51 protein-coding genes are annotated in these 53,523 nt (G+C 70.8%); 21 read left to right on the forward strand and 30 right to left on the reverse strand.

Annotated elements, in window-relative coordinates; all coding sequences use genetic code 11:
* Positions 1-168: 168 nt before the first annotated feature.
* A complete protein-coding gene (locus JJ683_RS11550) occupies positions 169-873 on the reverse strand; it encodes a DUF998 domain-containing protein (RefSeq protein WP_200174249.1) in 705 nt (234 codons plus the stop codon).
* A gap of 504 nt (positions 874-1,377) precedes the next feature.
* Between JJ683_RS11550 and JJ683_RS11555 the strand changes: the two genes are divergently transcribed.
* Complete coding sequence (locus JJ683_RS11555) at positions 1,378-2,226, forward strand: mycofactocin-coupled SDR family oxidoreductase (protein ID WP_200174250.1); 849 nt, start codon at positions 1,378-1,380, stop codon at positions 2,224-2,226.
* Between the two features lie 106 nt (positions 2,227-2,332).
* Here the strand turns inward: JJ683_RS11555 and JJ683_RS11560 are convergent, their stop codons facing one another.
* Positions 2,333-3,322: a sulfite exporter TauE/SafE family protein gene (locus JJ683_RS11560; RefSeq protein ID WP_200174251.1), complete on the reverse strand. Its 990-nt coding sequence runs from the start codon at positions 3,320-3,322 to the stop codon at positions 2,333-2,335.
* A gap of 62 nt (positions 3,323-3,384) precedes the next feature.
* Here JJ683_RS11560 and JJ683_RS11565 point away from each other — a divergent pair, with 62 nt between their 5' ends.
* A complete protein-coding gene (locus JJ683_RS11565; protein ID WP_200174252.1) occupies positions 3,385-3,837 on the forward strand; it encodes an RrF2 family transcriptional regulator in 453 nt (150 codons plus the stop codon).
* Positions 3,838-4,164: 327 nt separating this feature from the next.
* Here JJ683_RS11565 and chsH3 read toward each other — a convergent pair whose 3' ends face one another.
* Complete coding sequence (chsH3, locus tag JJ683_RS11570; protein ID WP_200174253.1) at positions 4,165-5,028, reverse strand: enoyl-CoA hydratase ChsH3; 864 nt, start codon at positions 5,026-5,028, stop codon at positions 4,165-4,167.
* Positions 5,018-6,724, reverse strand: coding sequence for a 3-oxosteroid 1-dehydrogenase (gene kstD / locus JJ683_RS11575; protein WP_200174257.1), 1,707 nt, complete (start codon positions 6,722-6,724; stop codon positions 5,018-5,020). Before kstD ends, chsH3 begins: the two co-directional genes overlap by 11 nt.
* 333 nt (positions 6,725-7,057) lie before the next feature.
* Here kstD and JJ683_RS11580 point away from each other — a divergent pair, with 333 nt between their 5' ends.
* A complete protein-coding gene (locus JJ683_RS11580) occupies positions 7,058-8,305 on the forward strand; it encodes a CaiB/BaiF CoA transferase family protein (protein WP_200174258.1) in 1,248 nt (415 codons plus the stop codon).
* Positions 8,302-9,276 carry an HTD2 family dehydratase gene (locus JJ683_RS11585; protein ID WP_200174259.1) on the forward strand — a complete coding sequence of 325 codons (975 nt, stop codon included), beginning with the start codon at positions 8,302-8,304 and terminating at the stop codon, positions 9,274-9,276. The genes JJ683_RS11580 and JJ683_RS11585 overlap by 4 nt, the downstream gene beginning before the upstream one ends.
* On the opposite strand, the gene JJ683_RS11590 is transcribed toward JJ683_RS11585, so the two are convergent.
* The 4 genes from JJ683_RS11590 to JJ683_RS11605 are packed head-to-tail and all read right to left on the reverse strand — an operon-like array spanning position 9,260 to position 13,645.
* A complete protein-coding gene (locus tag JJ683_RS11590; RefSeq protein ID WP_200174260.1) occupies positions 9,260-10,861 on the reverse strand; it encodes an acyl-CoA synthetase in 1,602 nt (533 codons plus the stop codon). The two genes, JJ683_RS11585 and JJ683_RS11590, sit on opposite strands and share 17 nt — an antisense overlap.
* Before the next feature lie 28 nt (positions 10,862-10,889).
* Positions 10,890-12,038, reverse strand: a complete 1,149-nt coding sequence (locus JJ683_RS11595; protein ID WP_200174261.1) for a ferredoxin--NADP reductase — start codon at positions 12,036-12,038, stop codon at positions 10,890-10,892.
* 6 nt (positions 12,039-12,044) lie between these two features.
* Positions 12,045-12,437, reverse strand: a complete 393-nt coding sequence (locus tag JJ683_RS11600; RefSeq protein WP_200174264.1) for a hypothetical protein — start codon at positions 12,435-12,437, stop codon at positions 12,045-12,047.
* Positions 12,438-12,442: 5 nt separating this feature from the next.
* Entirely contained in the window at positions 12,443-13,645 is a 1,203-nt protein-coding gene (locus JJ683_RS11605; protein WP_200174266.1) for a 3-ketosteroid-9-alpha-monooxygenase, oxygenase component, read from the reverse strand.
* A 356-nt stretch (positions 13,646-14,001) separates the two neighbouring features.
* Between JJ683_RS11605 and hsaA the strand changes: the two genes are divergently transcribed.
* The 4 genes from hsaA to JJ683_RS11625 all read left to right on the forward strand — a co-directional run bounded on the left by hsaA (position 14,002) and on the right by JJ683_RS11625 (position 17,849).
* Entirely contained in the window at positions 14,002-15,159 is a 1,158-nt protein-coding gene (hsaA, locus tag JJ683_RS11610; protein ID WP_372435291.1) for a 3-hydroxy-9,10-secoandrosta-1,3,5(10)-triene-9,17-dione monooxygenase oxygenase subunit, read from the forward strand.
* A 43-nt stretch (positions 15,160-15,202) separates the two neighbouring features.
* Positions 15,203-16,111, forward strand: coding sequence for an iron-dependent extradiol dioxygenase HsaC (hsaC, locus tag JJ683_RS11615; protein ID WP_200174267.1), 909 nt, complete (start codon positions 15,203-15,205; stop codon positions 16,109-16,111).
* A 2-nt stretch (positions 16,112-16,113) separates the two neighbouring features.
* Positions 16,114-16,683 carry a 3-hydroxy-9,10-secoandrosta-1,3,5(10)-triene-9,17-dione monooxygenase reductase subunit gene (gene hsaB, locus JJ683_RS11620; protein WP_200174268.1) on the forward strand — a complete coding sequence of 190 codons (570 nt, stop codon included), beginning with the start codon at positions 16,114-16,116 and terminating at the stop codon, positions 16,681-16,683.
* 215 nt (positions 16,684-16,898) lie between these two features.
* Complete coding sequence (locus JJ683_RS11625) at positions 16,899-17,849, forward strand: alpha/beta hydrolase (protein WP_200174316.1); 951 nt, start codon at positions 16,899-16,901, stop codon at positions 17,847-17,849.
* A gap of 135 nt (positions 17,850-17,984) precedes the next feature.
* Here the strand turns inward: JJ683_RS11625 and JJ683_RS11630 are convergent, their stop codons facing one another.
* Together JJ683_RS11630 and JJ683_RS11635 are read right to left on the reverse strand one after the other, a co-directional pair.
* The gene (locus JJ683_RS11630) at positions 17,985-19,067 is read right to left on the reverse strand and encodes a PDR/VanB family oxidoreductase (RefSeq protein WP_307810881.1); all 1,083 of its coding nucleotides are present in this window, start codon (positions 19,065-19,067) and stop codon (positions 17,985-17,987) included.
* 80 nt (positions 19,068-19,147) lie between these two features.
* Positions 19,148-20,041, reverse strand: a complete 894-nt coding sequence (locus tag JJ683_RS11635; protein WP_200174270.1) for a metal-dependent hydrolase — start codon at positions 20,039-20,041, stop codon at positions 19,148-19,150.
* Between the two features lie 153 nt (positions 20,042-20,194).
* Here JJ683_RS11635 and JJ683_RS11640 point away from each other — a divergent pair, with 153 nt between their 5' ends.
* Positions 20,195-21,112 carry an alpha/beta fold hydrolase gene (locus JJ683_RS11640; RefSeq protein ID WP_242474643.1) on the forward strand — a complete coding sequence of 306 codons (918 nt, stop codon included), beginning with the start codon at positions 20,195-20,197 and terminating at the stop codon, positions 21,110-21,112.
* 164 nt (positions 21,113-21,276) lie between these two features.
* Here JJ683_RS11640 and JJ683_RS11645 read toward each other — a convergent pair whose 3' ends face one another.
* The 4 genes from JJ683_RS11645 to JJ683_RS11660 are packed head-to-tail and all read right to left on the reverse strand — an operon-like array spanning position 21,277 to position 26,211.
* On the reverse strand, positions 21,277-22,401 hold the full coding sequence (locus tag JJ683_RS11645) for an acyl-CoA dehydrogenase family protein (RefSeq protein WP_200174271.1): 1,125 nt from the start codon (positions 22,399-22,401) through the stop codon (positions 21,277-21,279).
* A 2-nt stretch (positions 22,402-22,403) separates the two neighbouring features.
* Positions 22,404-23,381, reverse strand: a complete 978-nt coding sequence (locus JJ683_RS11650; protein ID WP_200174273.1) for an acyl-CoA dehydrogenase family protein — start codon at positions 23,379-23,381, stop codon at positions 22,404-22,406.
* Positions 23,378-24,556 carry an acyl-CoA dehydrogenase family protein gene (locus JJ683_RS11655; RefSeq protein WP_200174275.1) on the reverse strand — a complete coding sequence of 393 codons (1,179 nt, stop codon included), beginning with the start codon at positions 24,554-24,556 and terminating at the stop codon, positions 23,378-23,380. The genes JJ683_RS11650 and JJ683_RS11655 overlap by 4 nt, the downstream gene beginning before the upstream one ends.
* Positions 24,557-24,612: 56 nt before the next feature.
* A complete protein-coding gene (locus JJ683_RS11660) occupies positions 24,613-26,211 on the reverse strand; it encodes a FadD3 family acyl-CoA ligase (protein ID WP_200174318.1) in 1,599 nt (532 codons plus the stop codon).
* Positions 26,212-26,353: 142 nt separating this feature from the next.
* On the opposite strand from JJ683_RS11660, the gene JJ683_RS11665 reads away from it, so the two are divergent.
* The 5 genes from JJ683_RS11665 (at position 26,354) to JJ683_RS11685 (ending at position 32,457) form a co-directional block, all read left to right on the forward strand.
* Entirely contained in the window at positions 26,354-27,577 is a 1,224-nt protein-coding gene (locus tag JJ683_RS11665) for an acyl-CoA dehydrogenase family protein (protein ID WP_200174276.1), read from the forward strand.
* 5 nt (positions 27,578-27,582) lie between these two features.
* A complete protein-coding gene (locus tag JJ683_RS11670; protein ID WP_200174319.1) occupies positions 27,583-28,413 on the forward strand; it encodes an SDR family oxidoreductase in 831 nt (276 codons plus the stop codon).
* Positions 28,414-28,489: 76 nt separating this feature from the next.
* Complete coding sequence (locus JJ683_RS11675) at positions 28,490-29,101, forward strand: TetR/AcrR family transcriptional regulator (protein WP_307810883.1); 612 nt, start codon at positions 28,490-28,492, stop codon at positions 29,099-29,101.
* A gap of 103 nt (positions 29,102-29,204) precedes the next feature.
* Positions 29,205-30,353, forward strand: coding sequence for an acetyl-CoA C-acetyltransferase (locus tag JJ683_RS11680; RefSeq protein ID WP_200174278.1), 1,149 nt, complete (start codon positions 29,205-29,207; stop codon positions 30,351-30,353).
* A 148-nt stretch (positions 30,354-30,501) separates the two neighbouring features.
* Positions 30,502-32,457: an alpha/beta hydrolase gene (locus JJ683_RS11685; RefSeq protein WP_200174280.1), complete on the forward strand. Its 1,956-nt coding sequence runs from the start codon at positions 30,502-30,504 to the stop codon at positions 32,455-32,457.
* A gap of 146 nt (positions 32,458-32,603) precedes the next feature.
* Here JJ683_RS11685 and JJ683_RS11690 read toward each other — a convergent pair whose 3' ends face one another.
* The 4 genes from JJ683_RS11690 to echA20 are packed head-to-tail and all read right to left on the reverse strand — an operon-like array spanning position 32,604 to position 36,117.
* On the reverse strand, positions 32,604-33,680 hold the full coding sequence (locus JJ683_RS11690; RefSeq protein WP_200174282.1) for an NAD(P)H-dependent flavin oxidoreductase: 1,077 nt from the start codon (positions 33,678-33,680) through the stop codon (positions 32,604-32,606).
* Complete coding sequence (locus tag JJ683_RS11695) at positions 33,677-34,432, reverse strand: CoA-transferase subunit beta (RefSeq protein ID WP_200174284.1); 756 nt, start codon at positions 34,430-34,432, stop codon at positions 33,677-33,679. Before JJ683_RS11695 ends, JJ683_RS11690 begins: the two co-directional genes overlap by 4 nt.
* Positions 34,429-35,337 carry a CoA transferase subunit A gene (locus JJ683_RS11700; RefSeq protein WP_200174286.1) on the reverse strand — a complete coding sequence of 303 codons (909 nt, stop codon included), beginning with the start codon at positions 35,335-35,337 and terminating at the stop codon, positions 34,429-34,431. Before JJ683_RS11700 ends, JJ683_RS11695 begins: the two co-directional genes overlap by 4 nt.
* Positions 35,338-36,117 carry a (7aS)-7a-methyl-1,5-dioxo-2,3,5,6,7,7a-hexahydro-1H-indene-carboxyl-CoA hydrolase gene (echA20, locus tag JJ683_RS11705; protein WP_200174289.1) on the reverse strand — a complete coding sequence of 260 codons (780 nt, stop codon included), beginning with the start codon at positions 36,115-36,117 and terminating at the stop codon, positions 35,338-35,340.
* A 181-nt stretch (positions 36,118-36,298) separates the two neighbouring features.
* Here echA20 and JJ683_RS11710 point away from each other — a divergent pair, with 181 nt between their 5' ends.
* Positions 36,299-37,216 (forward strand): SDR family oxidoreductase, encoded by a 918-nt coding sequence (locus tag JJ683_RS11710; protein ID WP_200174290.1) that lies wholly within the window; start codon positions 36,299-36,301, stop codon positions 37,214-37,216.
* Between the two features lie 168 nt (positions 37,217-37,384).
* On the opposite strand, the gene JJ683_RS11715 is transcribed toward JJ683_RS11710, so the two are convergent.
* Together JJ683_RS11715 and JJ683_RS11720 are read right to left on the reverse strand one after the other, a co-directional pair.
* A complete protein-coding gene (locus JJ683_RS11715; RefSeq protein WP_200174291.1) occupies positions 37,385-38,047 on the reverse strand; it encodes a GNAT family N-acetyltransferase in 663 nt (220 codons plus the stop codon).
* A gap of 137 nt (positions 38,048-38,184) precedes the next feature.
* The gene (locus JJ683_RS11720; RefSeq protein ID WP_200174292.1) at positions 38,185-39,351 is read right to left on the reverse strand and encodes a steroid 3-ketoacyl-CoA thiolase; all 1,167 of its coding nucleotides are present in this window, start codon (positions 39,349-39,351) and stop codon (positions 38,185-38,187) included.
* 267 nt (positions 39,352-39,618) lie between these two features.
* Here JJ683_RS11720 and JJ683_RS11725 point away from each other — a divergent pair, with 267 nt between their 5' ends.
* On the forward strand, positions 39,619-40,869 hold the full coding sequence (locus JJ683_RS11725) for a cytochrome P450 (RefSeq protein WP_200174293.1): 1,251 nt from the start codon (positions 39,619-39,621) through the stop codon (positions 40,867-40,869).
* 111 nt (positions 40,870-40,980) lie between these two features.
* Here JJ683_RS11725 and rsgA read toward each other — a convergent pair whose 3' ends face one another.
* From rsgA to JJ683_RS11740, 3 genes are all read right to left on the reverse strand, one after another.
* Positions 40,981-42,009, reverse strand: a complete 1,029-nt coding sequence (rsgA, locus tag JJ683_RS11730) for a ribosome small subunit-dependent GTPase A (RefSeq protein WP_200174321.1) — start codon at positions 42,007-42,009, stop codon at positions 40,981-40,983.
* Positions 42,006-43,307, reverse strand: a complete 1,302-nt coding sequence (gene aroA / locus JJ683_RS11735) for a 3-phosphoshikimate 1-carboxyvinyltransferase (RefSeq protein ID WP_200174323.1) — start codon at positions 43,305-43,307, stop codon at positions 42,006-42,008. The genes rsgA and aroA overlap by 4 nt, the downstream gene beginning before the upstream one ends.
* 77 nt (positions 43,308-43,384) lie before the next feature.
* Positions 43,385-43,876 (reverse strand): aminoacyl-tRNA deacylase, encoded by a 492-nt coding sequence (locus tag JJ683_RS11740; protein ID WP_200174294.1) that lies wholly within the window; start codon positions 43,874-43,876, stop codon positions 43,385-43,387.
* An 84-nt stretch (positions 43,877-43,960) separates the two neighbouring features.
* Between JJ683_RS11740 and JJ683_RS11745 the strand changes: the two genes are divergently transcribed.
* The gene (locus JJ683_RS11745; protein ID WP_443733848.1) at positions 43,961-44,833 is read left to right on the forward strand and encodes a sigma-70 family RNA polymerase sigma factor; all 873 of its coding nucleotides are present in this window, start codon (positions 43,961-43,963) and stop codon (positions 44,831-44,833) included.
* Positions 44,830-45,111: a mycothiol system anti-sigma-R factor gene (rsrA, locus tag JJ683_RS11750; protein WP_200174298.1), complete on the forward strand. Its 282-nt coding sequence runs from the start codon at positions 44,830-44,832 to the stop codon at positions 45,109-45,111. Before JJ683_RS11745 ends, rsrA begins: the two co-directional genes overlap by 4 nt.
* A gap of 96 nt (positions 45,112-45,207) precedes the next feature.
* Here rsrA and JJ683_RS19745 read toward each other — a convergent pair whose 3' ends face one another.
* Positions 45,208-45,282: a 50S ribosomal protein bL37 gene (locus tag JJ683_RS19745; protein ID WP_372435292.1), complete on the reverse strand. Its 75-nt coding sequence runs from the start codon at positions 45,280-45,282 to the stop codon at positions 45,208-45,210.
* A gap of 185 nt (positions 45,283-45,467) precedes the next feature.
* On the opposite strand from JJ683_RS19745, the gene JJ683_RS11755 reads away from it, so the two are divergent.
* A complete protein-coding gene (locus tag JJ683_RS11755) occupies positions 45,468-46,970 on the forward strand; it encodes a sensor histidine kinase (protein ID WP_200174300.1) in 1,503 nt (500 codons plus the stop codon).
* 107 nt (positions 46,971-47,077) lie between these two features.
* Here JJ683_RS11755 and JJ683_RS11760 read toward each other — a convergent pair whose 3' ends face one another.
* On the reverse strand, positions 47,078-47,332 hold the full coding sequence (locus JJ683_RS11760; protein ID WP_143909592.1) for a WhiB family transcriptional regulator: 255 nt from the start codon (positions 47,330-47,332) through the stop codon (positions 47,078-47,080).
* Between the two features lie 591 nt (positions 47,333-47,923).
* Positions 47,924-48,883: a diacylglycerol/lipid kinase family protein gene (locus JJ683_RS11765; protein WP_200174302.1), complete on the reverse strand. Its 960-nt coding sequence runs from the start codon at positions 48,881-48,883 to the stop codon at positions 47,924-47,926.
* 51 nt (positions 48,884-48,934) lie between these two features.
* On the opposite strand from JJ683_RS11765, the gene JJ683_RS11770 reads away from it, so the two are divergent.
* Positions 48,935-49,438, forward strand: a complete 504-nt coding sequence (locus JJ683_RS11770) for a hypothetical protein (RefSeq protein WP_207280160.1) — start codon at positions 48,935-48,937, stop codon at positions 49,436-49,438.
* A gap of 35 nt (positions 49,439-49,473) precedes the next feature.
* Here JJ683_RS11770 and JJ683_RS11775 read toward each other — a convergent pair whose 3' ends face one another.
* The 3 genes from JJ683_RS11775 to JJ683_RS11785 form a co-directional block, all read right to left on the reverse strand.
* On the reverse strand, positions 49,474-50,037 hold the full coding sequence (locus tag JJ683_RS11775; protein WP_307810882.1) for a nuclear transport factor 2 family protein: 564 nt from the start codon (positions 50,035-50,037) through the stop codon (positions 49,474-49,476).
* Between the two features lie 83 nt (positions 50,038-50,120).
* On the reverse strand, positions 50,121-50,615 hold the full coding sequence (locus tag JJ683_RS11780) for a GNAT family N-acetyltransferase (protein WP_200174306.1): 495 nt from the start codon (positions 50,613-50,615) through the stop codon (positions 50,121-50,123).
* Complete coding sequence (locus tag JJ683_RS11785) at positions 50,612-51,262, reverse strand: acid phosphatase (protein ID WP_200174308.1); 651 nt, start codon at positions 51,260-51,262, stop codon at positions 50,612-50,614. Before JJ683_RS11785 ends, JJ683_RS11780 begins: the two co-directional genes overlap by 4 nt.
* Positions 51,263-51,358: 96 nt before the next feature.
* Between JJ683_RS11785 and JJ683_RS11790 the strand changes: the two genes are divergently transcribed.
* The gene (locus tag JJ683_RS11790) at positions 51,359-52,162 is read left to right on the forward strand and encodes a ParA family protein (protein WP_200174310.1); all 804 of its coding nucleotides are present in this window, start codon (positions 51,359-51,361) and stop codon (positions 52,160-52,162) included.
* Between the two features lie 26 nt (positions 52,163-52,188).
* On the opposite strand, the gene JJ683_RS11795 is transcribed toward JJ683_RS11790, so the two are convergent.
* On the reverse strand, positions 52,189-53,436 hold the full coding sequence (locus JJ683_RS11795; RefSeq protein ID WP_200174312.1) for an Rv3212 family protein: 1,248 nt from the start codon (positions 53,434-53,436) through the stop codon (positions 52,189-52,191).
* Between the last annotated feature and the right edge of the window lie 87 nt (positions 53,437-53,523).

Genomic DNA, 53,523 nt, shown 5'->3' on the forward strand with positions numbered 1-53,523 from the left:
GTCACTGCCGCACAAATAGTTGATGGAAACGTGTCGGGCCCGGCCCCCTACGGGGGGCCGGGCCCGACACGTCTCTGGAACATCCGGACAGGCCTGCACACGCGCGAAGCCCGAGCGTGGGTGCCGCACGCGACGAGCAGCTTTGCCAACGATACGCCGCAACGGCGGCTACAAGGCGCGCGTACTGGCGCTTCCCGAATCGCCGAGCATCGCACTCCGGCGCAAGCCGATGGCGACGAGGAAGGGCAGCAACGCCTGCAAGCCGGTGCAGATCCGCTCGGCCAACCCCAGGTACATGCCCATCTGTGCGGCGACATACAACGCGAGTACCGACAACGCGATGACGAGTCCGGCCACGATGAGGCCCCCGCGGCTGACGAGTCGCTGCCGTAGCGACCAATCGGACGCGTCGGATCCCCGCAACGGAAGCGACGGGCGCCAGTAGGCCATGACGAACGGCCACAAGGTGAGCAGGCCGGCGCCCGCCACGGCAAAGAGCATGTGATCGAACGTGCTGCCGTTCGCGGGTTGCGGAAAGTACGCCACGCCCAGGCCTGCGACGCCGCCGAACGCGATGATCATGCGCGCAGACCTGTGCACGCCGTGCAGGCCCACCGCGGTGGCCAGATACGACAACGCTACGCAGTAGAGCGCCGCGGTCATGATCCAGCTGTGCCCGGCGCCGAGGCCCGACAGGACACTGATGGTCTCACGGATCGGGTCGTATTCGGGGGGCTGGAGTGCTCCCGCGACGATCCAGCCTACGATGAGGACAGTCGGTGTGAACGCCGTCACCCATGCGGCCCAGAGCGGCGGCCCGTTCTGCGGCGGGCGGAGTCCGGGGGCGGGCCGTGGCTGTACGGAGTCGAGCATCACCGGAGTCCGGACTGCCGGCCGGCCACGGCACCGGGTGCCGGGCCGCGGGGCGGACGTCGCCCGGTGACGATGGTGCATCGTGCGTCGGTCATCCGGCCCCCTTCTCGATGGGGCGCGCTGAACCGTACCGCGTGCGGGGCGCCGATCGCGGTCGGCAGCCCCGGCGACAGGCCGCCTCGACGTGCCCGTACTGCAACGCCGCCATACCGCGAGGAGAAGCTGCGTCGCGCATGCAACTGCTTACTTCCAATCTACGACGACGTGGGACACGTAGGTGCGGCTATGTGTTGTTCCCGCGGCGACATCGCAGCTTCGCAGGCGTTCCGACGCGCCGGGCCGGTGCCGTGGTTCGGTATCCCGCTGGTTGACGGACATGGTCGACAGTGGTGTGACTCGCGTCTAGCGTCGGGGCGACCGGGGTGGCCGCCACCAGTGGAGAAGCGCTCGGCGCGGGTCGCCTCGTCGGCAGGTGTTGACGATGAGGACGATGAGGGAGAATTGATGAGCATCGAGGACTCCAGGTTCGACGGCAAGGTCGCATTCGTGACCGGTGCCGCCCGCGGACAGGGCCGCACACACGCGGTCGCCTTCGCGGAACGCGGGGCGGACGTCGTGATCTGCGACCGGTGTGCGGACCAGCCCGGCGTCGGCTACCCGCTGGGGACGGAGGACGACCTGGAGGAGACCGTCCGTCAGGTCGAGGCGCTCGGGCGCAAGGTCGTCGCCGAGAAGATCGACACGCGTGAGCGCGGCGCGCTCGAAGCGCTCGTCGCGCGCGGGGAGAAGGAGCTCGGTCGCATCGACATCGCTGTCGCGAACGCGGGCGTCTCCGGCATGTCGCCTATCACCGACTTTCCGCAGGAGATCTGGGACGACGTCGTCGGGTCCAACCTCCACGGAGTGTTCAACACCCTCGCCGCCGTGTCACCCGGCATGGCCGATCGCGGATACGGACGCATCGTCACCGTGTCGTCGATGATGGGGCGCAGCTCCTCGCCGGGGCAGGCCGCATACGCGGCGTCCAAATGGGGCGTCATCGGCATGACCAAGTCCGTCGCCCAGGATCTCGCGGCGGCCGGCGTGACGGTGAACGCGGTGGCGCCGGGCAACATCGACACGCCGATGGTGAAGAACCAGCGGCTCTACGACGTCGTGTGCCCGGACATCGAGAATCCCACCTGGGACGACGTCGCCCCGCGACTCCAGCAGTTGCACGCGCAGCCCATCGCCATCCTCGATCCCTTCGAGGTGACGCGCGCGGTGATGTTCCTCGCGGATGAGGCCAGCGCCCACATGACCGGCATCGTCATCCCGGTCGACGCCGGTGCAGCGGCGCGCACCTCGGCCTGACGGCACCTCATCGCAGGCACGGCCGCGCCCCCGGTGCAGAGTGCACGTCCTCTGCACCGGGGCCGCGGCCTGTACGCCGGGGGGCCGCACGGCCCGCCCGCCGGATTCAGGATTGCGGGACGGGGGAGGGGCTGTCTGCGTTGGGTACGGCTTGGGCGGAAGGCTCGGCCTCGTCAGTACGCCGCGCGCCGTCGACCCCTTCGGCGTCGCCCCTTACGGAATCGACCGCGTCGGCGTGGGTCCGCTCGTGGCGGATCGCTCGCAGAACGTGGACCAGCGCGGCAAGCCACACCGCGGCCAGCACGGCGTAGACGGGTGCGGCGGCGATCTGCCCGAGCCCGACGGCGTCGAGGAAGGTCCGCGCGTTCGTCAACAGGATGAGTCCTCCGACGAGGGTTCCCATCAGGCGGGCAGGTAGCAGCCGCACCACCCAGGCGGCCAATGGCGCCCCCACCACGCCGCCCACCAGGAGCGCCGCGACGACGGTGAACGGGATCTCGGAGGTCGAGAGTCCCAACAGAAACCCCGCGCTTGCGCCGACGGTGACCAGGAACTCGGCGGCGGCCATCGTGCCCACCACCTTGCGCGGCTCCATGCGGCCCGAGGCCAGCAGCATCGAGGAACCGACCGGGCCCCATCCGCCGCCGCCCATAGCGTCCATGAAACCCGCCACCGCGGCCAGCGGCACCAGGAAGCGCCGCCGGATACGGCGTACCCGCACGGAGCCCGAACGCAGGAACACGAAGCGGGCGAGGATGTAGGCACCCAGGCCGAACAGGATCACGGCGACCACCGGTGCCGCGGCGGACGCGGGCAGCGCGGTGAGGAACGTCGCCCCGGCGAAGGCGGCGACGGCGCCGGGGACCGCCAGCCACGCGATCTTCGACCAGTCGACGTTGCCGAACGCCGAGTGCGAAAGGCCGGAGGCGAGCGTGGTGCCGATCTCGGCGAGGTGGGTGCTGGCGGAGGCGGCCGCCGGCGCGACGCCGACGGTGAGCAGCACCGTCGTCGACGTCAGCCCGAAGGCCATGCCCAATGCCCCGTCGATGAGCTGGCCGGCGAGGCCGGCGAGGGCGAGGAGGAGGAAACCGGGCATCGAGGGACTCCCAAGTCGATAGCAGCGATCGTTGCGGGGCCGCATGCGGAAGAATGTCCGGTATGCGGATCACGTCGAAAGCCGACTACGCGGTGCGCGCGATGATCGAGCTCGCCACCGCGGACGGGCTGCTCACCGCCGAGGGCGTCGCTGCCAGGCAGGGCATGCCCACGCGGTTCCTGCTGAACATCCTCAACGAGCTGCGGGTGGCGCGGCTGGTCGAAAGCAGACGGGGGCGGGACGGTGGATACCGGCTCGCCTGCCCGGCAGCCGAGGTGTCGGTGGCGGATGTGCTGCGCGCGGTGGAGGGGCCGTTGGCAGACGTCGCGGGGACGGCACCGGAGGACCTCGACTACCCGGGGGCCACCGCGCCGCTGCGCGACGTGTGGATCGCGACAAGGGGAGCGGTACGCCAGATACTCGAGACGGTCACGCTCGGCGATCTGGCGTCAGGAGAACTGCCTGATCCGGTGGTAAGGGTGCTCGGCGACCCCGGCGTGCAGCACAGGCGGTGAAAAGCGCGTGCGGGCGTGTCGGCGCTAGGGGCGACAACAGGTGGACGTGCTCCGCATGAAGTCCACGCAGCGGCGACGGGTCAGTGGGGCCGAGTGCATAGGTGACAGCCTCCATGAGAGAACACCACAATGTCAATCGGAATGGTGTAGAAGTGGAGCGGGTCACAGTCGAAGTGGTCTCGTCGACCGGCCGGCCGTGCTCGGGCGCGATCAGCCGTCAAGGGCGTGCAGTGCGCCCCGGGGGAAGCGCAGTGCGCCCCGGGGGAAGCGCCGGGGCCCGTTCTCCGCGTGGTGCGGAAAACGGGCCCCGGCCGCTGTGCGGGTGGTTTACCCCGCGACGGTGAGTACCACGTCCGCCAGTGCGGGCGCCTCGTCGCGCTCGGGGACGACGGCGGAGACGAGGATCTCGTCGCCCTCGCGCCACATGCGCACGCGCAGAGTCTCGCCCGGGAACACGATGCCGGCGAAGCGCGCCTTGAAGCCCTTCACCTTGGAGGTGTCGCTGCCGAGCATCGTGTCGACGACGGTCTTGCACGTGACGCCGTAGGAGCACAGGCCGTGCAGGATCGGCTTGTCGAAGCCGGCCGCCTTGGCGAACTCCGGGTCCGAGTGCAGCGGGTTGCGGTCGCCGCACAGCCGGTAGAGCAGCGCCTGCTGAGGCAGGATCGCTGCGTCGACGACGGCGTCGGGCTCTCGATCCGGCAGCGCGACCTTGGTCGAGGGGCCGCGCTCGCCGCCGAAGCCGCCCTCGCCGCGCGCGAAGATCGACGACCTTGCCGTCCACAGCGCATTGCCGTCGGCGTCGACGGTCTCCGCTTCCTGGACGATGACGGCGGCCTTGCCCTTGTCCCACACCTGGGCGATCTTCGTGGTGGTGCGGCCGGTGCCGTTCGCGGGGATCGGCCGGTGCACGGTCACCTCCTGGCTGCCGTGCACCACCTTCGCCAGATCGATGTCGACGCCCGGGAACTGCACCTTCGGCGGCTCCGAAGCGTGGAAAGTGGCGGCCACGGTGGCGAAGGTGGGCAGCACTTGGGATTCGTCGTCCCGCAGGTATCGCAGCTCGGCGGGGTCCACCGGCCGAGAGCCCGCGCCCACGCCGAGGTGGTAGAGCTGCACGTCGGAGCTGGTCCAGGAGAACTCCCGGGCGGGTAGCTCCGCGCCGACGGCGATGTTCGGATCAATGGGCATGGGAAGCCTCCTCGGCCTTGCGTTTGTTGTCCTTGTCCACCAGGTCGAGCACCGCGAGGTAGCCGAACGTCATGCCCGGCCCGATGGTGGCGCCGGGACCGGCGTAGGTGTGGCCCATGACCGGCGAGCTGCAGTTGCCGGAAGCGTACAGCCCTTCAATGGCGCTGCCGTCCTTGCGGAGCACCCGTGCCGCGATGTCGGTCATGACGCCCCCCTTGGTGCCCAGATCGCCCGGTACCATCTTGATGGCGTAGAACGGCGGCTTGCCGATCTCACCGAGCGACGGGTTCGGCTTGTTGAGCGGGTCGCCGTAGTAGTGATCGTAGGCGCTCTCGCCGCGCTGAAAATCCGGGTCCCTGCCGTCGCGGGCATAGCCGTTGAAGGTGGTGACGGTGTCCTGCAGCGCGTCGGCGGGCACGCCCATCTTCTCGGCCAGTTCGGTGATGCTGCCGGCCTTGACGATGACGCCCGACTTGAACCAGCGGCCCGGAAGCTTCTGTCGCGGTGGGATGCCGACGAACGAGTAGCGGTTGCGGTAGCGCGTGTCGAGGACGAGCCAGGCGGGGATGTTCTCGCCCGGCCCCTCGCCCTGACCCCACTTGCCGCCGTACATCGCGTGCGTCGCCTCGACGTAGGGCGCGGACTCGTTGACGAATCGTTGGGCCCGCTCGTTGACGATGATGCAGCCGGGCAGGCTGCGCTCGGACAGCGCGAACCACGGGCCGCCGGTGAGCGGCATGGACGGGCCCCACCAGGAGTCCTCCATGAAGCCCAGGTCGGCGCCCAGGCGCATCGCGGCCTCGATGCCCGCGCCGGTGTTGGCCTTGGCGCCCACGGTCCAGTCGGCGCCGATGGGCGCGCGCTGGTACTTGCGGCGCATCTCCGCGTTGTGCTCGAAGCCGCCGGAGGCGAGGATGACGCCCAGCCGGGCCCCGATGGTCTCCTCGGTGCCGTCGGCCTTGCGGACCGTGACGCCGGTGACCTTGTCGCCCTCGGTGACCAGGTCGGTGAGTTCGGTGTTGAGCAGGATCGGCACGCCCGCCTGCAGCAGCCCGCCGCGCAGACCGGCCATGAGCGCCTGGCCGCGCACGAGAAGGTGCTTCTTGCGGGCCTTGGCCGCGAGGAAGCGGAGGCCCACCTTCATCGCCTGCACCGGCCCACGCGGGTGGCGCATAAGCAGGTTGAGCCACTTGTAGTCGGCCTGGGTGATGACGAAGTTCGGCGGGGCCTTGACGTAGTCGGGTTCGAGGTTCTTCAGCTCCTCGCCCAGCTTGTGCCCGTCGAAGGGTACGGGCTCGACGCTGCGCCCGCCCGCACGTCCGCCCGGGGCCTCCGGGTAGTAGTCGGAGTAGTTGGTCACCCAGCGCAGCTCCAGGGGGGAGTTGGCGAGGACGAACGAGAGCATCTCAGGCCCGCGTTCGAGGTAGGTGTCGATGCGGTCGGGATCGACGGTGTCGCCGATGATGGAGTGCAGGTAGGTCCGGGCCGCCTCCGGGGTGTCCTGGACGCCGTCGCGGCGCAGCACCTCGTTGTTGGGGATCCAGACGCCGCCGCCGGAGCGGGCGGTGGAGCCGCCGTAATTCTCGGCCTTCTCGATGATGACGGCCCGGAGACCGTTCTTCGCGGCGGCCAGGCCGGCTGTCATGCCGGCGCCGCCACTTCCGACGATCACGATGTCGTACTGCTGCTCGGTCATGTAGAACAGGTTATAGAATGGCCGTGGAGCGCCGCCAGCGCCCATGCCTGTGACGCCGATTCTGGCCCCATGACCGGCCCCGACGCGACATTCGGGTACCGGTCGGCGGGATATGCCCGGTGCGCGGGCCATTCGGCCACCGCGCCCGCAGGCCTCCCGCACGGCCCGCGCACCCCTTACTTGGGCCGCGCACTTCCTGTGCAGCCCGCGCGTCGGATCCCGACGGCAGTCGAGGAAACGGTGCTCGGACCGGTGGCGCGGAGTGCCAGACTGGCAGGGGTGCGTCCGCATCCGGATCAGGATGGCAGGCGCCCGGAGGGGAGCAGCCGGACAATGGAGTCGAAGGAGCCGGGCGGCAGGGAGCGGGACGGCGGCGGACGGCGCGGCCTGCTCCCGCTCGACGGCATGACGGTGGTGGCGGTGGAGCAGGCCGTCGCGGCGCCGCTGGCCACCCGGCACCTGGCCGATCTGGGCGCGCGGGTGATCAAGATCGAGCGGCCGGGCATCGGCGACTTCGCCCGCCACTACGACACGGCGGTCAAGGGGCTCGCGGCGCACTTCGTCTGGCTCGGCCGGGGTAAGGATTCGGTGGGCGTGGACATCAAGGACCCGGACGGCCTCGACGTGGTGCGCCGACTCGTCGCCGGCGCGGACGTGTTCGTGCAGAACCTGGCGCCGGGGGCGTCGGACCGCCTGGGCCTGGCGGCCGGGGCGCTGCGCGGCGACCCCCTGCGTGCGGGCCGGCCCGAGCTGGTGACCGTCGACATGTCCGGCTACGGCGACGCCGGCCCCTACCGCGACCGCAAGGCCTACGACATGCTCGTCCAATCGGAGGCCGGGCTGGTGTCCATCACCGGCACCCCGGAGGCGCCGGCGAAGACCGGCATCCCCTCGGCCGACATCGCCGCTGGCATGTACGCCTTCTCCGGCGTTCTCTGCGCCCTGCTGCGCCGCGAGAGGACGGGTGAAGGGGCGCAGGTGTCGGTGTCGATGTTCGATTCGCTCGTCGAGTGGATGGGCTACCCGATGTACACGACCATGTACACGGGGGCGCCGATCGCGCGCACCGGCGTGGCGCACCCGTCGATCGCGCCCTACGACGGGTACCCCACTTCGGACGGCGAGGTGCTGATCGGCGTGCAGAACGACGACGGCTGGCGGGCGCTGGCCACCCGGGTACTGGGCAGGCCCGGGATGGCCGACGACGAGCGCTACGCCACCAACGTCGAGCGCGTGCGCCGGCGCGCGGAGGTGGATGCGGCGGTGGCGGAGGCCACGCGCTCGTTCACGGCGGCGGCGCTGCTCGACGTGCTCGGGCGGGAGGGGATCGCGGCGGCGCGGCTGCGAGACGTGCCGGGCGCGGTGGCGCACCCGCAGCTGGCGGCGCGTGGCCGGTGGCGCAGGGTGGGCACGGCTGCGGGGCCGGTGGACGCGGTGCTGCCGCCGATCGGCATAGCCGGCACGGAACCGGCCATGGGCGACGTGCCGGCGCTGGGGCAGCAGACGGACGAGGTGCTCGCAGGGATCGGTCTCGGACACGCACGGATCGCCGAGCTCCGGGGAAGGGGAGTGGTGCAATGACCGACGGCACGCCGCCCGCGGTGTTCACGGAGATCGCTGAGCACTGGCGGCCGGATCCCGCCGTGGCCGAGGAGGTGCTGGCGCCCTGGCCCGCCGCGGCCCTCGCCGCGCTGCTGGGCGCCGACCCGCCCGCAGAGGACACGGGCGCGCTGCCGCCGCTATGGCACGAGGTGTACCTGCGCGACCGCCCGCGCATCGCCGACTTGGGTGAGGACGGGCACCCGCTGGGCGGCCCGCTGCTGCCGCCGATCCCGCGGCGCCGCCGCATGTTCGGCGGCGGGCGCATCGTCGTGCACGAACCGCTGGGCATCGGCGATCGTGTACGCCGCACCAGCGCCGTCCGATCCGTGCGGGTGCGGCACGGGCGCAGTGGATGGCTGCTGTTGGTGACCGAACGCCACGCGTTCGAGGCCGACGGGCGCCAGCGCGTGGAGGACGAGCGCGACATCGTCTACCGCATGCCCGGTGACATACGCGGCACCGGGGCAAGCGCCGCGGCCGTGCGCGTGGGCGTGGGCGACGCGTCCGCGGCGGGCACCAGCTCAACGGGGAGCGCGCCGGCTCCGATCGTCCGGCTCGACGCCGACGAGCGGCTGCTGATGCTCACCAGCGCACTCACCTACAACCCGCACCGCATCCACTACGACCGCGACTATGCGACGCGCGTCGAGGGGCATCCGGGGCTGGTGGTGCACGGGCCGTTGCTGGCGCTCGAGGGCGTAGAGGCGGCGCGGCGGGTCGGCGGCCGATACCCGGACCGGGTGGACTACCGCCTCACCGCCACGGCCTACCCGGGGACGCCGGTCGACTTCGTCGAGCCCGCAGGCGGGCCCGGAGACGGCCCGATCCGCGCGGAGCCGGGGTCGGTGCGGATCGAGGGGCGCCAGGGCGGCCGCCTCTGCATCCGCGTCGACGCGGCGTGGGAGGGGGCCGCCGCAGCAGGTGCGGGGGCGGTCAGCCCGCCGCGGTGACGGTCTCCTTGGCCCAGCGGTAGTCGGCCTTGCCGCTGGGCGAGCGGCGGATCGCGTCCACCACCACCATCGACCGGGGCGCCTTGTAGCCGGCGAGCAGCGGCTTGAGGTGGGTGCGCACGTCCTCCAGCGTGGGTTCGTCGAAGCCGTCGCGCAGCTGGACCACAGCGGCCACCGACTGCCCGAACTTGGGGTCGGGCGCGCCGGCGACGAGGGTGTCGAGGATGGCCGGGTGGCTCTTGAGCGCCTGCTCGACCTCTTCGGGGAAGACCTTCTCGCCGCCGGTGTTGATGCAGCCGGAGCCGCGGCCGAGCACGATGATCGACCCGTCGGCGTCCACCTTGGCCATGTCGCCGAGCACGGAGAAGCGCACACCGTCCTTGACCGGGAAGGTCGCACGCGACTTGGCCTCGTCGCCGAAGTACTCCAGCGGCACGTTGCCCCGCCGCGCGAGGTAGCCGATCTGGTCGGATCCGGGGGCGATGGGGTCGAGCAGTTCGTCGACGACGATGGTGTGCTCGCCGGCCTGCAGCCGCAGCACGCCCTCCTCGTCCATGTTCACCACGCCGTCCGCGCCGGACTCCGAGGCCCCGAAGCTGTCGCGGATGAGCAGGTTCGGCAGCACCTCGAGGAGCTTGGCCCGCGAGGACTGCGACCAGATGGCGCCGCCGGAGGCGACGGAGAACAGCGAGGAGACGTCGTACTTGTCGGGTTGCGCAACCAGCTCGTCCACCAGCGGAACGCCCATCGCGTCGCCGACGATCATGAGGATCTGGATCTTCTCGCGCCCGGTCAGCTCCAGCGCCCCGACATGGTCGAAGTTGCGCATGAGCACCTGGCGGGCGCCGATGAAGAACATTTGGAACAGCGAGTACATCGCCGCGCCGTGCATCAGCGGGGCCGTCACCAGGATGGTGAGCTGCGGGAAGTTCGCGGCGGCCTCGGTGAGCGCGTCGGTGGTGTGGTGCGGGTCGCCGTACGGGTTGCCGCCGGAGAGCGCGGCGTAGTAGAAGTCCTCCTGCCGCCAGACGACGCCCTTGGGGTGCCCGGTGGTGCCGCCGGTGTAGATGATGAAGCGGTCGTCGGCGCTGCGCGGCGCGAAGTCGCGCTCGTCGCCGGCCTCCGCCAGCGCCTCGGACAGTGCGCGCACCGCGACGCCTGCCGCGGCGCAGGTGTCGGCCAGCTCGGCCGTGGGCGTGCCGACGACGAGGACGGCCTTGAGGTCCGGGCAGTCCGGTACGACGTGCGCCACCAGCGGGGCGAACTCCTCGTCGACGATGAGCAGCGCCGAGCGCGAGTTGGTGTACAGGTAGGCCAGCTCGGCCTCGGTGTAGCGGTAGTTGATGTTCACCGGCACCATGCGGACCTTCAGCGCGCCGATCACCGACTCGATGTACTCGACGCTGTTGCGCATGTGCATCGCGATGTGTGCGCCGGTGTCGATGCCGGTGGCGGCGATGGCGTGCGCCAGGCGATTCGACTCGCGGTCGAGCTGCGCGAAGGTGAGCCGCTTGTCTTCGAAGACCAGCGCCTCGCGGTCGTCGAGCTTGTCGGCCAGCGCCTCGAAGATGTCGGCAAGATTCATGGACTACCCATCTCTCATCGTGTGACGGCTACTCGTCGTAGGAGACCTTCACGTGGTCGGACTTCGGCAGTGACTGGCACCCCAGGTAGATGCCCTCTTCAATGTCCTCGGGTTCGAGCACCTCGTTGGTGATCATCTCGACCTCGCCCTCGAGGACCATGCAGGCGCACGCGCTGCAGGCGCCCTCGCGGCACGAGAACGGCGCGTCCAGGCCCTTGCTCAACAGCAGGTCCAGCAACTTGGTGTTGCGCGGCCACGAGTACTCGTAGGTTTCGCCGTCGAGAGTGACCTCGACGGAGGCGTTGTCGGCCGCGTCTTCGTCGGACTCCTCGACGACGATCTCGGCGAACGGGTCGCCCTCGATCGACTGGAACACCTCGATGTGCACGCGGGCGTGCGGCATCGCGAGGTCCTCCTTGAGCGCGCCCTCGGCGGCGGACATGAACGGCCCGGGCCCGCAGATGAAGGCGTCGCGGTCGGCGAACGGCTTGGCCAGCGCGGCGATCGTCGCCCGCGACGGCAGGCCCTGCAGCGTCTGCAGCCAGTGCAGCACGGTGAGGCGGTCCGGGTACTGCTCGCCGAGTTCCCGGAGCTGGTCGGCGAAGATCACCGAGTTCTCGTCCCGGTTCGCGTAGAGCAGCGTCACGTTGGCGCTGCCCTTGCGCAGGGCCGACTTGAGGATGGAGATGACCGGTGTGATGCCGCTGCCCGCGGCGATGAGCAGCAGGTCGTGGTCGAGATCCTTCGGCACGAACATGCCCGACGGCTGCAGCACGTCCACCTGCATCCCCGCCGCAGCGTTGTCGCACAGCCAGTTCGACGCGTAGCCGTCCGCCGTGCGCTTCACCGTGACGGTGAGCTCGTCGTCGGTGAACGGCGAGCTGGACAGCGAGTAGCTGCGTGCCACCGACCCGGTGAGGTCGCTGGGGATGCGGAGCGTGAGGAACTGGCCGGGCGCGTAGTCGAAGCGCTTCGCGAGCGGTTCGGGCAGCTCGAAGACCAGCGAACGGGCGTCGTCGGTCTCCGCGATCACGCGCGCCAACGACAACGAATGCACGTGGCTGCCGACGAGTCCGCTCCCGGACGCGGCTGTCCGCACGCCGGAGCCGCTTGCGGCGTCGTCCGGGCCTGCATCCTGCGGGTTGGGGTCCGCGTTGGCGGGTTGAGCCTCTGGCATCCTCGTTCAGTCCTTCATAGTGTCTGCTGACCCGGCGGCCGGGTCGTCTTCTTCGGGCACCTCGACACGGCCCGCCCGAACAGCATGCACTATCGAAGAGTCCAGGTCCGGGCACCCGTCCCGCAGGGCGGTCGGGGTGTCCGTGCCGGCCCACTCGGCGAAACGCGGGCACGTCGCAGCGGGCTCATCCTGCCATTGCACGCTGGTGTGCTGCGCGGTGAGCTTGCGCACCAGCACCTCGGTGCCGCAGCGTTCGCAGGCCACGGGGACCATCGCGTCGACCATGTAGCGGCGCCGGTCCTCGTCGGTTGCGCGGTGCAACGCCGCGCGCTCCGCGGGGTCGGTGAAGGTACGGGCCTTGGCCCAGCCGCCGGCGCCGGGGCCCTGTCGGCCGGCCATCCCGCTCAGACCTCCACCTGACGCCCGGTGGCCTGTTCGGCGGGGGTCGGACCGGCGTCGTCATCGCCGCCCGCGCCCTCCTCCGCGCGCATGCGTTCGAGGTTCTCGGCCACCTCCTTCTCCCAGTACTCGTTGGCCTTGGTGGTGTCCACCTCGTACTCGAAGCGCTGCGTCATCTCGTCGGTGACGTCGGCCTTGGCGACGTAGAACTGCTCGTACCAGCGGCGCATCTGGTAGACGGGACCGTCGTTGTCGCACAGCAGCGGGTTGTCGATCTTCGACTTGTGCTTCCAGATCTCGACGTCCTGCAGGAAGCCCTCGCTGATGCCCTCGGTGAACTTCTCGGCCAGCTTGTCGGCCAGCTCGTCGGTGACGCCCTGGGGCTTCTTCACCATGACGCCCCACATCAGCACGAACGAGTCCTGTGTGACGGGGTAGTGGCAGTTGATCAGTACGGACTCGACCTTGAACCCGCTGTAGACGTTGGTGAGCGGGTTGATCATGTAGGAAGGCCCGTAGTAGGCGGCCACGGACTCGAGCAGCGTGTCGCCGCCGTACTGCGAGGCCATGCCGATGTCCGGCCTGCCCTTGGTGGTGAGCCACTGCGAGGCGACCTGGCCGTCGAAGATGTTCTTGAAGTACGTCGGGAAGGCGTAGTGGATGTAGAAGAAGTGCGCCATGTCCACGACGTTGTCGACGATCTCGCGGCAGTTGGAGCCGTCGATGACCATCGAGTTCCAGGTCCACTGGGTCCACTCGTCCGAGCCGACGCCCTCGATCTCGGGGATGTAGTCCTCGGGCGCCCCGCCCTCGGGGTCGTTCCACACGAACAGCTGCCCGTTGCGCTCGAGCGTGGGCCAGGCCTGGGTGCGTGCCCGCATGGGCACGCGCTTGGCGTAGGGGATGTCCTTGCACTTGCCGTCGCCGCCCCAGCGCCAGTCGTGGAACGGGCAGGCGATCTCGTCGCCCTTGATCGTGCCCTGGGACAGGTCGCCGCCCATGTGCCGGCAGTACGAGTCGAGCACGTTGAGCTCGCCCTGGGTGTCCTGCCACACGACGAGCTTGCCGCCGAACGCCTCCACCGAATGCGGTGCGCCGTCGCGGAAGTCCTTGGCCAGCCCCAGGCAGTGCCAGCCGCGGGCGAACCGCTCGGGCGTCTCGCCGACATCGATGTGCCGGACGTGGTCCGTGGTGTCCGTGGTCGCCATCGCTCTCACATCCTTCTCCGGTAGTGCGGTGCTCTCGCGTCCTCCGGTACGGCGGGCAGGGCGCAGGGCGGTTCCCCTCCGCGGGGGACGGCGGAACCATAGTAGAACAGGTTATAGAAACCATACGCCCTGAGGCAATGTCCCACCCACCAGTGGGCCCGGAGTGCGACGGGGCGGGATGTGGAACGGTGTGCTGAGGCGGTGCTCGACATGAATGAGAACGTGTTCTAGTCTTGGCCCGGTCGCGGGCCCGCCGCCGGGGCGGACAACGGGCGACAGACGGGAGTTCTACGGTGAGCGGAATCGACGAGCGCATCCGGCGGGAGCACGCCGCGTCGTGGCAGGATCCGGCCGCCCTGGAGGTGCTCGGCCGTGTGCGCGCGATGCTCCCGGCCGTCCGTGCGCGGGCCGACGAGGCCGAGGAACTACGGGTGCTCCCGCAGGCGACGATCGACGAGTTGCAGGAGGCCGGGTTCTTCCGGCTGTTGCAGCCCAAGCAGTGGGGCGGCCTCGAATCCGACCCGGTCACGTTCTACACGGCGGTGCGCGACCTTGCCGGCGCCTGCGGATCCACCGGATGGGTCGCCGGCATCGTCGGCGTGCACAACTGGCATCTGGCCCTGTTTCCGCAGCAGGCGCAGCAGGACGTGTGGGGGGCCGACCCGGACGCGCGTATCTCGTCCTCCTACGCCCCGATGGGCTCCGGCGAGGTGGTCGACGGCGGTTACAAGGTCAACGGCGCGTGGGCGTGGTCGTCCGGCAGCGCGCACGCCGACTGGGCCGTTGTGGGCGGTCCGGTGATCAAAGACGGTCGGGCCGTCGACTTCGTCAGCTACTTGATCCCGCGCTCGGATTACCACATCGACGACGTCTGGCACGTGGTGGGGCTCAAGGGCACCGGGTCCAACACCCTCGTCGTGGAGGACGCGTTCGTGCCGGCGCACCGCGCCCTGAGCTTCAAGCAGATGACCGATTACGCCGCGCCGGGCCTCGACGTCAACACGGCGCCGCTCTACCGCATGCCGTGGGGGACCATCCACCCCACCGTGATTTCCACGCCCATCGTCGGCATGGCCTACGGCGTCTACGACGCGCACGTGGAGCACCAGGGGACGCGCGTGCGGGCCGCCTACGCGGGGGAGCAGGCGAAGGATGACCCGTTCGCGAAGGTCCGCGTGGCGGAGGCCGCCAGCGACATCGACGCGGCCTGGCGCCAGCTGTCCGGCAACCTCGCCGACGAGTACGCGTGCGTGCTCGGCGGCGAGAAGGTGTCGATGGGCATGCGCCTGGCGGCGCGCCGCGACCAGGTGCGGGCCACCGCGCGGGCCATCGCGTCGATCGACCGGCTCTTCGAATCGTCCGGCGCCACGGCCCTGCAGTCCGGCACGGTGATTCAGCGGCTCTGGCGGGACGCGCACGCGGGCCGGGTGCACGCGGCCAACGACGCGGAACGCGCGTACATGATGTACGGCGGCGCCGAGTTCGGCCTGCCGGTCAACGACAGCATGGTCTGATCCGGGACGCCCGGACACCGAGACAACCGAGGAGACGAACGCGATGAGCATCCGTGCGCTGGGATACCTGCGTATCGAGACCACCGACATCGAGGCCTGGCGCGAGTACGGCCTCAAGGTGCTCGGCATGGTCGAGGGCAAGGGCGCCGACGAGAACAACCTGTACCTGCGCATGGACGACTTTCCCGCGCGCCTGGTCATCATCCCCGGTGAGCGCGAGCACGTCGCGTCGATCGGCTGGGAGTGCGCCAACGAGGCGGGGCTGCAGGACATCCGCGACCGCCTCACCGCGGCCGGATGGGACTTCGAGGAGGCCACACCGGAGGAGCTCGCCGAGCGTCGCGTGGTCGACATGATCAAGACCCACGACGCCACCGGCTACACCCTGGAGATCTTCTGCCAGGTGGCGTTGCAGCACCGCCGCGTGGTCAGCCCGTACGGGCACAAGTTCGTCACCGGCGACCAGGGACTGGGGCACGTGGTGCTCGCCACCGACGACGACGCCGCCGACCTGAAGTTCTACCGCGACGTGCTGGGCTTCAACCTGCGCGACTCGTTCCGCCTGCCCCCGCAGGTGGCCGGCCTCCCGGCCGATCACGATCCGGTGTGGCTGCGGTTCCTCGGCGTCAACCCGCGCCACCACAGTCTGGCCTTCGCGCCCATCAAGGGCATGTACCCCACCGGCATCGTGCACTTGATGCTGGAGGTGGAGAACAGCGACGACGTCGGCCTCTGCCTGGACCGTGCCGACCGCCGCAAGGTGCCGATGGCCGCGTCGCTGGGGCGCCACGTCAACGACCAGATGCTGTCGTTCTACATGAAGACGCCAGGCGGATTCGACCTCGAGTTCGGCTGCGAAGGTCTGCAGGTGGAAAATGACGAGGACTGGATCGCGCGCGAAAGCACCGCGGTCAGCCTCTGGGGCCACGACTTCTCGATTGGACGCAAGTAGACATGACGGACGCACCCGCGGAAATCGACGGCAGGGCGCTGCGCAACCTCATCGGCAACTTCGCCACCGGCATCACTATCATCTCGACGATGTCCGACGAGGCGCCGGTGGGTTTCGCCTGCCAGTCCTTCAGCTCCCTGTCCCTCGACCCGCCGATGGTGCTCTTCTGCCCCATGAAGACCTCGCGGTCGTGGAACGCCATCGAGGCGGCCGGGCGCTTCGGCGTGACCATCCTCGCCGAGGACCAGCAGGACGCGTGCGCGGTGTTCGGATCGCGCAACCCGGACAAGTTCGCCTCGGTGGACTGGCACCGCTCGCCGGGCGGCATGCCGATCCTCGACGGCGAGCTAGCCTGGATCGACTGCACGGTGGAGAAAGTCGTCGACGGCGGCGACCACCACGTGGTGTTCGGCCGGGTGCAGGCCTTCGGCACGGGGGAGCCCGACAAGCCCCTGCTGTTCTACCGGGGGCAGTACACGGGGATCGAGCCGGACAAGTCCGTGCCCGCGCCGTGGCGCGCGGACCTCGAAGAGTTCCTGTTCACCGCCGGCACCAACGACACCTGGCTCTGACCACGTAACGGCGATGGCGGCCCGGCTGCGAAGACGCGGCCGGGCCGCTCCACGCCGGTACCCCGGGTCACAGTCAGATCCGCGCGGTGGCTTAGCGTGGAACCATGGTCACTGCGCGGGGAAACGATGAACAGGATCCACCGGTGGGCGGGGCACGCGCGCTCACGGTCTCCACTGCCACCGCACCGTTCACCTGGCATTGGACGCAGAGCCGGATGGCGAAGCGCATCCGCCGACTGGCGCGTGTCGCGGTCAAGCCGGTGATGACGTTCTGGCCGATGACCGAGCGCGGTATCGACGTCATCGAACGGGCCGACCACTGGGCGGAGTCCCGGATCCCGCACCCGGCGGGGGCCGACATCACCGACGTGCTGCTGGGCGGGGTGCGCTGCGAGCGGACGACGCCGCGCACTCCCGCGACCGATGCGTTGGCAGGGGGAGTGGTGCTCTACCTGCACGGCGGGGCGTTCCTGTTCGGCGGGCCGTCGACGCACCGGGGCGTGTGCGCGCTGCTCGCCAAGACCGCGGGCGTGCCCGTCTACTCCGTGGAATACCGCCAGCTCCCCGCAGGGCCGGTGTCCGCCTCGGTGGCCGATGCGGTGACGGCGTACACGGCGCTGCTGGAATCTGTGGAGGACCCGGCCCACGTCATCGTGGGCGGCGACTCGGCCGGGGGATACCTGGCGATGAAGGTCGCCGAGATCGCGGCGTTGCGTTCGATCCGTCGCCCGGCCGCGGTGTTCGGCTATTCGCCGCTGCTCGACCTCGTTCTGGGCGAGAACGACCCCGGGTACTTCCGCCGCGACGCGTACCTGCCGACGCGCCCGCTGGAGAAGCTGCGCGAGCGGTGGCTGGACGGGCCCGACACGATCGAGGGCGAGCAGTCGCCTGTCGACGTCGACCCCGCGCTGTTCCCTCCGGTGTTCCTCTCCGCAGCTGAGTACGAGCTGCTGCGGCCCGGCGTCGAGGTGATGACCCAGCGGCTTCACGATGCGGGGATCCCCGTCGAGACGCACCTGTGGGTGGGGCAGGTGCACGCGTTCCCGGCCGTCGGTGCCAGGCTGCCCGAGGCGCGGGAGATCGTCCGGCTCTCCGTCGAGTTCGCGCGCAGGGCGGTGGAGGGGCGCTCGATGGAGGCGGACGCAGACGACGGGCGCTGCGCGTAGGGGACTGCTGGTCAGACCGCGCGGCGCGCGCCGACTCTCCTCGCGTGCGTGTGTCCCGGCGTGTCGTCACAACAGGCGCGTAGCGCGGGGGAGAGCCCGGTGAACCGGTGCGCGGCTCTCCGGTGAAACTCCCCGTCACAGGTCCAGGCGCAGCCTGTCGTCGGTGCACCGTGACACGCAGATGAGCATCTCGCCGCGCTCGCGCTCGGCGGCGGTGAGGACGCTGTCACGATGGTCGACGCACCCGGAAAGCGCCGTGACTTTGCAGGTGCGGCAGTACCCCTGCCGGCACGAGTACGCGGTGTCCGGCAGCTCGTCGAGCACGGCCGACAGCACGGTGCGGTCCGCGGGCACCTCGATGGTGCGGCCGGACCTCGCGAGTTCCACGCTGAACGGTGCGCCGTCGGCGACCGCGGGCGCCGCGAACCGTTCGCAGTGGAACTCGACGTCGGTCCGGGTGCGCAGGGCGTCGAGTATCCCGGCGACCATCGGCGGCGGGCCGCAGCAGTAGACGGCGGTCGTGACCTCCGGGATGCCCGAGGACCGGTCGTCGCCCGAGGCGCCGGTCGCGCAGGGCCCCAACAGATCCGCGGCATCGGGTAGGCCGTCGGCGTCGTCGGTGCGGACGCGCGCCCGCGGGCCCAACGCGGCCACCTCAGCGGCGAACGGCAAGGCGTCGCGGCTGCGGCCGGTGTGCACCATCGACCAGTCGATGCCCAACGCGTCGGCCATGCGGGCCATCGGCAGGATCGGGGTGATGCCGATGCCGCCGGCGATGAGCCGCAGCCGCTCGGCTTTCGACCCGCGGCCGGGGGCGACGAACGTGAACGCATTTCGCGGGCCGGAGACGGTCACGGGGGCGTCCTCGGTGAGCGTCGTGTGCACCTCGAGCGAGCCGCCGTCGCCGTCGGGTATCAGGCGGACGGCGATGCGGTAGCAACCGCGGTCGTCCGGGTCCCCGCACAGCGAGTATTGGCGCCGGCGGCCGGAAGGCAGGTGCACGTCGATGTGGGCGCCGGGGTGCCATTCCGGCAGCGGGGCGTCGTCGGCTGCCGTGAGCGTCAGTTCGACCACGTTCCGGTCGTGCGCCACCACGCGGCGGCGGGCCACGACGAGCTCGAGCGTGCCGTCGTCCTTCAGGCCGGTGCGCGATACGCGCGGCGCCGAGCCGGACGCCCAGATGTAGGCGCCGATGGCCGTGTCGAGAGTGCTCAGCACGCGGTCGACGTGAGCGTGGCCGTTGAGGCTGGGCGGGGCTTGCGGGCGAGGGACGCGGCCAAGGGCGTGGCGGGCGCGCATCAGATCTGCGCCGCCGCGCGGGCGGACGGGGACGCGGCGAGGTAGGCGAGCGCCTGCGCGGTGTCGCCGACGGATTCGGGGGAGTACCCGGGGGCCAGGCAGATCGCGGCGCTCCGGAGCAGCCGGGGGATGCGGGGGAACGTGCCGCGCCGCATCGACCTCGCCAACCGCCGGCCGATCCGCAGGTAACCCATGGTGGGGAGCTCCGGGTCGGTCCGGACGAGGTACCGGGTGTTGCGCAGGATGAGGACGAGCAGCGCGCCCACGCCGACGACCATCGCGATGTTGCGCCGCACGTAGCCGACGCCCACGTAGGCGACGACGTCGTGCGCCACGTTGCGGTGCTCGACCTCCTCCGCGCCGTGCCAGCGGAACAGGTCCAGCATCTGGGGGTCGGCGCCGTGTTCCTCGAGCGGTGCGTTGAGGATCCAGTCGCCGAGGAAGGCGAACAGGTGCTCAAGTCCGCCGATCAGCGCCGCGCGCTCGATCAGATGCTGCCGCGCGCGGCGGGGGCTCTGGCCCGGACGGGGACCGACGACGACGCGGAACAGGAACTCGGACTGTCGGATCAGCGGCGCCGGGTCGATGCCGCGGGCCCCGTAGACCTGATGCAGCACGGCTTCGTGCGTCTCGGCGTGCATCGACTCCTGACCGATGAAACCCAGCACATCGCGGCGCAGGGCCTCGTCGCCGATGAGCGGAAGCAGTTCGTGGAAGGTGGCGCAGAACATGCGCTCGCCCTCCGGGAGCAGGAAGTTCAGCGCACCGATGGCGTGCGACGCGACGGGGTCGCCGGGAATCCAGTTCAGCGGCGTGCGCGACCAGTCGTGCTCGACGTTGCGCGCGCACAACTCGACCCGGCCCGGGGCGCGGGTGCTCGTCTCGTCCGCCATCGATAGCCTCCCGTGATCCCTGTCATGCTCATGTATGTGACTGAACGTAACGTGTATGCCTCGACGATACGACACTTGCGGTGGATGGGAAAGCGCTGACGCGCACTAGGCCCGCGGACGACAATGGACAGGCGGGCCGACGGAGGGAGCACAATGACGGCGGGGCGGCACATGGACCGGTACGAGCACGCGGGGATGACCTTCGAGGTGGTCGACCGCGCGGCCGGTGCGGGTGCGTCGGACCCTGACGCGACGGACCCCGACTCGGCGGCCGGTGACGTTCCTGACTCCGGCGGCGGGGCACGCGCACCCATCGTGCTGCTCCACGGCTTTCCGCAGACTGCGTCCTGCTGGGCCGCGGTGACGCCGATCCTGAACCGGGCCGGCCACCGCACCATCGCGGTCGATCAGCGCGGGTATTCGCCGGGAGCGCGCCCTCGCGGCAGGAGGGCCTACCGGCTGGAACTGCTCATGGCGGACGTCGTGGCGCTCATCGAGCGGCTCGGCACGGGCCCGGTGCACGTGGTGGGCCATGACTCGGGTGCTGCAGTCGCGTGGATGCTTGCGGCCAACCGTCCGGACCTCGTGCACTCGCTCACCGCGGTGTCGGTGCCGCACCCCGGCGCGTTCGTGCGGTCGATGCTGTCGAGCACGCAGGCGATGCACTCGTACTACATGGCCATGTTCCAGGTTCCCCGGCTGCCGGAGTGGGTGGCGCGCCGGCTTCCGCGGGTGTTCGACCGCATGCTGCGCCGCACGGGGATGACGGACGCGATGGTGGCGCAGGTGCACGCGGAGGTCATCGACGCCGGCGCGTTGACCGGGGCGATCAACTGGTACCGGGCGATGCCGTTGACCAGCCCGACGATGATGAACCGGCCATCGCGGGCCCCCACCACCTACGTGTGGAGCGACGGTGATGTGGCGCTCATGCGGCGCGGCGCGGAGCTCACTGCGGAGTACGTGGTCGCCGACTATCGCTTCGAGGTGCTCGAAGGCGTGAGCCACTGGGTGCCGGAGGAGGCCCCGGACGCATTGGCGCGCCTGATACTCGAGCGCACGGAGGGGTGACGCGGACCGCCGCACGCGGATTCGCGCGACACGCCGGGACAGACAATGCGCGCGCGGAAGGAAGACCGGCGCACGGCGCGAGAACCGGCGCGCGGCGGCCCGCACAGGCGGTGCCCGCAAAGGCAGTGCCCGTGCGGGCCGCGCCGCGGGACCCCGTGCAACGTCTAGGTCAGGCCGGCCGCCGATTCGAGCAGGTGCAGCTGCTCGCGCGGCTGGCCGAACAGTTGCGCGCAGCCGTGCGCCCGCTTGAAGTACAGGTGCGCGTCGTGCTCCCAGGTGATGGCGATGCCGCCGTGCAGCTGGATCGCCTCGCCGGCCACCTGCTGGAAGGCTTCGGTGCAGTAGGCCTTCGCCGTCGCCGCGTCCACGGGGGAGAGCGACTCCGCGGCCTTGTAGGACATCGACCGCGCCGTCTCCACGAGCACGTAAAGATCCGCCATGCGGTGCTTGAGCGCCTGGAAGCTGCCGATGGCCCGGCCGAACTGTTTGCGCTGCTGCGTGTACTCCACGGTGAGCGCCAAGAGCCGGTCCGCGGCGCCGACGGCCTCGCCGGACAGCGCCACCTGCGCGATGGCGAGGACCTTGTCGAGCACCTCCGCCCCCGTGGCCAGCGGGGTCGCCGCGGCGGCGGAGAACCGCACCCGTGACAGCGGCCGCGTGGGATCCATCGCCGGCGTGGCGGTGCGCTCGACGCCCGCCGCCGCCGGGTCCACCTCGAACAGTCCGGGGCCATCGTCGGTGCCGGCGGCCACGAGCAGCACGTCCGCGCGATCTCCGCCCAACACGTAGTAGGTGTCGCCGGTGAGCGTCCACCGGTCGCCGGCGGGTTCGGCGCCTACCTCGAGATCGTCCGAGCCCCAGTAGCCTTCGTATCCGGACCAGCACAGAGCCGCCGTGGTCTCACCCGCTGCGATCCCGGCCAGGATCCGCCCGCATGCGTCGTCATTGCCGGTGGCCAGCAGGGCCTGCACGCAGATGACGGCACTGCCGAGCATGGGCGAGGGGACCAGGCCGCGGGCGAGTTCCTCGAGCACGAGATGCGATTCGAAGTAGCCGGTGCCGATGCCGTCGAACTCCTCTGGCACGGCGAGCGCGGCCACCCCGATCTGCTCGCACAGCAGCGACCAGAGCTTCGCGTCGTAGTCGGCGTCGGACTCCGCGACGGCCCGGACGGCTGCGCTGTCCGCGCGCTTGGCGACGACGTCCCGGACGGTGCGTGCGAGTTCGCGCTGTTCGTCGCTGAACGGGCCCGCCTCGGACAAGCTGATCGCGGTGTTCTTGCCGGCCATGATTAGAGCGCCTCCATGATGCGGCCGCGGTGGTCGGCCGGGGTGCCCCAGGCCGTCACCAGCGCGCGGGTCTTGGTCAGCAGCAGCGAAAGGTCGTGTTCCTGGGTGTAGCCGATGGCGCCGTGCGCCTGCAGGGCGACGCGCGACGAGTGGTATGAGGCCCGCCCGCAGGCCAGCTTGGCCGCGCTGACGTCGCGGCGCGCGGTGGGGGCGCCGTCGCGCACGGCCATCGCCGCCGCGTACAGCAACGGGCGTGCCATCTCGACCGCCACGGCGACCTCGGCGACGAGGTGCTTGACGGCCTGCTGACTGCCGATGGCGCGTCCGAACTGCTTGCGCTGCCGGACGTATTCGACGGTGGTGTCGAGCATCGCCTGGCCGAGGCCTTGCAGCTGCGCCGCGGTGGCGAGCGCGCCCAAGTCCTGCGCGGCGGCGAGCACGCCCGCGTCGACGGTGCCCAGCGGTGCGCCGGCCTCGGTGGCGTACAGGTGCCGTGCCCGGTCCACCGACTGCGTGCGCACACCCGGTTCGCCCAGGGCGACGGCGGCGCCGCCGTCGGTGGGATCCACGCGCAGCACGGTCGCGGCGGTGCCGGCATCGACGGCGTACGGCGTGGCGGGCGGGGCGGCGACGGTGGCCAGCGCGCCCTCGGACAGGGCGCCGAGGCGGCCGGGCGCCACCGTGGCGAGCAGTGCGGGCGCCACCGCGAGGGTCTCGGCGACGGGGCCGGGGACCCCGTAGTAGCCCAGCTTCTCCGCTGCGACGATGAGGAACAGAGCGTCGGCGCCCATGCCGCCGTCGTCCTCGCCGATGAGCAGGCCGTTGACGCCGGTCTCGGCGAGCCGGCCCCACAGCGCCGTGCCGGGGGCGGCGTCGCCGTCGGACCATGCGCGGATGACTGCGGGCAGGTCCGCCTTGCTCAGCAGCGAGTCGAGCGACGCGGCGAAGTCGTCGTGGATCTCTTCCAGTGCAAATCTCATCGATCCGCCTTCGGTAGGCCGAGGAGACGCTCGGCGATGACGTTCTTCTGGATCTCGTTGGTGCCCGCGTAGATGGGGCCGGACAGGGAGAACAGGTACCCGTCCTGCCAGGGGCCCATCACCTCCGCCTCCGGGCCCAGCAGGTCCAGGGCGGTCTCGTGGGTGGCGACGTCCCAGTCGGACCAGAACACCTTGTTGATCGAGGATTCGGCGCCGAGCGCACCGCCCGATTCGAGGCGGGTGACGGTGGCCCACGTGCTCAGCTCGTAGGCGCGGGCGCCCACCCATGCGTCGACGACCCCGTCGCGCAGCGCGGTGTCCGCGGCATCGATGGCGCCGGAAGCGATCTGCGCGCGGTAGGTGTCCAGTAGACGATCGGTGGTGGCGAGGAAGCGGCCGGGGGCGCGCAGCGACAGGCCACGCTCGTTGCTCGCGGTGCTCATGGCGACGCGCCAGCCGTTGTCGACAGCGCCGATCACGCCCGAGTCGGCCGGGTTCGCGGGGTCATCGGGGACGAACACGTTCTCCAGGAACAGCTCCGCGAATCCCGGTTCGCCGTCGAGCTGGTCGATGGGCCGTACGGTGACGCCCTCGGAGCGCAGGTCGAACATGAAGTAGGTGATGCCCGCGTGTTTGCGCTCGGCGTTCGGGTTCGAGCGGAACAGCCCGAATCCCCAGTCGGCGAAGGCCGCGCGGGAGCTCCACGTCTTCTGCCCGTTGAGCAGCCACCCGCCCTCGGTGCGCGTGGCGGTGGAGCGCAGCGAGGCCAGGTCGCTGCCTGCCTCCGGCTCGGACCACGCCTGTGCCCAGATGTCGTCGGCGCGGGCCATGCGCGGCATGATGCGGTCGAGCTGGTCCTGGGAGGCGTGCTCGAACAGCGTGGGGGCCAGAAGGAAGATGCCGTTCTGACTCACCCGGCCCGGCGCGCCGGCGCGGTAATACTCCTCCTCGAAGATCACCCACTGCTGCAGCGTCGCATCACGCCCGCCGTACTCGGCGGGCCAGGAGACGACGGACAGCCGTGCGTCGGCGAGCGTGCGCTCCCACGCGCGGTGCGCCTCGAAGCCCTCCGCCGTGTCCATCGACGGCAACGGCTGCGCCGGCACGTGCTCGCGCAGGAAGGTGCGGACCTCGTCGCGGAACGCGACGGTGTCGGCATCGAATTCGAGATCCACTGTCGGATACGTCCTTTCGATTCAACTCGGGCCCCGCGCGGCGGTGGCCCGGAAGGTCAGTCGAGGGTCCGGAGCTCGTTCTTGAGCACCTTGCCGGAGGCGTTGCGCGGCAGGACGTCCACGAACCGCACGGAACGCGGATTCTTGAAGTTGGCCAGGTGCTCGCGGCAGAACGCCAGCACCGCATCCTCGGTGAGGTCGTGACCGCGCCGGCCGACGATGAACGCGCGGCCGACCTCGCCGAGCCGCTCGTCCGGAACGCCCACCACGGCGGACTCTGCGACGGCGTCCATGCGCGCCAGCTCGTTCTCGATCTCGGCGGGATAGACGTTGAAGCCGCCGGAGGTGTACATGTCCTTGAGCCGGTCGGTGATGTCGAGGTAGCCGCGCTCGTCGAGGGTGCCCACGTCGCCGGTGTGCAGCCAGCCGTCGGCGTCGATCGTCTTGGCGGTGGCCTCCGGGTCGTCGAGGTAGCCGAGCATGACGTTCTCGCCGCGCACGAGGACCTCGTCCTTGTCGCCCAAGCGGACTTCCATGCCGGGGATCGCGCGGCCGGAGCTGGTGGAGACGGTGACCGGGTCGTCGTCGATGCGGCACATGGTGACCACCACGGCCTCGGTCTGGCCGTAGGCGGTGAGCACCGCGTCGAAGCTCAGTTCGTTCTGCATCTTCTCGACCAGCGGCACCGGCACGGCGGCTGCGCCGGTGATCGCCACGCGCAGCGAGCTCATGTCGAGCTTGTCGCGGTCCGGGTGGTCGAGGATCGACTGGTAGATGGTGGGCACTCCGGGGAACACCGAGATGCGCTCGCGGGCGACGATGTCCATCACCGCGGGCACGTCGAACACGGCCATCGGCACCATCGTGGCCCCGTGCAGCAGACACACGAGCATCCCGGCCTTGTATCCGAACGTGTGGAACAACGGGTTGATGATGAGGTAGTTGTCGTCCGAGGTCATCTCGGCGCATTCGCCCCACGCTTCGGCGATGCCCATCGACTGGCGGTGTGCGGTGAGCACGCCTTTGCTCTTTCCGGTGGTGCCGGAGGTGAACAGGATGTCGCACAGATCGTCCGGCTCGACTGCGGCCGCACGCGCGTCGACGGTGGCCTGGTCCACGGCCTCGGCGGCGATGCCGAGCGCGTGCCAATCCACCACCTCGCCGTAGGGGAGTGCGGGCACGGACACCTCGCCGCCGTTGCGCAGCTCGCCGCCCATGGCGGGGGCGCGCAGGATCAGGCCCAGGTCCGGCAGGCCGTCGGGGCCGGCGGCCTCGACCAGCTCGGCGAGGCGGTCGAACCCGAGGAACTTCTCCGGCGCGACGAGGGCCTTCGCGTGCGTGCGCTGGATGAGCTCCAGGGCCTCGTGCCCGGTGTAGCGGGTGTTGATGGGCACGATCGCGGCGCCGACGTAGTGGGCGGCGAGCGCGGCCTCTATCCAGTGGTGGGTGTTGGGGGCCCACAGGGCCACTCGGTCGCCGGGCTCCACGCCCTTGGCCGCGAACGCGCGTGCCACGAGCCGCACCCGCTCGAGCAGCTGCGCGTAGGTGATGCGGTCGTCGCCGTCCGTCACCGCGAGAAAGTCCGCGAACGACTCCGCGGCCCGGGTGAGGGCCGCGGGAGTTGTCCGGGGGTGAGCTGAATGGTCGCCGGCCATCCGCGGGTCGATGCTCAAGGGGCCTCCTCGGTTCGATTCGCTCGCAGAGCCAGGTTACACGGCTACACAAGCAAGTGCTTGGTAGGGTACCGTATCGGCATTGGCGAGAGCCAGTGGAGAACTTCGGGCCAAAGGAACGGTGATGACCGAAACGACAGTCCCGACCGCGCAGGCCGCGGGGGCCGCACAGACAGCAGAGGACGCCGCTTTCGCCGCCGAGGTGCGCGAGTGGCTGGCGGACAACCTCACCGGCGAGTTCGCGGAACTCAAGGGGCTCGGCGGGCCGGGGCGCGAGCACGAGGCCTTCGAGGCGCGCCTGGCCTGGGACCGTCACCTGGCGGCGGCCGGCTGGACGTGCCTGGGCTGGCCGAAGGAGTACGGTGGCCGCGGCGCCACGATGAACCAGCAGGTGCTGTTCCACCTCGAGTACGCGCGCTCGGGTGCGCCCGCGCGGGTCAGCCACATCGGCGAGGAGCTGTTGGGGCCCACCCTCATCGCTTTCGGCACCGAGGAGCAGAAGGCGCGTTTCCTGCCCGGAATCCGCAACGTCACCGAGCTGTGGTGCCAGGGCTACTCGGAACCCGGTGCCGGATCGGATCTCGCGGGCGTGAGCACCACCGCGCGCCTGGACGGCGACCGCTGGGTCATCAACGGGCAGAAGGTGTGGACGTCGCTGGCACACCTGTCCGATTGGTGCTTCGTCGTCGCCCGCACCGAGCCGGGATCCCGGCGGCACAAGGGCCTGAGCTACCTGTTGGTGCCGATGCACCAGGACGGCATCGAGGTGCGGCCCATCATCCAGCTCACCGGTACCTCCGAATTCAACGAGGTGTTCTTCGCCGACGCCACCACCGAGGCCGACCTCATCGTCGGCGGGCAGGGCGAGGGCTGGAAGGTCGCGATGGGCACGCTCGCCTTCGAGCGCGGCGTGGCCACCCTGGGCCAGCAGGTGCAGTTCGCCGGGGAGCTGGCCGCCCTCGTCGAGCTCGCGGAGCACAACGGCGCCGCCCAGGACCCGGCCATCCGCGAGCGCCTCACCCGCGCCTGGGTGGGCCTGGAGGTGATGCGCGCGCACGCCGCCCGCACCCTGGGCGAGGGCAACACCGAGATCGCCGGCGCCCCGTCGGTGGCCAAGCTGGTGTGGGCGAACTGGCACCGCCGGCTGGGCGAGCTGGCCATGGAGGTCCGCGGCGCGCCGTCGCTGCTGGCGGCGGGCGGCTCGTACGACGAGTCCGACCCGTTCGACGAGTGGCAGCGGCTGTTCCTGTTCACCCGGGCGGACACCATCTACGGCGGATCCGACGAGATCCAGCGCAACATCATCGCCGAGCGCGTGCTCGGCCTACCGAGGGAGGCACGACCGTGAGCACCATCGAGACGGGCACAGCACCGAAGTCCCCGCTGGCCGAGGTTCCGCAGGAGACGCCCGGCCACGGGCTGCTCGCCGGGAGGAAGGCCGTGGTCACCGCTGCCGCCGGCACCGGCATCGGCTTCTCCACCGCGCGCCGGGTGCTGCTCGAGGGTGGCGACGTGGTCGTCTCCGACTTCCACGAGCGCCGGCTGGGCGAGACAGCGGCGGAGCTGCGAGCGGAGTTCCCGGACCGTCAGGTGGAGTCGATCCTGTGCGACGTCTCGTCCACCGAGCAGGTCGACGCGCTGATCGCGGGCGCGGCGGAGAAGCTCGGCCGCATCGACGTGCTGGTGAACAACGCCGGACTGGGCGGCGAGACCCCGCTCGCGGACATGACCGACGAGCAGTGGGACCGCGTCCTCGACATCACGCTGAACAGCACGTTCCGGGCCACGCGCGCGGCGATGCGCTACTTCCGCGACGCCAACGCGGCCGACGGTGCCCGGCGCGGCGTCATCATCAACAACGCGAGCGTGCTCGGCTGGCGCGCGCAGCACGGGCAGGCGCACTACGCGGCCGCCAAGGCCGGTGTGATGGCGCTGACCCGCTGCAGCGCCATCGAGGGCGCCGAGCACGGAGTGCGCGTCAACGCCGTCTCGCCGTCCATCGCCCGGCACCCGTTCCTGGCCAAGGTCACCAGCGAGGAGCTGCTCGACAACCTGGCGGCGGGCGAGGCATACGGCCGCGCGGCAGAGGTGTGGGAGATCGCCAGCGTCATCGCGATGCTGGCCTCGGACTACACGACCTACATGACCGGCGAGGTCGTCTCGGTCTCCAGTCAGCGGGCGTGACGACGCCGGGGCGCGGGGCGAGCACCCCGGAAAGCCTGCCTAGCAAGCGCTTGGTAGTTAGGGTGGGGGTGTGAGCGTGGCGAACAACGGCGGCAAGACGGAGGCGACACGGTCGGAGCGGCGCAGCGAGCTGCTCGAGATCGCGGCCGGCCTTTTCGCCGACCGGGGGATGAAATCGACGACGGTGCGCGACATCGCCGATTCCGCCGGCATCCTCTCCGGCAGCCTCTATCACCACTTCGACTCCAAGGAATCGATCGTCGACGAGATCCTCGCGGAGTTCCTCGACGAGCTGTTCGGTCGCTACCGCCGGATCGTCGACGCAGGCCAGGACGCGCGCACCACCCTGGAGGAGCTGGTGCGGGCGTCGTTCGGCGCGATCGACGTGCGGCACTCCGCGGTGGCGATCTACCAGGACGAGGCCAAGCACCTGGCGGCGAACCCGCGCTTCGGCTACCTGGGCGAGCGGGCACGCGAGTTCCGCGAGCTGTGGATCGGCGTGCTGCGCCGTGGCGTGGCCGACGGGAGCTTCCGTCCCGGCCTCGACGTGGAGATCGCCTTCCGATTCATCCGCGACACCGTGTGGGTGGCGGTGCGCTGGTACCGCCCGGGCGGGGAACGCAGCGCAGACACGATCGCCTCCGAGTACCTGTCGATCGTGCTGAACGGCATATCCGCCGGCACATGAGAGCGGACGGCGCCCTGCCCTCGCGGAAGCGCAGCCTCCGTCGAACCGCATCCTCCGTCGAACCGCAGCATCCAGTAAAGCCGCAGAACATCAGGAGAACACCATGCCCGAGGCATACATCATCGACGCGGTCCGCACCCCCACCGGCAAGAGGGGCGGCTCGCTTTCCGGAGTGCACCCCGCCGACCTGGGCGCGCACATCATGAAGGCAGCGGTCGAACGCAACGAGATCGACCCGGCCGCCGTCGACGACGTGGTTTTCGGCTGCGTCGACGCCATCGGCGGCCAAGCCGGCAACATCGCGCGCTCCGCCTGGCTGGCCGCCGGCCTGCCGGAGGAGGTGCCCGGCACCACCGTCGACCGGCAGTGCGGTTCGTCGCAGCAGGCCATCCACTTCGCCGCACAGGCGGTCATGAGCGGCACGTCCGATCTCATCCTGGCCGGCGGCGTGCAGAACATGAGCCAGATCCCCATCAGCGCGGCGATGATCGCGGGCAAGGAGTTCGGATTCGACGACCCGTTCTCCGGCTCCGAGGGGTGGCGGGCCCGCTACGGCGACCAGGAGGTCTCGCAGTTCCGCGGGGCCGACATGATCGCGCAGAAGTGGGACATCTCGCGGCTGGACATGGAGGAGTTCGCGCTGCGCAGCCACGAGCGTGCGCGCTCCGCGATCGCCGAGGGGCGCTTCGAGCGGGAGATCGTCCCGGTCGGCGAGTTCACGACCGACGAGGGCCCGCGTGCGACGTCCATGGAGAAGATGGCGGGCCTCAAGCCGCTGTCCGAGGGCAGCCGGCTCACCGCGGCCGTCGCCAGCCAGATCTCCGACGCCGCATCGGCCACGCTGGTCGCTTCGGAGGCGGCGGTGCAGCGGTTCAACCTCAAGCCCCGCGCGCGCATCCACCACATGTCGGTGCGCGGTGCCGACCCGGTCATGATGCTCTCGGCCCCGATCCCCGCCACCGAGTACGCGCTGCGCAAGTCGGGCCTGTCCATCGACGACATCGACGTGGTCGAGATCAACGAGGCTTTCGCGTCGGTCGTGCTGTCGTGGCTCAAGGAGACGGGCGCCGATCCGGCCCGCGTCAACGTCAACGGCGGCGGGATCGCGCTGGGGCACCCGTTGGGCGCGACGGGTGCGAAGCTGTTCGCGACCTTGCTGTGCGAACTCGAGCGCACCGGCGGCCGGTACGGCCTGCAGACGATGTGCGAGGGCGGCGGCACCGCCAACGTCACCATCATCGAAAGGCTCTGAACCACCTGTACTCAACGCTGTTGAGATCACAAGTCCACATCGATTCGGCGGCCTTCGGGGAAACCCCCCGGAGGCCGCCGGTCGCTGTGTCGGGGCGCACAGCGGAGGGGGGTAAGGTTGCCGGGGTCGACACGGCGGAAGGGGAGAGATGAACAGATACCGATGGGGGGTGGCGGCCGCCGCGGCCGCATCCGTTGCCATCGTCAATCCTGCGCTCGCGCAGGCGCAGCCGCAGACGATCGAGTGGGTCGGCTGCCCGCAGTACCTCGGATACATGGACCGCGGCGGGCTGGCGGCGGACGTCGACTGGCAGTGCGGTGAGGTCCAGGTCCCCGTCGACTACTCCGACCCGGACGGCAGGAAGATCGACGTCTCGGTCAGCCGCATCCCGGCGGAGAACCCCGCACAGAGCCAGGGCGCATTGTTCGGTAATCCGGGCGGCCCGGGCGAGCAGGCGCTGGACTTCTGGCTGCCGGTGGAGGAGGGGGCCGGCCCGGGTGCCCGGCTGCACGAGAACTACGACCTCGTGGCCGTCGAGCCACGCGGCCTCAGCTACAGCGGCGGTGTGGCGTGCGACGCGCCCGTGACGGCGATGCTCGATCCGGCGGCGGCCTATACGGCGTGCATGGCGGCGGACCCGCAGCTGGTGCAGTCGCTGACGACCGCCAACACCGCGCGCGACATGGAGGTCGTCCGGGCGACGCTTGCAGCGGAGAAGGACGCTCACGGCGGGGCAGCAGCTCACGGCGGGGCAGCAGCTCACGGCGGGGCAGCAGCTCACGGCGGGGTGGCGGACGACGGAACCATGGACTACCTCGGGTACTCCTACGGGACCTACCTGGGCGCCACCTACGCCACCCTGTACCCCGAGGAGACAGGCCGGTTCGTGTTCGACTCGGCCGTCAACCCGGACTGGGTGTGGAACGAGCAGGCGGCGCAGCAGGCCGAGGCCCGCAAGCAGCGGACCGACGACATGTTCGCCTGGATCGCCGCCCACGATGACACCTACCACCTGGGGGACACCCCGCTCAAGGTGTTCCACGCGTGGAAGGGCATCACCGACGAGGAACTCAGCGGCGGGATGAACCTCACGCCGCCGGACGCGCGGATGGGTGACCTGCCCGAGTTCGTCCGGCCCGTGGGCGAGCCGGTGCTGGACGTCGTCAATGCCACCGCCGAGCCGCGTGCGCGCGTCGATGGGGCGGTGCGGGCGCTGACGGGCGCGGACAACGGCCGGGCCACGAGCGGGCTCACCGGGACCACGCTCAACGCCGCCGGTTCGCGGGAGATGTGGCCGGTGGTCGCACGCAGGATGCAGGACATTCGGCAGTACGGGGCGGGGACGCTGGCCCCGGGGACCCGTATGGTCGATCCGCCGCAGCTCACCACGGACGACGTCCTGTTCACCGCGGTCACCTGCAACGAGAACCCGCAGTCCGGTGACCCGGTGCAGGCCGCGCTGGCGCAGTTCAACGCGCAGACCGGGGGCAACGCTTACGACGTCATGGCGCAGCGTGCGCGCGGCGGCGTGGACTGCGCCGGCTGGCCGGCCAGCAGCGCGCCGGTGCCGCTCGACGGCAGCGGCCTGGACACCGCTCCGCTGGTGCTGCAGAGCGAGCACGATGCGCTCACCCCGTACCCGGGCGGCGTGGAGCTGGCCGAGGAGATGGGCGGCGTGCTGGTGACGGTGCAGGGCGGCGACCACGGCGTGTTCGGCCGCGGCAACGAGGCGGTGGACAAGGTGGTCGACGACTACCTTGTCGACGGCGTCGTGCCGCAGCCGCAGGTGCTGCCGGAGGCACAGATCCGGACTCCGCTCACGCCTCCGCAACCCGCCCCGCTGCCGGCCGCGGAGGACCTGAATGCCGCTATGGCGCAGGGCTTCTCGGTGGCTTCGGATGCGGTGAAGCAGGCGGCGCAGCAGATCGACAGCGCTGTCGCTCAGAGGGATGCCGCCCAGGGCGGCCCTGTGCAGGACGATGCTATGCAGTCCGACGCCGGCCAGACGGATGACGTGCAGGCAGGCTCCGCGACGGGGGGCCCGATCGAGCAGGCCGTGGATGACGCGGTCGATCGGATCGGCACCGTACTGGGCGTCGAGTGATGGTCTGAGTCCGCCGCAGCGGCGACAGCAAAAGGGGCCGGCCGGGATACTGAATCCCGGCCGGCCCCTTCGACGTTCCCGCGGCCGTCTCCACGGCGCTGTTTCTCTACAGCGCTGTTTCTTCTACGGCACCGTCGGCGTCCCCGTCAGCGGCGCAGCTTGGCCATCGCGTCGATGCGCTCGGCAGCCTGCGTCATGGTGCGTTCGATGAGCTCCGCGCAGCTGGGCAGGTCATCGATCATGCCCACCACCTGGCCGGAGGCGAGTACGCCCGCGTGCGTATTGCCGTCCACCAGGCCGGCCTTGAGCAGCATCGGCGTGTTGCCTGCCATGATGATCTGTTGCCAGGTGCGGTCGGACGCCTTCTTCATGGCGAGCCCGTCGCGCATCAGCGTCGACCACTTCATGCCGGTCATCGCCTTGAACTCGGTGGCGTTGCGCGCCGCGGCCGCGAGGCCTTTGGCGTAGCTGCTCTTCTCCAGGGCGTCCACCAGCTCGGTGTTGAGCACGCGGTGCGGCATGCCGTCGACCTTGCGCGAGACGGTGGTGTCCTGCAGCCCCCGCTTGAGGTACTCCTGCTTGACGGAATCGGGCACGGCCGAGTCGGAGGTGAGTAGGAAGCGGGTGCCCATCGCTATGCCCTCGGCTCCGTACGACAGCGCCGCGGCGAGCCCCCGGCCGTCGAAGAAGCCGCCTGCCGCGACGACGGGGATGCCGCCGTCGCCGAGGGCGTCGATGACGCTGGGCAGCAGCAGCGTGGTCGCGACCCCGCCGGTGTGTCCGCCGCCTTCGCCGCCCTGGACGATCACCGCGTCGGCGCCCCAGGAGGCCACCTTCACCGCATGCTTGGCGGCACCGATCGACGGGACGACGACGACGCCGTTGTCCTTGAGCTTGGCGATCAGGTCCTTCTTGGGGGCCAGTGCGAACGAGGCCACCTTGACCTTCTCGCGGATCAGCAGGTCGATCCGTTCGCCGGCGTCGGTGGCGTCGGCGCGGATGTTCACACCGAAGGGCTTGTCGGTGAGCGACTTCGTCTTCTTGACCGCGGCCTCGAGTTCGCCGAAGGTCATCGTCGCCGAGGCGATGATGCCGAGCCCGCCCGCGTTGGATGTTGCGGCGGTGAGCCCCGGCCCCGAGACCCAGCCCATGCCCGTCTGGACGATCGGGTACTGCACGCCGACCAGCTCGGTGAAACGGGTGGAGATCTGCGGGGTGGTCACAGCGCCACCTCGCGGTCGCGCAGCGACTTCGGGTCGATGACCTCGCGGATCAGGCGGAGCTCCTCGGCCGAGGGCTCGCGGGTGGGGCCGGCGGCGTCGAGGCCGTCGATCTCGAACGAGGTGTTCTCACGCACTTGCTGGGCGGAGACGCCCGGGTGCAGGCTCAGCGCGTGCAGCGTGCGGCCGGGGCCGCTGTAGTCGAACACGCCCAGGTTGGACACGACGCGGTAGTTGTTGAGGAACCGGTAGGCGGGGTTGTCCGGGTCGGCCTTGTCGTATCCGACGCCGCACACCACGTCGACCTGCTCGCTGAACACGCGCGCGGAGTGCTTGCCCACCCAGTAGCTGGTGGCGTGGTTGATGGCATTGCCGGGACCGCCGCGCACGCCGAACATCTGGCGCGTCGGCTTGTCCAGCGGCCCGAAGGCGGAGATGTTCTGGTTGCCGTACTTGTCCAGCTGGTTGGCGCCCATCACCACGTGCCGGCGGCCGGAGGCGACCACGTCGAACACCTTGGAGAACGGCAGCCAGCCCTCCACCTTGCCGGGCCTGCCCAGCGCGGGGGTGTCGGCCAGGATCAGCGCGTTGCCGTCGGTGATGAGGAGGTCGGGCTCGGTGGTCAGGCGGGCCAGCCGGGCGCCGATGGACGGCAGCGTGGCCATGGGGGAGGCCATGATCTCGCCGGCGCCGGAGAACATCTCCGCGCATGCGACGGCGCAGTACTCGGCCCGGGTCACGTTGTTGTCGGTCATGCCTGCTGCTCCTTCTTATCCTTCTGGTCCTGCGCGAACCGTGCGACGGCCGCCTGGTAGTCGGCCTCGCTACCGGACAGGTAGGTCTCGGCGAACGTCTTCCACGCCTCGGGGTCCTTGGCCGACTCGGCGTAGTGGCGCTGGAAGGCCTCGTCGCGGCCGTAGCCGCCGGCGAAGGTGAAGTGCGCGCCGTTCGGTGCCTCGCTCACCGCGTCGACCATCATGCGGTTGACCAGAAGCGCCTGCTGCGGAACGGATCCGACGAGCTCCTCGGTGGAGACGATCTTGTCCGCGCTCAGGATGCGCTGCTGGGCCGACATCAGATGCAGGTCGTCGAAGTACGGGTCCACGCCGGTGTAGGCGGCGTTGCCGTGCTCGTCGGCGATATCGAGGTGCACCAGCGCGGCGTCGAGGTTGAGCGCCGGCATGGCGAGCAGCGTCTCGGTGCGTCCGTCGGCGGCGGGGTACGGGGAGTCGACGGTCTTGAGCTCCTCGCCCCAGAACTCGGGGACGCTCGAGCCGAGGCCGGCGCGGATCGGATGGAACGGCAGGCGCGCCGCGGCGGCCTGCAGCCCGGCCTTGACCATGCCCTCGTCCATCTCCCGCGCTTCGAGGGTGCCCTCGGTGCGGGCCTTGGCGAACCACGGGTCGTAGAACGGCTTGGAGTCCAGTGATACGAAGCCGTAGTAGGCGCGCTTGACCTTGCCGGCCGAGATCAGCAGGCCCAGGTCCGGCCCGAGGAAGCCGACGACGGTGAGATCGGTGACGTCGGTCCGCAGCAGCGCGCGGACCAGGGCCATCGGCTTGCGCCGGGAGCCCCAGCCGCCGAGCCCGATCGTCATGCCGCTTTCGATACCGGCGACGGCCTCATCCAGAGAACGGCGCTTGTCGCGCATCTGTGTCATTTACTCGGCCCCTTCATCAGGTGTGTTCGATTTGGGCTTGCCGGTGGCCACGAACGCGTCGCGGTGTTCGTCGGCCACCCCGGCCAGGTTGAGTTCGTAGGTGTAACGCTGCTCGAGCAGGTAGCTGCCCTTGACGTCCATCGGGTCGATGCCGTTGATGGCGGCCTTGGCGGCGCGGATCACGTGGGGATCCTTGTCGGCGATCTTCTGCGCGATCTCCACGGCGGCGGCGTCCAGCTCCTCGCGCGAAACCACCTTGTGGACGGACCCGAAGTGGTGCAGCTGCTGCGCGGTGACGTTCTGCGCCGTGTAGTACAGGGTGCGCATCATGTGCTGGGGCACGAGCCGCGACAGGTGGGTGGCGGCGCCCAGGGCGCCCCGGTCCACCTCCGGCAGGCCGAAGACCGCGTCGTCGGTGGCGACGATGACGTCCGCGTTGCCCACCAGGCCGACGCCGCCGCCCACGCAGAATCCGTTCACCGCGACGACGACGGGGACCTCGCAATCGTAGACGGCGGAGAAGGCGGCGGCGCAGCCGCGGTTCGCGCCGATCAGTGCGTCGAAGCCCTCGGTCGCCTGCATCTCTTTGATGTCGACACCGGCGTTGAAGCCCCGGCCCTCGGCGCGCAGGATCACGACGTGCGTGCCGGCGTCGCGGCCGGCGGCGAGAATCGCCTCGGCCAGCTCGAACCATGCTGCGGACGGTAGTGCGTTCACAGGCGGGTAGTCGACGGTGACGGTGGTGATCCCGCTCTCGTTCGAAGTGGACGTGATGCCCATGTCTGCTTCCTTACCTCGGGGTCGAACCTTGCTGGTGGGCCGGAGCTCCGCGTCCGGGCCGTGCTCGCCGACCGGCTCTTCCGGGTGACCGGCTCAGCGCGGTCACCGCCGCCGGGCTTAACAACCAAGCGATTGCTTGGTACGTTACCAGATGAGTGCCCCCGGATAAGGAGTGAATGCAGTGAGCGGATTGGTGGACGGCCGCATCGTCATCGTGACCGGTGCCGGACGAGGGATCGGGCGCGAACATGCGCTGGCCTTCGCAGCCGAGGGCGCGAAGGTCGTGGTCAACGACCTCGGTGCGGGCGCGGACGGGAACGACACCGGCGAGCACCCCGCCGAGCAGGTCGTGGCCGAGATCACGGCGGCAGGCGGGGAGGCCGTCGTCAACGGCGACGACGTGGCCTCCTGGGAGGGCGCGCAGAATCTCATCAAGACCGCGATCGACACCTTCGGCGGGCTCGATGTGCTGGTGAACAACGCCGGCTTCCTGCGCGACCGCATGCTCGTCTCGATGGGCGAGGACGAGTGGGACTCGGTCACGCGTGTGCACCTCAAGGGGCACTTCGCGCCGCTGCACCACGCCGCCGCGTACTGGCGCGCCGAGTCCAAGGCCGGCCGCACCCGGCAAGCCCGGATCATCAATACGACTTCGGGCGCGGGCCTGCAGGGCAGCGTCGGACAGGGCAACTACGCCGCAGCGAAGGCCGGCATCGCCGAGATGACCATCCAGGCCGCCGCCGAGATGGCCGGCTACGGCATCACCGCCAACGCGATCGCCCCCGCGGCCCGCACCCGCATGACCGTCGGTGCGGGCGGCGCGATGGCCGAGGCGATGGCGGCCCCGGAGGACGGCTTCGACGTGATGGACCCTGCGAACATCTCCCCGCTGGTCGTGTGGCTGGGCAGCGCCGAGTCCGGCGACGTCACCGGGCGCGTGTTCGAGGTCGAGGGCGGCAGCGTCACCGTGGCCGAGGGCTGGCGGCACGGGCCCAGCTGGGACAAGGGTGCCCGCATCGACCCGAAGGAGCTCGGCCCCGTGGTCGAGGACCTGTTGGGCAAGGCGCAGACGCCGGTGCCGGTGTACGGGGCGCGCTGACCCGGGAACGAGTACGCCTGTGGCCGGCTGTTCCGCGGAACCGCCGGCCACAGGCGTACTCGGGGCAGGCGCCGCCGCACACCGCGCCGACCAAGTGGAGACTGCCGGATCGACGGTGGAAACGAGCGACTTCTCGGTGGGCGGGCGGCGGGTCGGGACGCGCGCCCGCTACCGCCCGAGCTTGGTGCGCACCACCAGGTTCACCCCGGGGAAGCAGGCGGCGAGCTCGCCGCGGCTCTGCTTGAGCGTGGAGGTGCCGAAGCCCCGGCCTCGGCACTCCGGTGTGATCCACAGCCGCAGTTCCACCTCGCCGTGGCCGCAGAGCTCGCCCACGGCCAGGCCCACCGCCTTGCCGTCTTCGGCGGGGTCCTCGACGACGAACCAGGCGGCGGACTCCTCGTCGATCCGTGCGAGGCCCTCGTCGATGGCCGCATCCACCTGGTCGGGGGCGTGCAGCGTGGACCCGTCCTCACGGGGCTCAGTGGCCCGGGCGCGGTAGAGCGCGGTGTCCGGTTCCTGCTTGGCGAACGGGCGCAGCCGCACGTCGCGGTCGCCCGGGGCGATCCAGTTGAGCGCGCTGTTGACGTCTTCGAGCTCCTTCTGCACGCGCCGGAGGTCCTGGCGGTTCAGGCGCCACAGCTGCATGTTGAGCACGGCCTCCGCGTGCTCGGCGGGCACGTCCAGCAGGCGCTGCACGTTGCGTGCGGCGTCGTCACGGTCGGTGGATTCGATGATGGCGTCGAGGACCTCGTGGCGCCGCTGCAGTGCGGATACGAGGCTGTCGAGCAGTGCGCGGCGGTCGAGGGTGGGTTCGGTGGACGACGACGACATCGGATGTGCTCCTGACATGGTTGGTGTGACGTGCTGTGCTGCCGATGCCGACAGTGTAGGGCGACCGGCGGGGCGGTGAATGCGATCGCGCGCCGTGGCCCCGGGACGGGACACGGCGCGCGACGGATGTGCGGAGGTCAGACGCGTTCGATGATCGTCCCTGCGGCCAGCGCCCCGCCGGCGCACATCGTGATCAGTGCGCGCTCGCCGTCGGCGCGCTCGAGCTCGTGCAATGCGGTGGTGATCAACCGGGACCCGGTGCAACCCACGGGGTGTCCCAGCGCGATGGCGCCGCCGTTGACGTTGACCTTGTCCATGTCCGGCTTGTGCTGGGAGGCCCACGACAGCGCGACGGACGCGAACGCCTCGTTGACCTCGAAGAGGTCGAAGTCGCTCATCGCCAGCCCGGAGCGGTCCAGTAGGCGCTGGGTGGCCTGCACCGGGCCGTCGAGGTGGTAGTAAGGCTCGGCGCCGACGAGCGCCTGGTGGGTGATGCGTGCGCGGGGCTTGAGGCCCAGCGATGTGGCCTTGTCCTCGTCCATGAGCAGCACGGCGCACGCGCCGTCGGAGATCTGCGAGGAAGTGCCCGCGGTGTGGCGCGCGCCTTCGTAGACCGGCTTGAGCTGCGCCAGCCCCGCCATGGTGGTCTCGCGAAGGCCCTGGTCGCGGGTGACGGTGTTCCACTCGTCGGTGGGCTTCTTGTCCTCACCGATCACAGGGGCCGAGGTGGGGATGATCTCCCGGTCGAACCGGCCCTCGTCCCAGGCCCGCTTGGCCTTCTGCTGGGAGGCCAGGCCGAACTCCTCGAGGTCGGTGCGGGAGAAGCCGCGACGGTCCGCGATGCGCTCGGCGGCGAGGAACTGGGCCGGCATGTCGATGTCCCAGGACTCGGGGCGGCGCGGACCGGCGTGATCGCCGGCCACGTTGGCGCCCAGCGGCACCTGGCTCATCATCTCGATCCCGCAGGACACGCCGCTGTCGATGGCGCCTGCGGCGATGAGGTTCGCGACCATGTGCGTGGCCTGCTCGGACGAGCCGCACTGGCAGTCGATGGTGGTGGCTCCGGTCTGCCACGGCAGTCCCGCATTGAGCCATGCCACCCGGGCCACGTCGTTGGACTGCGCGCCCACCTGCGTGACGCAGCCGCCGACGACCTGTTCGACCAGTTCGGGGTCGATTCCGGCGCGCTTGACGACTCCCGCCTGTGCTGCGCCGAGCAGTTCTGCGGCGTGCAGTCCGGAGAGCCGGCCGTTGCGCTTGCCGATGGGGGTGCGCACTGCTTCCACGATCACGGGATTGCCCACGACGAGGTCCTTTCGATTCGATGGGGCCGGTCGGGCGGGGCCCGTCGGTCGGTGCCGGGCGCGCCGGGGCCGGTCAGGTGGCCGCACCGTCCGGATGCGCACGCCTTCGCCTGAAAACTAGAACAGGTCTGCCCGGTCGATCAAGCCGGAGTCCCGCCGGTCGCGGCCGGCACCTTTCCAGCCGGACTGGAATGTGTTCTAATCGAGTTAGAACGTGTTCCAGTAGTGGCTGGGGCACCCGAGACCGCCGAGGGCAGGAGTGTAGACGTGACCAAGCCCAATATTCCCGAGGGATTCGATCCCACCGATCCGGAGCTCATGGCCGAGCGCGTCCCGCACGAGGAACTTGCGGAGCTGCGCCGTCACGCCCCTGTGCACTGGATCCCGCAGCCGCGGGAGGTCGGCGGCTTCGACGACGACGGCTACTGGGCCGTCACCAGCCACGAGCTCATCCGCGAGGTCTCCCGCGACGACAAGACCTACTCGTCCTGGGAGAACACGGCGATCGTGCGGTTCGCGGACTACATCACCCGTGAGCAGATCGAGATGCAGCGCACGATCCTGCTCAACCAGGACGCCCCGGAGCACACCAAGCTGCGCGGCATCATCTCGCGCGGGTTCACCCCGCGCGCCATCGCCACCCTGCGCGGCGCGCTCACCGAGCGCGCGGAACAGATCGTCAGCGGGGCCAACACCGACGAGACCGGCGACTTCGTCACCAAGGTGGCCGCGGAGCTGCCGCTGCAGGCCATCGCCGAACTGCTGGGCGTCCCGCAGGAGGACCGTGGCCAGCTGTTCCGCTGGACCAACGAGATGATGGGCTACGACGACCCCGCCAACGCCGAGGTGGACCCGGCGCAGTCGTCGATGGAGATGCTCGGCTACGCCTACAACATGGCGGAGAAGCGCCGCGAGGAGCCGGCCGACGACATCATCACCAAGCTGCTCGACGCGAGCATCGACGGCGAGGCCCTCAGCAGCGAGGAGTTCGGCTTCTTCGTGCTGCTGCTCGCGGTCGCCGGCAACGAGACCACGCGCAACGCGATCACGCACGGCGTCCTCGCGTTCATGGACAACCCCGAGCAGTGGAAGATCTGGCGGGAGGAACGGCCGAAGACGATGGCCGACGAGGTGGTCCGCTGGGCCACGCCGGTCACCGTCTTCCAGCGGACCGCCACCTGCGACACCGAACTCGGCGGCAAGGAGATCAAGAAGGGCGATCGCGTCGCCATGTTCTACATCTCCGGCAACCGTGACGAGGAGGTGTTCGACGATCCGTATGCCTTCGACATCACGCGCGATCCCAACGCGCACCTGGGATTCGGCGGCACCGGTGCGCACTTCTGCATCGGCACGCACCTGGCGCGCCTGGAGATCGAACTGATTTTCAACGCCATCGCCGACGTGATGCCGGACATCACCAAGCTGGGCGAGGCCAAGCGCCTGCCGTCGGCCTGGCTCAACGGCATCAAGGAGCTCGAGGTGGACTTCACCGGAAAGTGCCCGGTGGCGCACTGACGCGTCCGCCCGACGAGGGGTGATGAGGGGCCCGGCCGTCTACGGACGGCCGGGCCCCTCATCGTCCGCTTGGGCGCAGCCGTCCGGTCCGGCTGAGTCTCGCGTTCCCGCTCAGGTTTCCGCCTCGCGTGCCCACGCGTCGTTGGTGCCCAGCGCCGCGAGCAGCGTGCGCACGGCCATGGCGCGCCGGTGCGCGTGGCCGCCGAGCGCGTCGAACGCGCACTCCGGATCGGCCGGCGGACCGAGGTGGGTGCAGCCGCGGGGGCAGTCGTCCGCCGCCGCGTCGAGGTCGGCGAACGCACCGAGGACGTCGTCGGGGGAGATGTGCGCCAGGCCGAACGACCGCACGCCGGGCGTGTCGATGACCCATCCGCCGCCCGGCAGAGGCAGCGCCACCGACTGGGTGGAGGTGTGCCGACCCTTGCCTACGCCCGAGACGATGCCCGTGGCGCGGTCCGCGTCGGGGACGAGCCTGTTGACCAACGTGGACTTGCCCACGCCGGAGTGGCCGATGAGCGCTGTGACGGTGCCGGTGAGCCGCTCGCGGACGGGGCCCAGCGGGTCGGCGCGCCCGGCGAGCAGCACCGGCACGTCGAGGTCGGCGAACGCGGCCGTGAACTCGGCCGGGTCGGCCAGGTCCGATTTGGTCAGGCACAGCACGGGGGCCACCCCGCCCACGTAGGCAGCGACGAGGGCGCGCTCGACGAACCCGGTGCGCGGCGGAGGATCGGCGAGCGCGGTGACGATGAGCAGCTGCTCGGCGTTGGCGACGACGGTGCGTTCGTACGGGTCGGTGTCGTCGGCGGTGCGGCGCAGCACGGTGCGGCGCTCGGCGACGCGGACGATGCGGGCCAGGGTGTCGGGACGGCCGGACAGGTCGCCCACGACATCGACGGTGTCGCCCACGACGACCGGCGTGCGGCCCAGCTCGCGGGCGCGCATCGCGACGACGCGGCGGTGCGGGTCGCCCGCGAGGGCGCACCCCCACCGGCCGCGGTCCTTCGACACGATCATGGCGGCGACGGCGTCACGGTGGTCCGGCCGGGTCTTGGTGCGGGGCCGGGACCCGCGGGACGGGCGCACGCGCACATCGGACTCGTCGAAATCGCCAGCCCGCCGGGGACGTCGCGCCGCGCTCAGGAGACCGGCCCCGGTCCGGCGCCGGCGAGCATCCCCGTCCACAGACCGGGAAAGTCGGGCATCGTCTTGCCGGTGGTCTCGATGTCCTCCACGTGCACGCCGTCCGCGCGCAGGCCCAGGATGGCGCCGGCGGTGGCCATGCGGTGGTCGGCGTAGGAATGCCAGGTGCCGCCGTGCAGGGGCGCCGGGGTGATGGCGAGCCCGTCGTCGAGTTCCTCGACGCGGCCGCCGAGGGCCGTGATCTCCGCGGTCAGCGCGGCGAGCCGATCGGTCTCATGGCCGCGCAGGTGGCCGATACCCGTCAGCGTCGACGGGCCGTGCGCGAGTGCGGCCAGCGCCGCGACGGTGGGTGTCAGCTCGCCGGTGGCACGCAGGTCCACGTCGATGCCGCGCAGCTGCTCGGGGCCCTGCACGGTGAGCGACTCGTCCGCCCATCGCACGCGGCAGCCCATCGCCTCCAGGATCTCGCGGATGGCATTGCCGGCCTGGGTGGTGGTGCGCGGCCACCGGGGTACAGTCACCCGCCCCGCGGTGACGGCCGCGGCGGCGAGGAAGGGCGTGGCATTGGACAGGTCCGGTTCCACGACCCAGTCGACGGCGCGGACGGGGCCCGGTTCCACCGTCCAGGTGTCGACACCCGCCCCCGCATGCTCGGTGGCGACGGTGACCCCCGCGGCCGCGAGCATGGCGATGGTCATGTCGATGTGCGGCATCGATGGCACCGGCGTGCCCTGGTGCCGGATGGTCACGCCGTGCCGGAACCGGGCGCCGGAGAGCAGCAGACCGGAGACGAACTGGGACGACCCGGAGGCGTCGATGTCGACCGGCCCGCCCTCGAGCGATCCGGAACCGAACACCGTGAACGGCAGCGCGCCGCCGACGACCTGCGCGCCGAGGTCGCGCAGCGCGTCGAGAACCACGCCCAGGGGGCGCACGCGGGCCTGCGGGTCGCCGTCGAAGGCGACGTTGCCTTCGGCGAGCGCGGCGATCGGCGGCACGAAGCGCATCACGGTGCCCGCCAGGCCGCAGTCGACGGCGCCGCCGTGCAGCGGCCGGGGGGCCACCGTCAGCACCGTCGGATCGGAGCCGTCGCCGCCCTGTGCGATCCCGGTGCCCAGGGCCTGCAGCGCGCCGATCATCAGGTCGGTGTCGCGGCTACGGAGCGCGCCGGTGATGGTGGACGTCCCCTCGGCGAGCGCGGCGAGCACGAGGGCACGGTTGGTGATGGACTTGGACCCCGGCAGTTCCACGACGGCATCGACAGGCCCGCCGGCAGCGGGTGCACTCCACAGGCTCATCACTCCATCTTGGCCCATCGGCGCGGGCGTGGGGCGCACGGCCGGTCGGCCTGTGGTGCGGGCGGCGGTGGAGCCGTTCAATTGGTGGTGATCCGGGCGGTGACGGCGTCGGCGAGCGCGATGAGGTCGAGCGGCTGAAGCTCCAGGTCCAGGCCGCGCCTGCCGGCGCTGCACAGCACCACGTCGAAGTCCAGGGCGGACTCGTCGACGACGGTGGGCAGCCGCCGGCGCTGGCCGAACGGCGAGATTCCGCCGACCACGTATCCGGTGGCGCGCTCCGCCTCGGCGTGGTCGGCCATCACCGCGCGGCGGCCCCCCAGGGCCTTCGCGACGGCCTTGAGCGACAGCGCCGACGGGACGGGGAGCACCGCGACGGCCAGCGTGTCATCGACCTTGATGAGCAGGGTCTTGAAGATCTGTTCGGGCGCGACGTCGAGTTCGGCGGTGAGCGCCCGGACCGCCTCAGCGCCGAAGGTGCGCACGCGGCGGTCGTGCGCGTACTCGTGCACGCGGTGCACGACTCCGGCCTGCGTCGCGGCCACGGTGGCGGGGGTGGATGTGCCGGACATGCCCCTAGCGTAGGCCCGTGCGTCGTGTCGGCCGGGAACACGACACGCCGACGCGGCGTTGCACCGTACGAGGTCGCGGGGCAGATGAAGAATCGGCACCGGCGACAGCTGCGCGCATACCCGAGGAGGTCTGGAGCATTGAGCGTGACGTGCATGCGCCGTCCCGTACTGATCGGCGAGCCGATAACGGTAGCCTCGGCATCAGGGACGACGGAAAGGACCCAAGTGCCGACATCCGATGAGCCGAACGCGAGCGCCCCCACCGGCGACACGCGCGGCGGTGGGGCAGAGGCGGTCACCGGCACCGGCACGGCCGAAGCCGCGGAGACCGAGGCGCAGCTGGCCGAGCGGTTCGAGCGCGACGCGATGCCGCTGCTGGACCAGCTTTACGGCGCCGCGCTGCGTATGACGCGCAACCCCGCGGACGCCGAGGACCTCGTGCAGGAGACCTACCTCAAGGCGTTCTCGGCATTCCGGTCGTTCCGCAAGGGCACCAACCTCAAGGCCTGGCTCTACCGGATCCTCACCAACACGTACATCAACGGTTACCGCAAGAAGCAGCGCCAGCCGGCGCAGTACCCGACGGAAGAGATCACCGACTGGCAGCTCGCCGCCACCGCCGAGCACACGGCTGAGGGACTCAAGTCCGCCGAGCTCGAGGCGCTCGAGGCGATGCCCGACGAGAACATCAAGAACGCGCTGCAGCAGCTGCCGGAGGAGTTCCGGATGGCGGTGTACTACGCGGATGTCGAGGGGTTCCCGTACAAGGAGATCGCGGAGATCATGGACACGCCCATCGGCACCGTGATGTCGCGGCTGCACCGCGGCCGCAAGCAGCTGCGAGGGCTGCTGGCCGAGGTGGCCCGCGAGCATGGGATCGACACTGCGGAGAAGAAGCCGGCAGGCAGGAAGGCGTCGGCGCAGGCCGCGCCCGCAGGGCAGGAGAGCGACCGATGACCGGCGGGGTGCCCGATGAACTCGATTGTTCCGCGGTGATCGCGGACGTCTGGCTGTTCCTCGACGACGAGTGCGATCAAGCCACGCGGGCACGGGTGAAGCAGCACATGGAAAGCTGCCCCTCGTGCCTGGCCACCTTCGGCATCGAGGAGAAGCTCAAGTACCTGTTGGAGCGCAAGTGCGGCGGCGAACACGCGCCGGAGGGGCTGCGTCAGCGCCTGAGCCTGGAGATCCGCCGCACAGTGGTGACGACGCGGATCGAACGCGACGAGATCTGAACCGCCCGGCGGTCCGGGGGCGGTAGGCGGGGCAGTGCCGGATAAGCGTCGAGGGCCCGGGAGCGGTGTGCTCCCGGGCCCTCGACGCGTTCACGGTCAGCTGAGGGGGCGCTTGCCGTGGTTGGCGGGCCTCTTCTTGCGGTCGCGACGCTTGCGTCCACGCTTGCTCATGATGTTCACCTCTCGTTCAGCGGTGCATGTTCCGCCTGGTGTGGCGGGCTCACCGACGTGGGCCGCCCGCCGTACGCGGAACACCGACAGCGACATTGTCGCATGTCCGCCGGACTGTGGTTCGATGGGTGCATGCGGTCGGAGACGTCGGTAGGTCCGGTGCCGGCGGAGTCGGTGTCCGTGTGATGTCCACGCTCAGTGACTTGCTCGCGCAGTACACCGACCTGGACGGCGGCGCGGTCGACCATCTGCAGCGCGTGGTGGGCGAGTGGCAGTTGCTGGCCGACCTCTCCTTCGGCGACCAGCTGCTGTGGGTACGCAGGTCCGGCGTCGGGGACGTGGACGGTCCCGCGTCGGCGATGATCTGCGCGTCGCAGTGCCGCCCCACCACCGCGGCCACGGTGTTCCAGCGCGACGAGGTGGGCGCGCGCCCTTCCGCCGCGCAGGCGCCGCTGCTGCAGCGCGCCTGGGACGAGGGCGCCGTGGTGCGGGGGGTCGTGGGGGTGCCGGGGGTCACCGATGCGGCACGGATCGTGGCCGCTCCGGTGCGCTACGGGACCCGCACGGTGGGGGTCGTCGCCGCGGTGACGGCGGGCATGCGTCCCCGCGTGCCCAGCCCTCTGGAGGCGGTGTACGACGACAGTGCCGCACTGTTGCAGCAGATGATGGCCGAGGGCACCTACCCGCCGGACGAGGCGGACTCGGCCTCGCATTCGAGCCCCCGGGCGGGGGACGGGCTCATCCGCGTGGACGCGTCCGGGCACGTCGCCTACGCCAGCCCCAATGCGCAGTCGGCGTTCCACCGGATGGGGCTGACAGTGGATCTGGTGGGGCGGGATCTGGCGCAGGTGACCGAGGAACTCGTGTGGGATCCGCTCGACGGTCGCGAGGCGGGGCAGCGGCTGCGGGACACCCTGGTGCACGGCTCGGTGCTGCGGATCGAGCTGGACACGCGCGGGGCGACGATCCTCATGCGCGCCCTCCCGCTGCGCACCTCGACGGCAGCGGCAGGGGCCCTCGTTCTGGTGCGCGACGTCACCGAGGTCAAGAGGAGGGACCGTGCGCTGCTGAGCAAGGACGCCACGATCCGCGAGATCCACCACCGGGTGAAGAACAATCTGCAGACGGTGGCCGCGTTGCTGCGGCTGCAGGGCCGGCGGAGCGGTGACCCCGAGGTCACTGCGGCGCTCGCGGAGGCGGTGCGCCGCGTCTCGTCGATCGCGCTGGTGCACGAGACGTTGTCGATCTCCGTGGGCGAGGACGTCGACTTGGACGAGGTGGTGGACCGGCTGGTGCCGATCATGGCCGAGGTGGCAGGCGGCGGCCGCGTCCGAATCCGGCGCAGGGGCGAGCTGGGCATGCTGGGCGCGGACCGGGCCACGCCGCTGGTGATGGTTTTGGTGGAGCTGGTGCAGAACGCGATCGAGCACGGCTACGAGGGCGTGGCCGAGGCTGGGGCGGTGACCATCGACGCCGTGCGGTCGGCCCGGTCATTGGAGGTCACCGTGCACGATGATGGTCGCGGCGTGCCCGCGGGGTTCGCGGTGGAGGATTCGCCGCGCTTGGGGCTGCAGATCGTGCGGACACTGGTGGGGGCCGACTTGGGCGGAGAGTTCAGGTTGCTGCGTTCCGAAGCGGGCGGCACTGATGCGGTGGTGCGGATGCCCGCGGTGCGCGGCGGGGAGTGAGCCCCGCCGGGGGTCGCCGCGACGGTAGTGCGCGGGAGACGTAGCCGGGCCGGGTCCCTTGGCGGGGACCCGGCCCGGACGTGACCGCCGTCGTGGCGGCCGGAGATTCAGACTGCGCTGCGGGTGCGTGCGCGTGCCTTGCGCCGCTTGAGCGCCCGGCGCTCGTCCTCGCTGAGGCCGCCCCACACGCCTGCATCCTGGCCGGACTCCAGTGCCCAGGTGAGGCATTCCGAGGCGACGGGGCAGCGGGCGCAGACCGCCTTCGCGGTCTGGATCTGCGCAATCGCCGGACCGCTCGTGCCGACCGGGAAGAACAGTTCCGGGTCCTCGTCGCGGCAGATGGCACGATGGCGCCAGTCCATCCCTCACTCCTTACTGGGTGCATGCATGCACCGTCGGCTAATCGATAAGTGAAATCTGTGCTGTGTTCACGGGCCGGAGGCTTCCGCGCCACCTGTCCGGTAGCTGCGGACGATCGTCTGGGGACGGCCGCCGTGAACCCCGCCAATGAATGCTGTCACGTGCTTCGGTAATGTCAATAGAGTTTTGTGAAGTCGTGGGGAACGTCACGTGAACTGGGTGTCGCTTGTGAGCAGCGCCGCACGCGAGTCATGTCGCCCGCGACCAGTTCCGTCCGTGAGCGGTCTCGTACTTGAGTCATCCCGTTCGCGGACGGTGCCGAACGTGAACAACAGGTTGCTGCCTTCGAGTGGCCGGGCGGTCGCGACGTTCGCTCTCCGCGCGGTCACCGACGTCTCCGCGCGACCCCATCGTTGGCCGGCGTGGGTTTATGGGTGGCGTGTCTCCGGAGGTGTCTTCGGTGGATGTCATCCCTTCCGACGGCATCGGATGCCCGCGCCATGCTACTCGCAACAGGTGGTGTACGCTAGCGGAATTTTCCGTCGGCCGGGTGTTCGTGTGCCGGGATCGAACCGGCTGCCAGGGTCGACGGATCAGTCCGGTTCCGCAGGCGCGACGACGTCGAGGATCCCCGGCGCCGCGTTGAACGTGATATCGGTGCGCACTCCCAGATAGTCGCCGTCGATCTGGAATGCGACGGGCTCGGCGCTGCGGATCCGCACGCACGGCGTGTCGTCGGTGCGTACGAGGTTCCTGTTCTTCGGCTGCGCCGTCGCGGACAGCAGCTGCCGGGACAGCCGCAGGCTCGTCGCGGTGCCCATGCTGCGCATGCCGAAAACCCCGAGGCCGGAGTCGAAGCGGGTGCCGGGATTGGTCCGGACCTCGTGCGCACCCAGGTAGGTCCACGGCGAGGTGTTGGACACGAAGGCGTAATGCACGCCGTCCACCGGCTCGCGGCCCGGGATCTCCACCGTCAGCGCCGCCGGGCGGCGCGCGTTGCGCAGGAACACGCGGACCGTCGTACGCAGATAGCGGGAGGGGGTGGCGGTGTGCCCGGCGCGGCGCGCGGCCTCCATCGCCTCGACAACCAGGGCGTCGACGCCCATGCCGGCGGTGAAGGTGAACCAGCGGTTGTCGCAGTGGCCCAGCCCGATACGCCGGCGCTGACGCGAGGCCAGCAGGTCCAGTACCTGGTTGGTGGCCTCGACGGGATCCGGCCGGATGCCCAAGGACCGCGCGAAGACGTTGGCCGAGCCGCCGGGCACCACGCACACCGCGGGCGTGCGGCCCGGGGCGAGTTGGCGCACGGAATCGGGATGCGGAGGGCCCAGAAGCCCGTTGACTGCCTCGTTGACGGTGCCGTCGCCGCCGTGCACCACCACGACCTGGATGCCCTCGAGTGCCGCGCGGTGCGACAGCTCGGCGGCATGGCCGCGGTGCGTCGTGTGCACCACCTCTAGTTCGAGCCTGCTGGCCAGGGCGTGCGCCAGCAGGTCACGGCCCGCCGGGGTGGTGGACGTGGCGTGGGGATTGACGATCAGGAGGGCGCGCACGCTCAGTTACCCTAGCGGCACGCCCGGGGCATGCTGGCCTAGGCTGTCCGCGTGCCCGACGACAATGACGGTGCGAGGCCGCGCGATCCGCAGAGCTCCTCGACCGCCCCCCACGTGACCGGCCCCGGAACCCCGCCCACCACGGTGCGCGTCGCGGGCGGCATCGTCGCCGGCGAAGGCGTCGTGGGTGTGGGGATCGCGATCTTCTACCTGATCAGCGCGCTGGTGGGCAATCACGACAAGGGCATCAGCTACTACGGCACGGCCGCTTGGTTCGGCCTGTTGTTCGGGGGCGTCCTGGCGGCCGGTATCACCCTGCTGCTGGGCAGGCGCGGCGGGCGGGGAGTCGCCATCATCACCCAGGTGCTGCTGGCGCCCTTCGCGTTCTCCCTGCTCGGCCAGTCGCACCAGATAGCCTGGGGGATACTCATCGTCCTGGCCATCGTGCCCGCGTTCGTGCTGCTGGTGCACCCGCAGACGTCGGCGTGGATGAACCGCCCCTATGCGCATCGCGCCGATACCGACTCCGATCGTCCGGACGACGCCGACAGCTGAACTCGCCCGGGGGATCGCCCCGTTTCCCGTCGGCGTCAGCGCAGGCGCTGCAGTAGCCGGTATACGGGGTCGTTCGCGTCGCGCGTGCCGGCCGGGCCGTCGTCGGCGCCGTAAGTGATGCGCGGGGACGCGGTGGCTTTTGCACCGGTACTGCCGCCGTCACCGGGCGGCGCGCCCTCGGCGCGGTTCCACTCGCGCACCGCGAATCGTTCGACGATGGCCCACGTGCCGCCGCGCCGTTCGAAGTAGTCTACGTAGCGCAGGCCGGTCGTGAAGTTCATCGCACGATGGGCGCCCCAGTGGCGGGCGACGCCGTAGCTCTCCGCCACCGCCCGGTCGCCGCGGACCTGCGCGAGGTGGTTGGCGATCTCGTGGCGGGTCCCGTCGAGTGTGCGCAACAGCGGCTCCACCCACGCGATGAACCCGTCGACCGGGCCGTCGAAACCGGTGTGATGGTCGACCCCGTCGGGGTGGTAGGCCGAGCGGACCGCCGCCATGTCGAGGCGGTCGATGCCGCGGCAGTAGCGCATCACCGCGTCCCGGATCTGCTGCCGGGCCGCCAGCTCGGCCACCTCCGCGGCTCCGACCGGCAATCCCACGGGCCCCGATCCCACAGGCCCCGATCCCACAGGCCCCGATCCATCAGGTCCGGTTCCCTCGGGCCCCGACGACTGTGGTGCGTTCACCGTGCGTCTCCTTCCGCCGCCAGCGCCGCAAGAGCGCCGTCGGTGAGCCGGTTCTGCGTCCATTCGCCGCGCCCGATCGCGCCGAGGGACTCGTAGAAGCGGATGGCGTCGGCATTCCAGTTCAGCACCTCCCACTCGAGGCGTGTGTACCCGCGCCGTGTGCACACGGCGGCCAGGGCGGCGAGCAGCCTGCGGCCGTGCCCCCGCCCGCGGCACGCGGGCCGCACGTAGAGGTCCTCCAGGTGGATGCCGTGGACGCCGTCCCACGTACTGAACGTGAGATACCATAATGCCATCCCCGCGATCCGGCCGTCGTCCTCCTCGGCGACGTGTCCGAACACCGCCGCATCCGGGGAGAAGAGGGCGTCCGTCAGCAGGTCGGGCGTCACCGTGCACTGGTCGCGCATGCGCTCGAACTCCGCGAGCCCCTCGATGAGCTCGACGAGCACGGGCGTGTCATCGCGGCGGACGCGGCGGACGTGGACGGTCATCGGATCGGCTCCCCGTGTCGTGCGGGCAGTCGCCGCGGGCCTGCCACGGAGCAGATCACCCGGTATTCGTGCTCGTGGCCCAGTTCGGCCACCGCAGCGGTGGGCATGGCCAGGCGCGCGCCCAGCGTCACTTCGGCGTCGATCCAGCGGGCCATGAGTGCCCGCGAGAAGTGGCCGTGCCCCACGAGCACGACGTCCCGCCGCGTCTCCGGGCCCGCCACGGAACGCAGGACCCCGTCCGCGCGTGCGGCGACCTGCGCGGCCGTTTCGCCCCCAGGGCACGGATGCGTCCACACCGTCCAACCGGGGACGGTCCGCCGGATCTCGGGGGTCGTCACCCCCTCGTAGTCGCCGTAGTCCCATTCGGCGAGCCCATCGTCGACGGCGTCGACGGCCAGGCCCGCCAGGCGCGCCGTGTCCAGCGCGCGCCGCCGCGGGCTCGCAATCACCAGCGGATCGTCCAGCTGCAGAGGCGCCAGCAGGTCCGGCAGCCGTCGGGCCTGGTCGATGCCCGCCGCAGTGAGCGCGACGTCGGTCCGGCCGGTGTGCCTGCCGGACGCCGACCAGTCGGTTTCGCCGTGCCGGACGAGGACGATACGGAAGTGGTCCTTCACCCGCTCATCTTCGCACCTGCGCGTCACGGCCATACCGGGCCGGGTCCGCGCGCGGGCGACGGCGGCGTCGGCGCGCCGACAACGGGGCGGATGTGGCCTGGGCGACAACGATCGGCGAGGATGGCGGACGTGGCAAGAGTTCTGGCAGTGGCAAATCAGAAGGGCGGGGTCGCCAAGACGACCACCGTCGCATCGTTGGGCGCCGCCCTGGTGGCCCGCGGCAGGTCGGTGCTGATCGTCGACCTCGACCCGCAGGCGTGTTTGACGTTCTCGCTGGGGCACGACCCCGACAGGCTCGCGTCGTCTGTGCACGAGGTGCTGATCGGTGACGCGGACGTGGAGGACGTCCTGGTCGACACGGCGGACGGGATGACGCTGTTGCCCGCGACGATCGACCTGGCGGGCGCGGAGGCCCTGCTGCTGATGCGTCCGGGACGCGAACATGCCCTGCGTCGGGCGCTGACCGCCGTCGCCGAGCGGTTCGACTTCATCTTCATCGACTGCCCGCCGTCGCTGGGCGTGCTCACCCTCAATGGGCTCACCGCCGCGGACGCGGTGATGGTGCCCCTGCAGTGCGAGACGCTGGCGCACCGCGGGGTGGGGCAGCTGCTGCGCACGGTCGAGGAGGTCCAGTCGATCACCAATCCGGCGCTGCGCATGCTCGGCGTGCTGCCGACGCTGTACGACGCGCGCACCACGCACAGCCGCGACGTGCTCGCAGACGTGTCCGACCGCTACGACATGCCGGTGCTCGCGCCGCCCGTTCCGCGCACGGTGCGGTTCGCGGAAGCCTCCGCGTCAGGATCGACGGTGCTGGCCGGCCGCAAGAACAAGGGGGCCGCCGCGTACCGGGAGCTGGCGGGAAACCTGCTGGCCCACTGGGAGGACGGCGCCGAATTGGCGACGCTGTCCGCCGCGGAGATCTATTCGTGACGACGATCGATTCGTGAGCGTCCCCGTCACTCGCGCGGCGGCACGGGGGTGAGCGCGACGAGGGTCCCGCCGCGCTGTTCCAGCACGACGTCCCCGGCAGTGCCGGGGACAACCGGGCCGGCCTTTCCCGCGGCTCCGTCGGCGCTGCGGTCGACGGGGATCGTGCGCCGCACGCTGCCGTCCCAGGTGCCCGTGACGGCCAGGCCTTCGCGGGTGGGCACCAGTAGCGCCGAGGCCATCGAGGTGCCCGGCCCCAGCGTGTCCGGCATGCGCCAGCGGACGGCGAGGGTACGGGCGTCGAGGGCCACCGTCGCCGTGCCGGTCCAGAAGGTGATCACCGGACCGGACCGGGCGCCCACCACGATGCGGTCGGCCGCAGCGCCGGGGGCGAGTGGCGTGAGGCTTTCGCGGGCGACGCTCGCGTCGTAGACGAGCAGCGCGGTGCCCGCGCCGTCGGTCGCGACGACGGCGGTGCGTTCCCCGGACACGGCCACCACGTGCGCTGTGTGCAGCGCCGCACCGTCGATGCCGAGCACCTGGGAGCCCAGGACGTCCGGCTGGGAGGCGTCGTCGGGCGTGGCGGTGATGACCGTCAACCGCACGCCCGCGTCACCGGGGCAGTGTTCGAGTACTGCTATGCGGGTGCCGGACGCGGCGGCCGAGTCGATGGTGCACCCCGGGTGCGGGTCGCCGTCCGGGTGCACCGGCGCGTCGACGCGGCCGTACTCGACCGTGCGCACCAGGTCGGAACGCCACGATTCGATGCGGGTCGTCCCCACCGCGGTCACCCGATCCTCATCGGTGAGCAGTCGCATCGTGTTGTCGGAGTTGCTGCTGCGCTGCGGGCCGCGGCGGCCCGAGTCCGCATCGATCGCGGTCACCTCGCTGCAGCCGTTGCCGGTGCGGTACACGGCCACGGCGTGGCCGAACGCGGCCGTCGCCGCGCACAGCGGGACCCCGCGCTCATACGACCAGCGGGTCTTGCCGGTGCGGAAATCGTGGCCGATCACTGCGGACCCGTCGGCGGTGATCACCGTTCCGCCGACCACGAGCGGGTGGTCGGCGGCGGAATCGGGGGCGCGCCAGATCTCGCCCAGGGCCGCCGGCAGGCCGGTGACCGCGGTGGGGACCGGGGCCGGATCGGCGGCGGGGACCGCATCGGTGGCGCGCGACGGGCTCGTCCACCACACGATCAGCGCCGCGATGAGGATCGCGGCGCTGATCAGCGCGATGGCGGCGTAGTCGGCTCGCGTGCGCCGCTCGGGCCGGAGCACGGGGCGGAGTCAGTCCGCGGTCGCGGCACTGCCCTGCGGGGCCCTGCCGCCCGCCGCGCCGGCGCCCGATGCGCCGCCGCCCCGGCG

Origin of the sequence: Tomitella cavernea (assembly GCF_016599145.1) — a bacterium.
In the GTDB taxonomy this organism is placed as follows: Bacteria; Actinomycetota; Actinomycetes; order Mycobacteriales; family Mycobacteriaceae; genus Tomitella; species Tomitella cavernae.

Bases quoted from the DNA above. Each gene is read 5' to 3' on its own strand.
- JJ683_RS11760 (WP_143909592.1), bottom strand. From the start codon at position 47,332: ATGGACTGGCGCCATCGTGCCATCTGCCGCGACGAGGACCCGGAACTG.
- JJ683_RS11660 (WP_200174318.1), bottom strand. From the start codon at position 26,211: ATGGCCGGCGACCATTCAGCTCACCCCCGGACAACTCCCGCGGCCCTC.
- JJ683_RS11590 (WP_200174260.1), bottom strand. From the start codon at position 10,861: ATGAATCTTGCCGACATCTTCGAGGCGCTGGCCGACAAGCTCGACGAC.
- JJ683_RS11685 (WP_200174280.1), top strand. From the start codon at position 30,502: ATGAACAGATACCGATGGGGGGTGGCGGCCGCCGCGGCCGCATCCGTT.
- JJ683_RS11780 (WP_200174306.1), bottom strand. From the start codon at position 50,615: ATGACCGTCCACGTCCGCCGCGTCCGCCGCGATGACACGCCCGTGCTC.
- chsH3 (WP_200174253.1), bottom strand. From the start codon at position 5,028: ATGCCCATTGATCCGAACATCGCCGTCGGCGCGGAGCTACCCGCCCGG.
- kstD (WP_200174257.1), bottom strand. From the start codon at position 6,724: ATGACCGAGCAGCAGTACGACATCGTGATCGTCGGAAGTGGCGGCGCC.
- hsaB (WP_200174268.1), top strand. From the start codon at position 16,114: ATGACGGACGCACCCGCGGAAATCGACGGCAGGGCGCTGCGCAACCTC.
- JJ683_RS11785 (WP_200174308.1), bottom strand. From the start codon at position 51,262: ATGGCCGTGACGCGCAGGTGCGAAGATGAGCGGGTGAAGGACCACTTC.
- JJ683_RS11695 (WP_200174284.1), bottom strand. From the start codon at position 34,432: ATGACCGACAACAACGTGACCCGGGCCGAGTACTGCGCCGTCGCATGC.
- JJ683_RS11635 (WP_200174270.1), bottom strand. From the start codon at position 20,041: ATGGCGGACGAGACGAGCACCCGCGCCCCGGGCCGGGTCGAGTTGTGC.
- JJ683_RS11680 (WP_200174278.1), top strand. From the start codon at position 29,205: ATGCCCGAGGCATACATCATCGACGCGGTCCGCACCCCCACCGGCAAG.
- echA20 (WP_200174289.1), bottom strand. From the start codon at position 36,117: ATGGGCATCACGTCCACTTCGAACGAGAGCGGGATCACCACCGTCACC.
- JJ683_RS11650 (WP_200174273.1), bottom strand. From the start codon at position 23,381: ATGAGATTTGCACTGGAAGAGATCCACGACGACTTCGCCGCGTCGCTC.
- JJ683_RS11555 (WP_200174250.1), top strand. From the start codon at position 1,378: ATGAGCATCGAGGACTCCAGGTTCGACGGCAAGGTCGCATTCGTGACC.
- JJ683_RS11625 (WP_200174316.1), top strand. From the start codon at position 16,899: ATGGCGAAGCGCATCCGCCGACTGGCGCGTGTCGCGGTCAAGCCGGTG.
- JJ683_RS11745 (WP_443733848.1), top strand. From the start codon at position 43,961: ATGAAGAATCGGCACCGGCGACAGCTGCGCGCATACCCGAGGAGGTCT.
- JJ683_RS11600 (WP_200174264.1), bottom strand. From the start codon at position 12,437: ATGGCCGGCCGACAGGGCCCCGGCGCCGGCGGCTGGGCCAAGGCCCGT.
- JJ683_RS11715 (WP_200174291.1), bottom strand. From the start codon at position 38,047: ATGTCGTCGTCGTCCACCGAACCCACCCTCGACCGCCGCGCACTGCTC.
- hsaC (WP_200174267.1), top strand. From the start codon at position 15,203: ATGAGCATCCGTGCGCTGGGATACCTGCGTATCGAGACCACCGACATC.
- JJ683_RS11580 (WP_200174258.1), top strand. From the start codon at position 7,058: ATGGAGTCGAAGGAGCCGGGCGGCAGGGAGCGGGACGGCGGCGGACGG.
- JJ683_RS11550 (WP_200174249.1), bottom strand. From the start codon at position 873: ATGCTCGACTCCGTACAGCCACGGCCCGCCCCCGGACTCCGCCCGCCG.
- JJ683_RS11700 (WP_200174286.1), bottom strand. From the start codon at position 35,337: ATGACACAGATGCGCGACAAGCGCCGTTCTCTGGATGAGGCCGTCGCC.
- JJ683_RS11740 (WP_200174294.1), bottom strand. From the start codon at position 43,876: ATGTCCGGCACATCCACCCCCGCCACCGTGGCCGCGACGCAGGCCGGA.
- JJ683_RS11585 (WP_200174259.1), top strand. From the start codon at position 8,302: ATGACCGACGGCACGCCGCCCGCGGTGTTCACGGAGATCGCTGAGCAC.
- JJ683_RS11665 (WP_200174276.1), top strand. From the start codon at position 26,354: ATGACCGAAACGACAGTCCCGACCGCGCAGGCCGCGGGGGCCGCACAG.
- JJ683_RS11560 (WP_200174251.1), bottom strand. From the start codon at position 3,322: ATGCCCGGTTTCCTCCTCCTCGCCCTCGCCGGCCTCGCCGGCCAGCTC.
- JJ683_RS11640 (WP_242474643.1), top strand. From the start codon at position 20,195: ATGACGGCGGGGCGGCACATGGACCGGTACGAGCACGCGGGGATGACC.
- JJ683_RS11595 (WP_200174261.1), bottom strand. From the start codon at position 12,038: ATGCCAGAGGCTCAACCCGCCAACGCGGACCCCAACCCGCAGGATGCA.
- aroA (WP_200174323.1), bottom strand. From the start codon at position 43,307: ATGAGCCTGTGGAGTGCACCCGCTGCCGGCGGGCCTGTCGATGCCGTC.
- rsrA (WP_200174298.1), top strand. From the start codon at position 44,830: ATGACCGGCGGGGTGCCCGATGAACTCGATTGTTCCGCGGTGATCGCG.
- JJ683_RS11565 (WP_200174252.1), top strand. From the start codon at position 3,385: ATGCGGATCACGTCGAAAGCCGACTACGCGGTGCGCGCGATGATCGAG.
- JJ683_RS11605 (WP_200174266.1), bottom strand. From the start codon at position 13,645: ATGGCGACCACGGACACCACGGACCACGTCCGGCACATCGATGTCGGC.
- JJ683_RS11755 (WP_200174300.1), top strand. From the start codon at position 45,468: ATGTCCACGCTCAGTGACTTGCTCGCGCAGTACACCGACCTGGACGGC.
- JJ683_RS11645 (WP_200174271.1), bottom strand. From the start codon at position 22,401: ATGGCCGGCAAGAACACCGCGATCAGCTTGTCCGAGGCGGGCCCGTTC.